We start from the raw sequence: 57,671 nt of genomic DNA, 5'->3' as shown, positions 1-57,671 counted from the left end.
TTCTATTTACAATCTTAAAACCATATTGTTCATCTGCGACAATTTTTTGAGCGCTTTCTATCTCATCTCTTATATAGTTTTCAAAAAAATATAATTCGTTTGCAATTTCCTCATCCACGCTATTTTTTTGAGTAGCTGATACAAAATGCCCTACTGTATTGCCCAACAAAGAAAATAGTATCAAAGATATTCCTACAACCATCACCAATTCAATCAGTGTGAATCCCTTTTTTGACAAGTTTTTTAAGTTCATATTTCTCTCCAAAACTTACACTAACTTCAAATAAATCTTCCGAAATCTGTTTTGTCTTCACATTTACATCATGGTTTTGAAAACCCATTACTTCTCCACCATTTATTTTTACAACAGTCTCTTCCATTGCATTTTGTAATTTATTATTTATATTTTGAACCTCATAAATTTTGCTTCTAGAATTATTTAAATTTATATACGCAGAAACTATGGATGAGCCTAAAATAACAATCACTCCTATAGCTATCACCAATTCAATTAAAGTATATCCCCTTTTGGTTTTCACTTTATCCTCACCTTTCCAGTCACAGGAGCTATAGTCACTGTATATGTTTTCTTATCTGTTCTAAAATCTATTGTTCTTCCTGCCTCATTAGATGATACTCCTCTTCTTGTAAAAACTATATCTTTAAAGTCCTTAGTTTCTGGGACTAATTCCAAGCCATTTGGCAATTCCTTAAAAAACTTCTCTCCATTCAAATCATATTCATAAGACGTAGGAGTGATTTTAACTGTTATTTCAGAATTATTTGATATTGCAAATCCTCGCGCAACATTCAAATCAGCTATAAAGTTTTTTACAGCTATCTTTTGTTTGTAAGAATTCACTCCTCTTATGCTGCTAAGCCCAACACTGAAGAGTATAACAACTATTCCTAAAACCACTACCAGTTCAATTAAAGTGAATCCCCTTTTCATATTTCTCCCTCAATTGTAAATGACAATAAGTTTTCTTCAGCTTTTTCAAATTTTAAATTAAATTCTTCCAAAGTGTCATCATATAGTTCAATTTCATTTCTGCCTTTTGAGATCATAAATACAGAGTCTTTAATTTCAACTACAGCTGAAGTGTCTAGATATGAACTTATGCATATTTTTAATCTTTTAAATCTTTCCGTCTTATTTACTTCAATAGGAATAATGGAATTTTCTTTTGCATCATAGTAAATATTAAATCCATCTTCAAACCTGCTAATCATTACATCACTTATTTCTTCATTCTTTAATTTGCAATCATCAAAGTCTATTTTGAAGATATTTTTAGTTTCTACCACTTTCTCTTCTTCTTGTTTAGAAATAATTTTTTCATCGAAATTTTCTATCTTCTTATTTAAAATCTCTTTTTCTTCTTTATGTAATTCTGTTTTTCTTTTACTCTTCTTGTCAGTTACCGAACTTTTTGACGCTTTATTATCTTTATTTTTCAAATCATTCTTTAAAGTATCCAACTTAGTTTTTTCTATTTCATTATTCTTATCATTAAAAAATTTATTTCTAACGCTACCTTCACTTGCAACCATTTGAGGTAATATAGAAGAATTATTACTTTTAAAACTAAAATTGATTTTATATCCTTCTCCGTCTTGCAAAAGTATGGCATCATTGTAGCTATAGTATTTTGACAAATTCATTATCTTATTAACTTCATCACTTTTTATATCCATAGCTATTGTTTTATTATCCTCTACAGTGCTTATAACAGCTTTTGGAAACTCATTTATAAATCCTTCATTATCTTCTAGAATTGGTTTTTCATTTTCTATTTGCTCCAGCTTATCTTCGCTATTCAGTTTCATATTTTTTATATCTAACTTTACACTTTCTGTTTTGTATTTATACTCTTCTATATTTTTTATCTTTTCAGAAAATACTACAGAATAAATTAGAAATTCAACAATAAGAAAAACTAAAACCGCTATTAAAACCTTTTCCCTTTTACTAAGATTATTTATAAAATCCATAATTCACCTCTAAAAAATCCAACAATATTCGCTGCATGTCCAAATGAGTTTTTTCATTAGGATGTACCCCATCAAATAGTTCTCCATCTTTTAAAGTTTCATAATAATTTAAAATCTTAAAATCTCCATCTATTGCTTTATATTCCATTCCAAGAGATTCTAACTTCCTATTTATCCCCTCTGGATTGAATAAAAACCATAAATTTTCTGTATCAACTGCATGAGGCACACAGATTAACACATTTGATTCTGCCATTTCTAAAATTTTTTCGGTATTGCTCACCACTTCTGCAACTGGTAGACCATTTAGAAAGTCATTCAAGCCATAAAATAATATTAATAAATCACAGTTTAAAAAACTTTCAATTCTATTTAACACTCCTCTCGAAGTATCTCCATTAATTCCAAAATTATTAAATTGTAGATGTCCGGATTCTATATCTATAAAAGACTTACCCTCTACTCCAAATCCTCTTACTATAGAATCTCCCACAACATTTATAATTACCTTGTCCATGTATCCACCAACTCTTCTCCTCTGTTCTTTCTAGATAATTCCATAAGTCCTAACCTAGTAAATCCATGCACTTTTGTGTTCTTTCCATCTCTCTTTAATTCTTTTTTCAGTAAATTTAATATTTCAGTTCTATTTTCTTCCTTGGTATCTATATAATCTATTATTATTGAACCGGAAATGTTTCTAAGTAAAATTTGTCTAATTACTTCTTTTGTAGCCTCTAAATTAATTTTCTTGGCAACTTCATTTATAGCGTTTCCATTGTATCCTTTTGAGTTTACGTCTATCACGGTTAGAGCTAGTGTTTTTTCAATCACTATACTTCCTCCGTTTTTTAATACTATTTCTTTAGCTACTAAACTATTTAATCCCTCTATTAACTGAGGATTGTATTTAAGCCTAAATCCCGTGTCTAATTTCGATAATCCAATATCTTTGTACTCCAAATACAACTCTCTATCATTAAATAAAATTTCTTCTGCTTTAGCTAAATCTATACGGTCAGTGATTGGCTCGCTATATATCAATTTTGGTGTTGGCAATCTATTAATTTCCAGTTTCAAATCATTTAATTTATTTAATAGTTCAAAATATTCAGATTTTAAATCTTCAAAACTTTTATTTTGAGATTCCGTTCTGAATAGAATTCCTTTAAATGAATTTTCGTTTGCCCAATTCAACAACTCTTGTTTCTTTTGACTATCCATTTTTGAAGATGCCTTTACAAAATCATCATCAAATAAAATCATACTCAATCCCGTAACAGAAAGTGTTGTTGTAACTTTTAATGCCTTATCTTCTTCATCAGGAACTTTGACTACCTTTACAAGTATGTTTTCACCTTCATTTTGAGATATTTTCTCTTGTGTAAAACCAGTGTATCCCTCTAAATTTATAAAATTTCCTATACCCTTAACTTTCTTTTGGACGCTTCCTCTATATATATTATTTATCGGATCGTTTAAAACTTTAATACTCTCTATTCTATTGTCATACCCTACTATTAAATTTGCATATGAATCCACGTAATATTTCATATAAGATTATTCTCCAAAAAACTATAATAAACCCTATCACCTATTATTATATGGTCCACTAAATCAATTCCAACTATTCGTCCAGATTCTACCAATCTTTTTGTTAAATTTATATCTTCTCTCGACGGAGTGATATCTCCTGAAGGATGGTTATGTATGGCTATTATAGTGTGTGCCGAACACTCTATAGCCGTTTTAAAAACTTCTCTTGGATGCACAATTGTACTGTCCATTGAACCTACAGATATCCTTCTTATGGCTTCAATTTCCTTTTTGGTATTAAGAATTGCTATTCTAAATTCTTCTACTTTTAAGGAACTCATATCTTCCATAACATAATCCGCTATTTTTTGTGGAGAATTTACCTTGGTCTTTTTGAAAACCGACTCTTGGCTCATTCGCTTTGCAAGAGTTACAGCTGCAAGTATCATGCAAGCCTTGCTCTTACCAATCCCATTTATAGATGTCAAATCAGAAACACTTATATTTTTTAAAGCACTAATGCCCCTGTAGACTTTCCCATCATCGATTAAAGTGAATTTATTCAATATCTCTTGTGACAATTCAACTGAAGTCTTAGTTTTGTTTCCAGTCCTAATTATCAATGCAAGTAATTCAGCATTAGAGAGTGCTTCTGTGCCTAACTTCAAACATTTTTCTTCCGGTCTATCTTCCTCAGGCATTTCTTTAATACTAAAATTATCTTGCATATCTCACCTCTTTAAAAAATCTATATCCAAATCTTTATTTAAAACATCAGACAACTTTGAAATCGGAAGTCCAACCACATTGAAAAAATCTCCGCTTATGCTATCCACTAGTAGACTTCCATACCCTTGAATTCCATAAGCCCCTGCTTTGTCCTTATATTCAAGTGTATCTAAATACTCTTCTATTTCAAGTTCTGTCAAATTCTTGAATTTAACTTCTGTTCTCTCATAAAATATTTTTTTATATTTTTCTTCTAAACACATAACAGCACAACCTGTTAGTACGTCGTGTGTTGTTCCAGAAAGACTAAGTAACATATTTTTTGCATCTTCTCTATCTTTTGGTTTCCCAAGAGGCCCATCTTTATATACTAAAGTATCCGCAGCTATAACAATAGCTTCTTCGTTTTCTTTAGCCACTTCATACGCTTTATTAAATGCTATAGACATTACATTTACATCTTCAGATACATTGTAATCGTAAATTTCTTTTACAGATTTACTCACTATATCAAAATCAATAAACTCTGAAAGCATCTCTCTTCTTCTTGGCGAATTAGACGCAAGAATAATTTTTCTATTCATTTATATTCCCCTTAAATGTTTTACTTAAATTTTTAACTGCATAATCACTAGTTATCCCAACAAAATATCCAGTAAAAATCCCTATTATTAATAGTATCGGCAGATAAGACACAATTTTAAAAGTCTTAAGCACAACACAAGCCGCCAATACTTGACCTATATTGTGGAAAGTAGAACCTATCAAACTAACTCCAACATTTGAAATATATTTCTTTAAAAATTTATTTGATATGGACATACTAATTGCACTTAGCATTGCTCCTGAAAAAGAAAATATAAAACTTGTAACAGAACCCGTAACGACCATAAGTAGTACTGATTTAAGTCCCGCAACTGCTATTCCCTCTTTATTTCCAAAAAACAATATAGTGATTAGCACAACCATGTTTGAAAGCCCAAGCTTCGCACCAGGTATTGCAATAGGTGTTGGTATCATCATTTCAAACAAGCCAATAACTAAGCCTACAGCCACCAATAATGACAAAAAAATTAATTTTTTAACTCTCAATGAAGCACCACATCCACTTCTTCACTATTTTTATTACCGCTGTCCTTATTTTCCAAAGAAATTATCAATCTATTTGGCAAACATATTATGGATTCGCCAGCTCTTGTTATGTGGCCCATGTGTATACATATTTGATCTTTGCAACTTGACTCTACCATGTGCACCCCATCATTTGTTATAGCAAAAGTATTTTTGCCGTATTTATTATCTATAGTATAGAATTGCTCTTTATCACTAAGTGTATATTTGCCTTCTATTTGACCATTTACACTCACAACAACTTGCTTTTCAGCAGCTTCAACTAAGTTATTTTTTGAAACTAAAAAAATACTAGTTGATAAAAATAAAATCAAAGCAACAACTATATAGTCTCCTTTTTTCATATTACACCTCAACTAAATTATATCATACTAAAAAATATATTTATATTTTATAGTGTTCAAATAAGTTTTTTAATAGCAATTATTAATAATAACACTTTATCTTATTTGTTTAAATCATATATTTAAAAAATTCATATTAGATTTTAGTCAAACAAAAAAGGGTGAACTAAGTCCACCCTACAAATTTTATTTAATCCCTATTTAGTTAAAGCAGCTTCTTGTTCAGCTTGTTTTTTCTTTTCAAGAGCTTCTTGCTTTTTCTTTTCTTGGTCTGCTTTACGTTTAGCTTTTATCTTTTCTACTCTTTCAGGATATTCACAGAAAATTGCACCTGTTGGACAATATGATACACATATTCCGCAGTTGATACATTTTTCATAATCTATGCTAGCTAAATTATTTGTTACATGAATTGCATCTTTAGGACAATTCTTTTCGCATAGTCCACAAGAAATGCATCCAGTTCCACATTTAACTCTTACATCTTTTCCTGCATCATTTGAATGACATTCAACCACTGTTTTCGCTTTGTATGGTATTAAGTCTATTAAATTCTTAGGACATATTTCCACACACTTCTTACAAGCTACACAGTTTTCTTTATCAACCTTTGCAATGCCATCTACTATATGTATTGCATCGAATTCACATACGCTAACGCATGATCCTCCTCCAACACAACCATAGTTACAAGCTTTAGAGCCCTTTTGAAAATCTGATATAAGTCTACAGTCAGCTAAACCTTCATATCTATATTTATCTTTGGCAACACCACATGTACCTTGGCAAAGTACATTGGCTACCATTCTATCTACATCTCCTGCATTTACTCCCATAATTTCTGCAACTGCATCAGCTGTATCTTTACCGCCGATTACACATCCTGTTACAGGCGCTTTGCCCTTTGCTATAGCGTCTGCCAATCCATCACATCCTGGGAACCCACAAGCTCCACAGTTAGCTCCTGGAAGAGCATTTCTAACAGCAACCATTCTCGCATCTTGTTCTACAGCGAACACTTTAGAAGCTATTGAAAGTAATATTCCAAAAATTGCACCAGTTATACCTAAACAAATAATAGGCAAAATTATTTCATTCATTATTTAACCTCCTATACAAGTCCTGAGAAGCCTGAAAATGCTAAAGCCATAAGGCCTGCACTTATAAGAGCTATCGGAACACCTTGTAAAGCTTTAGGTACTTTTGCATATACAAGTCTTTCTCTTAGTGCTGCTATTAACACAAGTGCTATTGTAAAACCTATTGAAGCACCAAGTCCACTTATTACAGTTTCAATTAAGTTATATCCATTTTGAACATTAAGCACTGTTACACCAAGAACCATACAGTTAGTTGTTATCAAAGGAAGAAAAACACCCATAGCTGTATAAAGTGATGGAGATAACTTTTTAATTACCATTTCTACAAATTGTACAAGAGAAGCTATTACTAATATAAACATTATAGTTTGTAGGTATCCTAAACCAAATGCATCTAAGATGAAAGTTTGTAGACACCATGTTATTGCAGATGCTATAACAACTACGAATGTTACCGCTATTCCCATGCCTGTTGCTGTTTCTACTTTTGAAGAAACTCCAAGGAAAGGACAAATCCCCAAGAATTGAGCAAATATGTAGTTATTTACTAATATTGTAGAAACTAAGATAGTTATGATTGATCCTAACATTTTTATTCACCCCTTCTTGAAAGTAAAAGTTTAAATCCGGCTATATAGAAACCTAATAGTATAAATGCTCCCGCAGGCGCTCCCATAAGTCCTATGCCAGGATATGATTCAGGGAATATTTGTGCTCCAAGTAAAGTTCCGTATCCTAACAACTCTCTTGCAAATCCCATAGCAACTACTGCTAATGTGTATCCTATTCCCGTTCCTAAACCATCTACTAAAGAAGGTATTATCTTGTTTTTGTAAGCAAAACCTTCTGCTTCACCTAGTATACAGCAATTAACTACTATCAATGGTAAGAATATACCAAGAGCTTCATATATTGGTGGGAAGAAAGCTTGTAGCACCATCTGAACTATAGTTACAAAAGTTGCTATAACTACTATAAAACAAGGAATTCTTATTTTTTCAGGTATAACTCCTCTTAAAAGAGATACTACCCCATTACTCATTATAAGTACAAATGTTACAGCTATACCCATAGCAATTGCACTCATAAGTGAATTTGTTATCGCTAATACCGAACACAACCCTATCATTTGTATGAATACGGGGTTATTTCTAAAAATGGCATTCAAAAATACTTTAGACAATTTCATTTTTATCCCCCTATTCTGCCTTCAATATGTTGTTATACACTTCAGCTACAATCTTATCGCCTTCAAAAACTCCCTTAGAACTTACTGTCGCTCCTGAAATTTGCATTATCTCGTTTGGAGCCTTAGGGTCTTTTGATAAAACTAATTCTTCTGAAACACTCTTTCCCTTATATGAAGATATATAAGATTCTTCAGTGATTTGTGTACCAAAACCTTTTGTTTCTTGATGAGTTATGTTTCTATATCCTAAAATTTCATCGCCTTCGATTTTAATTCCAAGAGCATTTGTCATAGCTCCACCAAAACCGTTAGTTGTAACATTAACTCCGTATCCAACTTTTTGTCCTGCTTTTTCAGCTACAAATATAGCTTCAATTTCAGGATATTTTTCTTTAATTTTATCTAATTTATCTTGATCATACTCTTCAAACGCATCAGCCTCATCTCCAAAGATGGTCTTATATGAGTTAAGAGTTTGTTCAAGTTGTGCTTGAGCTATTACATCCACAGTCATACTGTTTACAAATGCCAATAATCCCGCACTTATAGCACAAAATAAAAGTAAAATCGCTCCGAATTTAACTGGTTCGCTCATTATTTCGCCTCCCCATATGCTTCTGTTCTTGTAATCCTATCAATTAAAGGTGTTGCAACATTCATCAAAGCTATAGCATAAGAAACCCCTTCTGGTAAAGAAGCTTTAGCACGAATTACAGCTGTGATAATACCACAACCTATGGCAAATATTATTTTACCCTTTACATTCATTGGTGTAGAGGAATAGTCAGTAGCCATAAAGAAAGCTCCTAAAATTAACCCACCACCAAGGATTTGATAAGGAATGTAAGTAGCTGAAATTCCAAATAACATAAGTACAACAGCTGTTGTAGCTATAAATATTACTGGAATTAATGGAGAAATAACTTTTCTAACTATTAAGTAAAGTGCTCCTATTAAAAGCAAAATTGCTGATGTTTCTCCTATTACACCACCGATGTTTCCAACTGCCATATCCATTAAACTAGGTAGTTGTTCAAATGTTCCAGCTTTCATAAGAGTTAAAGGAGTAGCATAACTTGTAGCATCAACAGTCGCTGAGCTAGCCACAACTTCAGAACTCCATTTAGCCATTTCAGGGCTAACATAATTAGTCATTAACTTAGCCCAAGAAGCCATAATTACAATTCTAGCTCCTATAGCAGGGTTCATAAAGTTTGAACCTATTCCACCAAAACATTCTTTTATAACTATAATTGCAAAAATAGAACCAAATGCAGCCATCCACCAAGGTGATGTAGCTGGCAAGTTAAATGCGATTAAAATACCTGTTACAACAGCTGATAAATCTGAAATTCTAAGTTCTTTATGCATTAATTTTTGAAAAACAGCTTCTGCTCCAACGCATGATAGTATACAGACAGCCAACAAAGTTGCTGCTTTGCTTCCAAAGAAGTAAACACTTCCTATCATAGCTGGTATAAGGGCTATAATTACATCCCTCATTATTTTTTGAGTTGTATCATTGCTCCTTACGTGAGGGGCCAATGATACAAACCTTTCACTAGGTGAAGGTTGATTTAATTTTGTATTTTCCACAGTACCCTCCTATTTAATAGCTCTAAGTTTGATTTCACGCTTAGCTAATTTAACTGACGGCGCAAGATTTCTCTTAGCTGGACAAACGAAAGAACATATTCCACATTCCATACATTGATCAGCATGTAATTCATTACAGAAATCAACATCATTCATCAATATAGCTGCATTGATATCAGTTGGATTGATATTAGCTGGACAGTGATCTACACATCTTGAACATCTTATACAAGGAGATTCTTCTGCATAGTTCATCTCTTCTTGAGTTAGAGCTAATAATCCTGAAGTAGTCTTAGTTATAGGACTCTTTAAGTCAAATACACTCTTTCCTGTCATAGGTCCACCACATACAATTTCTATAGCATCTTCTTTTAAACCGCCACAGTAATTTATAATGTCCTCTACAGGAGTTCCTATCTTAACTAGTAAATTCTTAGGTTGTTGAATTCCTTTTCCACTAACTGTCATAACTCTCTCGTATGAAGGTCTACCTTCTACTACAGCTTCATAAAAAGCTAAAGTAGTACCAACATTTGTAAGGAATACCCCTACATCATTAGTTACACCATTTTGTGGAACAATTCTACCTAAAACAGCCTCAGATAATCTCTTGGAATCACCTTGAGGATACTTAGTTTGACAACTTACAACTTTTAAATTAGAAAATCTACTATTGGAATTTATTACTTCTTCCATTTTCTTTATGGCATCAGGTTTATTTTCTTCTATAGCCATATAAGAAACTTCCTTATTGTAGAAGTTAGAAAAAATCTTTAATCCTTCAAGTATTTCACTTGTCTTTTCAAGCATTATTCTATGGTCACAAGTTAGAAAAGGTTCACACTCTGCACCATTGATTATACACTCGTCTAACGGAGGATTTTCTCCCTTTAGTTTCGCGTGAAGCGGGAAACCTGCACCACCCATACCAACAAGTCCCATTTTCTTTGCAAATGGTACAAAATCTTCGACTTTTAACTCATCATAATTTGGAATAGGTTGAAAATCTACAGTAGTATTTAAACCATCATTTTCAATGACCACACATTCACAGAACCTACCATCAGCTGTATACATAGTCTCAATCTTTGTAACGACTCCAGATACAGATGAGTGAATATCAGCTGATATAAAAGCCTCACTACTTCCAATAGTTTGGCCTACTTTTACCTCATCCCCTTTTTGTACTGTCGGCTTACAAGGTGCTCCTATGTGTTGACTCATAGGTATGTAGACAATCTTTGGCTCCGGCAATCTCTCAATTGAAACCGCCTCACTAAGTTCTTTGTGTTCATTCATATGTACACCGCCCACTTTAAAAGTGAGATTTGTAGAACTCATTTAATTCACCTCTTATTTTAAATTTTGATAATAACATAACACACTACTATGATTATATCATTTAAAATATTTGTTGTATATTGAGATTGTGAAAAAATAAACTCTATTTGTTAATGAATTACACAAATTCGCCAGTAATTTTATTAAAATGAGATATTTTTTCCAATTTAGCGAACGTATTCCATATCGTGAAATTATTTTTGTATGGACGAATTGTCAAATCAAATGCAACACCTATGGTAAGAGACCAAAAAGTTCTTCTTTAGGTTGTTTTATTATTTTATACTATTTTCTAGGTCTATTATTCATTAAACTTAAGTTATAATTTAATTCATCAATATTCACTTCTGATAAATCCATACCCTTAGGATAAAACTCCCTCAAAAGTCCGTTACTATTTTCATTTGTACCTTTTTGCCATGCACAATAGGGATCACAAAAATAAGTTTTGCATCCTAATTCTTTTTCTATTTTCTCAAATTCTGAAAATTCTTTACCTCTATCAAAGGTTATTGTTTTTACTAATTCTTTTGGATAATCTTTTAATGCATTTATTATTGCTGGTGTTACGCTTTCCGACTTTCTATTTTCAACTAGGATTGCTATATAATATCTAGATTTTCTTTCTGCTAAAGTTACGAAACAACATCTACTTTTCCTTTTATGATCTAATCTGCCTGATTCCACTGTATCTGCTTCCCAGTGGCCTAATTCTTGCCTTCTGTATACCTCTTTAGGTCTTTTCTTAATTGTTCTACCTTTATCATTGAATTTTCCTCTTTTTTCTGTTGGCCTTTTAAATTTAGCTTTTCTTCTCAAATTTTTCATACTAGTTTTTGGCAGCTTTTTGGCGTGTATCATTCTATATATCGTTGATGTAGATGGTAATTCATGAATCTCATTTGTGTTTCTATTTGATATTTGTTCAGGGGACCAATGTTCGTTAATCTTTACAGTTAAATAATCAATAACATCTTTAGAAAATTTACTTTTTCTATGGCAGTCTTTTCTTCTATCAATATATTTATCATTTGCCTTTATCGGAAAGTACTTAGTGTAACTTCCCCTACTAACTTTTATCTTAGATGAATTTCTTTTAATTTCTCTAGATATTGTACTAGGTGACCTTTTAAGTGCTTGTGCAATTTTCCTTATACTCATTCCTAAATTTAAAAATTGGTAAATACAAGATCTTTCTTCTATGGTAAGATGGTTATAGCTCATAGTTAATCACTCCTTTTAATATGTTTTGTTTGGTCACTTACATATTAACACAGCTGATTAGCTATGAGTTTATTTATGTTGCACTTGTTATGATAAATTATCTATGTAAAAAAAGAAATAGTCTAAACTCAACTATTTCAAAAAATTCTAATGATATATTTTATTTTAAAACTCATTTCAATATTATAAATGGTGCGGAAGGTGGGACTTGAACCCGCACGCGATCACTCGCACATGCCCCTCAAACATGCCTGTCTGCCTATTCCAGCACTCCCGCACGACAACTAATTTATAATTATACATTCAAGTTTAAATTTTGTAAAGACATTGTGTTTCTAATTTTCTTTCAGATATTTTTTAAATTTTTTAATTTCTTCATCTGAATAAACCTGTCTTATTTCCCAACTGCTCACCTTAAAATTAACTAATGTATTCCCTTTTTCTAACTTCATATACTTAACTTTATCTAAATCTCTCCAATTGGAAAATATAGAAATAAAAAGAGAGTTTGGAGTGATTGTAACTCCTCTTGTTGAAAATCCTTCTGCTAAAAATCCGGAAACAAAAAATATCCATCCCACTAATCCAACTGCTAAATTTATTATTTTTAAATCACTAAATTTAAAATACATAAATACTATTGCTGCTAAAAAAAGAAAAGATAATATTTTTTTAGGCCAGAGAATTTTTGTGTGAACTTCATTTTTTAAAAATTTGTAAATATTATAAATCGTTCCTAAAGACATCGCTATTAACAAAACATATACTACCATTTATATCTCCTCTTTACTTAATTAGTGTCTAATTTAAAATATAATTTTTAATCTAATAAGTCAAGCTATTAATTTTTTATAGTAGTTGGGTAAACTATTTAATCTTGAGTTAAAGAATTAAATGCCATATAATATACTAAAATTAATTTAGAATAGTTAGGTGATTTGATGGCAAAAGTTGTATCTATAAATAAATCCGAAACTAAAGGTGTAGTTAAGATACCTCAAAATTCTGGGGAGTTTATAGAAAATTTTGGACTAAAAGATGATGCTCATGGTGGCAATTGGCATAGACAAGTAAGTTTACTTGGAGTAGAAAGTTTTAATAAAATGGAAGGCTTAAATCTTAAATATGGAGATTTTGCCGAAAATTTAACTACTGAAGGTATCATATTATACGAACTTCCAATTGGAACTGTATTAAAAATAGGAGAAACTATACAAGAAGTTACTCAAATAGGAAAAGAATGTCACAAAGGTTGTGCAATTAAGCAAGCTGTTGGAAAATGCGTAATGCCTCTTGAGGGAATTTTCACAAAAATTATTAAAGGTGGAACTATCAACATAGGTGATTCTATTGAAATTATGGACTCTAAATGAGTCCTTTTTTTATTATTTTACCTTGCTAAAATCTATTTTATGTATTAAATTTATATTGTATAAATTATACTGAGGAGGAAAATTTATGGTATTATTTTTAATCGGCGTGCTGATTTTAGTTGTATGTGGCTATGGCTATGGTAAATACTGTGAAAAAGTATTTGGACCTGATGACCGTGTTACACCTGCAATCGCTAAAGCAGATGGCGTTGACTACGTAGGAATGAAAAAATGGAAGAATCAACTTATTGAACTTTTAAACATTGCTGGTACAGGCCCTATCTTAGGACCTATCCAAGGTATCCTTTTTGGACCAATCGCATTTTTAGCTATACCTATTGGCTGTGTTTTTGCAGGTTCATTACATGATTACTTTGTGGGAATGATCTCTATGAGAAATGATGGTGCTCAAGTTCCAACTCTTATGAAAAAATATGTTGGTAATGGTACAAACAAAATCTACAACATCATCATTTGGATTTTGATGCTTTTAACTGGTGTTGTGTTTATCTACACTCCTGGAGATTTAATAGTAAATAATATTCTTCACATGGATATTAACTCAAATGTAATTTGGATAGTTTACGCTTGTATTCTACTTTATCACATTGTTGCTACTCTATTCCCTATTGATGCAATTATCGGACGTGTGTATCCAATCTTTGGAGCTTTTCTTGGAATTTCAGCTATAGGAGTTTTCATTGGAGTTCTATTAACTGGAGGAGCTGACCTTCACTCTATTACTTCTGGAGTATTAATTTCAGAACATCCATCAGCTCAATCATTTATTCCAGTATTCTTCATTACAGTGGCTTGTGGTATTATGTCAGGTTTCCACGGCTCACAAGCAACTCTAATTTCAAGAACTGTTAAGAGCGAAAGAGAAGGTCGTCAAACTTTCTATAACATGATGCTTGCTGAAGGTTTTATCGCTATGTGTTGGGCTGCTGGAGCAATGGTATTGTTTAATACTACAGCACCTCTTGATACAACAGCCACTTTAATGGTTGGAGAAATATCTCAAAGATTTATGGGTAACATCGGTGGACTACTTGCAATTATTGGTGTAATTGTACTCCCTATAACAAGTGGAGATACAGCTTTCCGTTCTCTTAGACTTATGATTGCTGAACAATTCAATATTGACCAATCAATTGCATTTAAGAGAGTTGTCCTTTCTATAATAATCTTTATACCAGCTGTATTAATTTTATTCTTCGCTAAATCAAATGCTGGTGGATTCAATATGCTTTGGAGATACTTTGGATTTACAAACCAATTAGTTGCAGTATTCGCTCTAATTATGATTTCAATTTATCTAAAAGCTCACAATAAAAATTATTATATTTCTCTAATCCCAGGAATATTCTATACTTTCATAGTAACAAGCTATATATTCCATGCTGATCTTGGTTTCTCATTAGATAAGAGATTAGGAATGGAAGGTTATACAGCAAGTTACATTGTTGGAGTTGTAGTTTCTATTCTATTTGCTCTATTCGTTGTTAAAAGAGCTGAATCAAGAAAAGAATATATCCAAAAATTAGATAACTAAATTTAAAACTCTAAGACGATTTCAATTCGAAGTCGTCTTTTTTTGCATCCGAATATTTTTGACAAATAATACGTTTGTATTTATAATAAATTTATATTAAAAATTTATATAATAAGAATTTTATATAGGTGTGAAATGAAAAATCATTTATTAATCAGTTTGAAAAGTGGTACCGGAAAGAGTACTTCACTTCTAAACTTCTTATATTACAACAAAGAAAGATACAAAAATATCTGCGGTTATACCACCAAAAGAGTTTTCAAAGATGGTAATGTCTATGGCTACTCCCTAATCGAAATTAATTCAGCTTTAGAATTGTATTCTTCAAATGGTAATACAGAAAAAATATTAAAAAGTGACTTTAATGATATTTCTCAGAATGAAATTTTTTTGAAAACTCACAACTGCAAATATATTTTTGACGATCAAATTTTTGAAAAGTATTTTTTTAGATACTTAGAATGTAAAAATCCTGATTTAATTGTAATTGATGAAATTGGTGGTAAAGAACTTTTAAATCAAACTGTATTAAAAAAATTGACGGAAATATTTAATTCAGATCAAGATTTGATTTTGGTATATAAAATTCAAGAGCAATTTCAAAATATGGTGAAAAAATCTAATCTTAAAAATTTAGAACTTATAGAAAAGCGTAAAAAGATAGAAAAATATTTTTCAAACTTTACCTCCATCTCAGATATTAAAGATAGCTCTCACTTAAACTCAGAAATATTAGAAAGTTATTTACTTTCAGGTGAAAACAATGGTTAAAAATTACTCAAAAAAATATAGACTTACTTTTTTTATACTTTGGATTATTTTATTTGCAGTGATAGTTACTTCATTCTGCATTGGGAGATACTCTATTTCCTACCAAGATGTAACCAAAAGTATTTTAAATCAGTTATTTAATTTTAATTTTAAATTAAAGCCAAATATTTCCACAGTCTTATATAATATTAGGCTACCTAGAATTTTGATGGGGCTTTTGGTAGGTTTGGGACTTTCTGTTTCCGGAGCTACACTGCAAGCAGTTTTTCACAATCCAATGGTATCTCCGGATGTGTTAGGTGCTTCAAGTAGTGCAGGATTTGGAGCTGCTCTTGGAATCCTGCTTGGCTTTAATAGATTTTCAACGACTTTACTTTCCTTCTCTATGGGAACGATTTCGATATTTATAGTTATATTAGTTTCAAAAAATATAAAAAAGAATAGAGATATTGGACTTGTCCTAACCGGAATGATGGTGAGCTCTCTTTTTTCTTCAGCAGTTTCTCTTCTAAAATTAATTGCCGACCCGACAAGCGAGCTTCCAGCCATAACTTATTGGCTTATGGGTTCTTTAAACTCATCAACTATAGATGATTTTATATTTTCCGCACCCATTATATTTATAGGATTGATTGTAATTTTTTTAATTAGATGGAAATTGAACATACTGACTCTTGGCGATGAAGAAGCTCACTCTCTGGGTGTTAATCCTGAAAAATTACGTATAGTAGCTATTTTATCAACCACTTTAATCACAGCAGTTTGTGTTTCTGTTAGTGGAGTTATCGGTTGGATAGGACTTGTCATTCCGCACGTTTCAAAAATATTTTTTGGAAATGATATGAGAAGAGTTATTCCTGGTTCGATTCTGCTTGGCAGTTCCTTTCTACTGATAGTAGATAACTTTTCAAGGCTTATATCCACCAGTGAAATACCTATTGGAATACTGACTTCTTTTATAGGTGCGCCTTTCTTTATCTACCTTATGACTTTGGAGGTGAATAGATAATGAATCTTAAAGTTGAAAATATAAGCTTTAAATATAAAAATGACGATGTTCTAAAAAATATTTCCTTTGAAGCTAAGACTGGAAATTTAATCGCCATTCTCGGCAAAAATGGAGTTGGAAAAAGCACACTATTTAAAATCATTTTGAGAATAATCAAAAATTATTCAGGTTTGGTTTCTATAGATGGAACAAATATAAAAGATTTCTCTCAGAAGAGTTTAGCACAAAGCATAGCATACATTCCTCAAAGCCAAGATAAAGTCTTACCATACACAGTTGAAGAAATGGTACTAATGGGCACAACTTCCATCCTAAATACTTTTGAAATGCCAAACAAAAAGTCTTATCTACTGATGGAAGATGCTCTATCTTCTCTTAACTTAGAACATCTTAGAGATAGAAATTTCAATGAACTATCCGGCGGAGAAAGACAACTTGTCTTAATAGCTAGGGCAATTGCACAACAAGCCAAGATTTTGGTTATGGATGAGCCATGTTCTAATTTAGATTACGGAAACCAAATCAAAGTTATGGAATATATATCAAATCTTGCAAAAAGTGGATATTTGATTCTATTTTCAACTCACAATCCAGAACACGCACAAATTTTTGCAGATAAGGTTTTAATCCTAAATGATGGTAAATCCATTATCTATGGAAATACAGATGAAGTTATGACCGAACCTACCCTATCTGAAATATATAAAATTCCAATATTGATTAGAAATATAGAACAGTTAGAGCAGAAAGTAATCATTCCTGATTTGAAAAAATATAGAAAACAATAGTTTATTAAAACGTAAGAAGTTTTAAAATAAATTTAAAGGAGTTGTAAAATGAATAAAAAACTATTATTCAAGTTGTTAGCCGTAACCCTACTCTTTAGTTTTATTGTGGTTGGATGTCAGAAACAAGAAACTGCCAATAATTCTAAAGAAACTACAAAAACTGCAGAAGTTAGTGGAACAAGAACTATTGTGGACTCAGTTGGCAGAGAAGTGGAAATACCCAACACAATATCCAAAATTGCCCCATCAGGTCCTCTTGCACAGATAGTTCTCTATACTTCTAATTCTGAAAAATTAGCTGGATTAGCAAAACCTGTAACAGATAATCAAAAAGAATATCTATCAAGCATTGCTGAACTTCCTATCTTTGGACAATTCTACGGAAAGAATTCAAATTTAAATATGGAAGAATTAGTTAAAAACTCTCCAGATTTAGTTATAGATATAGGAGAAGCTAAAAAAACTATCGTTGAAGATATGGATAATCTACAAAATCAAATAAATATACCTGTAGTGTTTGTAGAAGCAAGACTTGAAACAATGGCTGATGCATATCAAAAGCTTGGCGAAATTATTGGAGATACTTCTAAGACAGATAAATTAGCTGAATACTCTAAAAATGTAATAGAAAGTGCTAAAAAAATAACTATCCCAGAAGAAGAAAAAATTTCAGTTTACTGGGCTATGGGAGATGCTGGGCTTAATACTAATGCAGTTGGTTCTTTCCATTCTGAAGTTTTGGACTTAGTTGGAGCGAAAAACGTAGCGGACGTAGAAGCTCAATCTAAAGGCGGTGGAAGTGAAATCTCAATGGAGCAAATTCTAAGTTGGAACCCTAAAGTAATTATCGCAGATAATCAAAATCTATACGATATTATAACTACAGACTCAACTTGGGCAAATCTTGATGCAGTTAAAAACGGTAAAGTGTATAGAGTTCCATCAGAACCTTACGGTTTCTTAGCATCCCCTCCATCAGTAAACAGAATAATTGGAATAACATGGCTTGGAAATCTTTTATATCCTGAACAATATAAAGTTAAAATCCAAGATGAAATCAAAGATTTCTACAAACTATTCTATAATTACGATTTAAAAACTGAACAAGTTGATAAAATTTTAGAAAACAGTATATCTAAATAAATTTAAAACCAGGAGCCTTTAATCTAACTCCTGGTTTTTATGTTGTAAACTTTTTTAATTAAGAAACTATGCCTTCCATTAAAAATATTCTAAAATCAATTTCTCCATTCTTTCCTTCCCATAGGATTTCATAATTTAATGGCTCAAATTTTACATTTCTAAAATATGTTTCCATCTCTTCCCTAGAAAATCCATCATGCCCATCAAAATCAGGTAGATCTTTATGAAAAGAAGCCGGCACAGTGTCTAAATCCATCAATATAAACTTACCATTTGGTTTTAAATGGCTCTTCACTAAATTAAGTTCTGCTTCTATATCCACTATATGATGAAAAGCTGTCAAAGAATATATAAAGTCATATTTTTTTGATGTCGTCTCTAAATAATTTTCATCATATACCTTTACATTTTCTATTTCTAATTGCTCCAGCCTTTTGTCAGTCTCTTCTCTCATCATTTCAGAACTGTCTATACAATCAATCTCTTTAAGATCTTTAGCCAAAAGACTTGCAAACAGTCCATCTCCCGAACCAATTTCAAGAGCATTTTTCTCACTACCATCTTCAAATATATTTATAATTTTCTTGTATATAGAGAAAGTTCTGTTCTCCCTCTCTTTTGTATTCCAAACTTTAGCCACTTTATCAAAATAATTATTAGTCATACATTCTCCTATTATCTTTATATTTTTTGATTTGTCAATATAAACCCAGGAACAAAGGAGCGTTCAGTTAGGGACTTATGGAAATCAAGTTTAACTGATATCCTTTAAGCGGGACAAAAGAAATAATGACCATACAAGAGTAGAAATACTCCTGTGTGGTCGTTTTCTTGTGCCTAATTATATCAAGTACCAAAATGGTATGCTCTAATCATACTTTGCAGTATCGTCAGCTACCATCTGCAATGACTTATTTGAAACAACATCAGCATAATTTGCAGTATTCGGTTCATTAGTGGTAAATGAACCACCAACACCAAAGAACTTCTCAAAGAATGATTTAAACTTTTCAATGACACCTTGCTTCTTAGTAGTTCTGTCGCCACCACCGAAACGAGATATAGGAGGCATAAGTCTATCTATATCCGTACCTGTTGTTTTGATTTCACCATCACAAAATGCATTCTCAATGAACTTCCTTGTTTCAAGCTCTTTAAATTTTTCTTCCTTAATAATTTGAACAAGTTCTTCTTCTCGTTTTTCAGCTACATAATTGTGCCATTCAGTCATAACATCTTCAACATCATTGATACCAGAAATAAAGGTTTCAATAAGTGCTTTCTTGCTACGAAGCTCCGGACTGGCATCAATAGCCTTTTTGATTGTAACAAGCACTTCTTTATCTTCAAAGTGGCTGTCATGATACTTCTTAACAAGCATAAGGATATAATCGATATTGATTTCTATCTGCTTAATAAGTTCAACTTCAAAGACAATATCATCTATAATATCTGTGCTTTCACCATGTTTGCGTCTTTCATTCCATTCATCACGCAAATCTTGATACCTGCCAAGATAATCCTGCAGGTCACGTTCAGAAATCATCTCTTTCCCTTCAAATTCATCAAATGCAGTCAATAGATTTCTCATGCGTAGAATTGCACCAAATAACGAGATGAAGTCCTTCTGGTTCTGTTCACCTATAATCTGTGACTCTGAAAGTGGAAATTTGGAAGTTAAGTTATCCATCATATCCATATATCCTGGATACTGCTTTCCATCAATACCTTCATAACCATAGTAGTAATCTTTGAAACCCTTCATCAGAACTATACCACCTGCATTCTTATCACCGAAAAGGGAAATAGCAGCGTCTACTCGTTTCTGAAGGTTTCTAAAACAAACGATATTACCGAAAGTCTTAATGGAATTAAGAATTCGGTTTGTTCTTGAAAATGCCTGAATAAGTCCATGCATCTTGAGGTTCTTATCTACCCACAGTGTATTTAATGTAGTGGCATCAAAACCTGTTAAAAACATATTTACAACAATAAGTAAATCAAGTTCCTTATTTTTCATACGAAGAGAAACATCTTTATAATAATTTTGGAACTTATCAGAGTCTGTCGAATAGTTTGTATGGAACATCTCGTTATAATCTTTGATTGCCATTTCAAGAAAATCTCTCGATGACTGGTCAAGTGCTGATGTATCTTCTGAATTTTCCTCATCAAGGATACCACTTGTACCTTCGTCATATTCAGCCTCATTTGCACCATAACTATAGATGGTTGCGATACGAAGTTTCTTCGTAGGATCATTCTCCATCTGCTTTTTAAATTCCTGATAATATAACTTTGCCATAGGAACAGAGCTAACAGCAAGGATTGAGTTAAATCCACTTACACGCTGTTTCTGTTTAATTTCTTCTACAGCACCATTCTTGCTGGATGCAACTTCTGAAATATTGGTAAGGGTGTTGTAAATATATGTTTTATCACCACGATATGTTTTTCTATCAAAGTTGTTAAGAATATATTCCGTCACAAGCTTGATACGTTCATGAGCCATCATAGCATTTTCACGAGCAATATCCCATACCTGTTCATCATCGATATCCTCATCCATATCCATTGTCTTAACATAGTCCACTCTGAACGGAAGTACGTTCTTATCGTTGATGGCATCAACAATAGTATAGGTATGAAGCTGGTCGCCAAAAGTCTGCTCTGTAGTAAAGAACTGTGGCTTGCGTAAGCCTCCTGTATTTGCAGGAAAGATTGGTGTCCCTGTGAAACCAAATAAATGATATTTCTTAAAACTTTTTACAATAGCGGCGTGCATATCGCCGAACTGACTTCTATGACATTCATCAAAGATGATTACAACGTGTTTGTTATATACTTCATGTTCTTTATTTTTCTTGATAAATGTTGCAAGTTTCTGAATAGTCGTGATTATAATGTGAGCATTGGTGTCTTCCAACTGCTTTTTAAGAATAGCAGTTGATGTATTACTGTTAGCCGCACCTTTTTCAAAACGATCATATTCTTTCATCGTCTGGTAGTCCAAATCTTTACGATCAACTACAAAGAGAACCTTATCAATGTAAGGAAGAAGTGACGCCTGTCTTGCAGTTTTAAATGATGTAAGTGTCTTACCTGACCCTGTTGTATGCCAGATATAACCGCCTCCAGCAACATCACCATATTTTTTATAGTTATTAGCTATTTCAATACGATTCAGAATTCTCTCCGTTGCCGTAATCTGATACGGTCTCATTACCATAAGCATATTTTCAGAAGTGAAAATACAATACTTGGTGATTATATTAAGAATCGTATGTTTTGCAAAGAATGTTCTTGTGAAGTCAATCAAATCAGGAATAACACGATTGTTTGCATCTGCCCAGAAAGATGTAAATTCAAAGCTGTTGCTTGTTTTGCCTTTCTTGGCAGTAATTGCAGCATTTACATCCTTTATAGCATTGAAACGGGTACTGTTAGAATAGTACTTTGTGTTAGTTCCATTTGAGATAACAAAAATCTGCGTATATTCAAACAGACCGCTTCCTGCCCAAAAAGAATCACGCTGATATTTACCTATTTGGTTGAAGGCCTCACGAATAGCCACTCCTCTGCGTTTTAATTCAATATGCACAAGAGGAAACCCATTTACGAGAATTGTAACATCATACCTGTTGTCGTGCCTTGCTCCGTCAGCCTTACTGGTAACGTACTGATTGATTACCTGCAAAAAGTTGTTGTGAATATTTTTCTTATCAATAAGTGTAATGTTCTTTGTACTGCCATCATCTCTTTTTAATACTTGAACATTATCCTCTTGAATTTTTCTAGTTTTTTCAACGATTCCTTCATTCTGATTTGCAATAGAATTCTTGAAGAACCTATTCCATTCAGAGTCAGAAAACTGGTAAGCATTCAACCTTTCAAGCTGATTACGAAGGTTGAAAATCAAATCTTTTTCTGCGTGTATATGAAGATACTCGTATCCTTGTTCTGTAAGCATACGAATAAACTCTTTTTCCAGTTCAGCTTCTGACTGATAGCTGTTAGAACGTGCCTTTACAGGCTCGTATTCAGTAACAACTGTATTTTCACTTGTAGCTGCCACGATATTGAAATATGGCATACAGACACCTCCTTTACTTATTTACTAAAAACTGAGTAATTTATCTCTGTAAAATTCATATTGTTTTTGCCTTGCATCAATTTCAGCAGGAAGACCCTCTGAAATGCTGTTGCATAGAGAATCAAATCGGTCAAGAATAGAAACAATTCTTTCTTGCTCTTCTATAGTGGGTAGCATAATCACAATGTCGCCTAACTTACTTGGAGTAACTTCTATAACCTTAGTTCCATGTGCAAGTTTCTTTTTTTGATCGAAGAACATCACACTGTGGAAGTAGTATGATAGGAACTTTGGATTCTGATTATGACTGATAATAGCAGTATGACCACTGATGGCAATATCTTCATCACCAAGCCATGCTGTACAAGAACAAACATCTTCAACATTCTCGCTCGTGACAGCCATCACGATATCACCCGGCTTAGCAATTTTTGACTTTGCAAATACTTCTTCATTTATAAATGTCAAAGTCTTTTTAGCTGCAATTCCGAAATGAGTATACATCTGACCATAATGGATACAAGGTCTGCCATTATCTACGAAGTCTTTCTTCTGGAAGTTTCCACCTCTGACAATTGTAGCGATTTCACCAAGCTTAACAGGTGCATAGCCAAACACATACTGGATAAGCCTAATTATGTTCTGTCTGTCCGTTCGTTCGTTCGTTCGTTCGTTCGTTCGTTCGTTCGTTCGTTCGTTCGTTCGTTCGATTATGTTGCCAGTTTCAGCAAATGTCAATAGTAAATTGCGATAAAATTCGTATTGCTTTTGCCTTGCATCAATTTCAGCCGGAAGACCTATATTTAAGTCAGAACAGATTGCATCAAAGTTATCTAAACAAGCTACAACCTTTTTTTGTTTCTCTAATGACGGTATAAGCAAACTGACTTTGTTTAATACTGTTTGAGTTAGGCTTGGAACACCACCTGCGGTATTAAGTGATTCTATGTGTTCTTTTTGTAACAAATAATACAGATATTTTGGAACTACTTTTTCTTCATCTATCTCAGTATAGAAAATTGTATCCACATTCCAAAATGGTTCTTCAACATAAAACAAGTTATTCAATGACCCTTTACGTGGAATCAGCACAGTTGGTTTATTATAACAGTATTGATTTACATAAGTCATTACACCACCAGAGCCGTAGACAGGATATTCACCTTTAAGTAAATGTTTATAGTCTTTACCATTTTTTATTGTTGCAAATTCAGACAATAACATCTTTTTAGAATCTTCATGGCTGTTATTTGAAAGCAATGAGTCTCTATAATATTCATACTGTTTCTTACGAGCTGTAAGCTCCGCTGTAAGCTCCGCTGTAAGTAACGTGAAAGAGTCCAATATACGGACTATTTCACGTTGTACCTCCAACGGAGGTACTGCAAGCTTAATCCTTGCCATTACATTGCTCATCAGTTTAGGGTTTCCCATTCCTTTATTTACATATTTAGGAGCCTCAACTTGTAATGTGTGAAAAATATATCTTGTTATTACATCATCTGTATTAACTTTTAAAAGACCACAAACATTGGTTATGCTAAATTTTCCTTTTCGATAAAACACCGATCCAGCATTCGCACCATCAGTAGTCCAAGTAAGATATTCTCCATCATATGCATAAGAAGAAATACGCCCCAATTCTCCGTCATTTTCTGTTTGTGAAGAATAAACAGGATATTCACCTTCGTTTGCTTGTATAAAATCTTTTGACATTACTTTTCCTCTAGAAATGTCGCATATTTCTTCAACTCTTTTAAACTCCACTCCATTCGGGCAAAGTTCTTGAATCAGCTCATCTAATTTACTCATTTTTCTCACCTGCTTTCAACATTCGATTGACCGCCTTATCAAAATCAGAGGTGATTTTATGTGTTTTGTTAAATTCTTCATATTCAGCCGACGCTTTTTCTTTTGCCGTTCTACCGGAGATTTTCCCCTTATCCCGCAGAATATCATATCGGCGAAACGCCAGAAATTCGTTCACGCTGGCTGCAAACTCCTCCATAGTAAAGGTATTTTCTCGCTCAATCAAATCTTCAATATAGTCGAAATAGCCTGTTACGGCACGCTCCAGTTGACGAATTTGTTTTTCTTCCAGATAGTTTTTTGCAACGACCACATCTGATTTCAAAATGCGTCCGTCCGGAGCATTTTTCCAAGTAGTAAGCCCCCTATTTTCTTTTGTTCTGTCAGCAGAAGCATAGACAATTTCTGCCGCAGTCTGCCCGGTAATTGCAAAATGGAAATTGTTTTGCACCATAGCATAAAAATCATGGGTAATCTGTGCATTTTTATCATAGTCAATGCTACATTCCGCAAAGATGTCTGTGATTTGCTGCCAGATTCGTCTTTCGCTCGTACGGATTGAACGAACTCTTTCCAAAAGTTCACGGAAGTAGTCTTTCCCAAAGGCTGTTTTGCCCTGCTTCAAGCGTTCATCATCCATAGCAAAGCCTTTTATCATATATTCTTTCAAAACGCCGGTAGCCCAGATTCTGAAACTTGTTGCCCGTTTGGAATTTACTCTGTAACCAACAGATATGATTGCATCAAGGTTATAAAATTGTGTTTCTTTGTTTTGCGTTTTTCCCTTGATAGCTCCGTGTTGAGTGGTTGTTGCAATTTTTGCAACAACCACTTTTTCGTCAAGCTCACCCTCATTGAAAATATTTTTCAAGTGCCTGCTTACGGAAGATTTATCGACATCAAACAATTCAGCCATTGCTTTTTGCGTAAGCCAAATTGTTTCATCTTTCACAAGCGCATTGACTGAAACATTTTCTTCAGCGGTTTGATATACTAAAAAATTAAAATCATTTTCCATCACTGCACCTCGATTTCTGCAATGATTTCATCTATTGATTTTCTTAAGGCTTCTTCACGAGCGACAATTTCTTTGATTTCTGCATTCAGCTTTACGATATCAATTTTTTCTCTTGTATCTTCAGCTTCAACATAAGTTGATACAGAAAGGTTGTAGTCGTTTTCTTCAATTTCATCATAGGTAGCTAAGTGTGAGAAGTGGGCTATTTCACTGCGATTTGCAAAGCAGTTCACTATCTTATCCATATTGTCTTGAGTAAGTTTATTATTGTTTGTGACCTTGATGCACTCATTGCTCGCATCGATAAACAGCGTTTTATTATCTGCCTTGTTCTTTTTCATTACCATGATGCAGGTCGCAATTGAAGTTCCAAAGAAAAGGTTAGGAGACAACTGAATAATGCAGTCGATATAGTTATTATCAATCAGATATTTTCGTATTTTCTTTTCAGCTCCGCCACGGTACATAATACCCGGGAAGCATACGATTGCAGCAGTTCCGTTACTCGCAAGCCATGAAAGTGAATGCATGATAAAGGCAAGGTCAGCCTTGCTCTTTGGCGCAAGAACACCTGCAGGAGCAAAACGAGGATCGTTTATGAGTAATGGATTATCATTACCCGCCCACTTGATTGAGTAAGGTGGATTTGAAACAATAAGTTCAAAAGGTTCATCATCCCAATGTGCCGGAGCGATAAGGGTATCTTCGCAAGCAATATTAAATTTATCAAATCCAATATCGTGTAAAAACATATTTATACGACAAAGGTTGTAGGTTGTGATATTGATTTCCTGTCCATAAAAACCATTACGAATCTTATCTCTACCAAGTATTTTTTCCGCCTTTAAAAGTAGCGAACCAGATCCGCAGGCAGGGTCATACACCTTGTTGATTTCAGTTTTCCCAGCTGTACCAAGTCTTGTAAGAAGCTCTGATACATCAGCAGGAGTGAAGAATTCTCCACCTGATTTACCTGCATTACTTGCGTACATTGTCATAAGATATTCATAGGCATCTCCAAACGCATCAATATCGTGATCCTTAACATCTCCAAGATTCATATCCGCCACGCCGTCAAGAAGTTTACAAAGTTTTTCATTTCTCTTTGAAACAGTAGAGCCAAGTTTATTACTATTTACATCAAAATCATCAAATAGACCTGCAAAGTCGGATTCTGATTCACTGCCTTTTGCAGATTCCTCTATGTGACGGAATGCCATTTCAAGTGTTTCATTCAGATTTTCATTATCCTTGGCTTTTGCCCTTACATTACAAAAGAGTTCAGATGGAAGAATGAAAAAGCCTTTTTCCTCAACAAGGCCTTCTCTTGCCTCTTTGGCCATCTCATCAGACATCTGTGCGAAATCAAAATCAGCATTGCCTGCTTCAATTTCACCTGTATTTATGTAGTTAGTAATATTTTCAGAAATATATCTATAGAACATGGTACCAAGTATATAGTTTTTGAAATCCCATCCATCTACAGCACCACGAAGTTCATCTGCAATTGCCCATATTGCTCTGTGAAGTTCATCACGTTCCTGTTCTTTTTTATTATTGGTAGCCATTATCTTTTTCCCTCCACTTTAAAATCGAGCCATGCCTCTTCAACTCCTGAATAATCAACATCATGTTCTAGGCAGAACTTTTTTATATTTTTCATAGCATTAAGATTAGGCTTTGCTTTGCCACCTTCCCATCTATTCACAGTAGAAAATGCCACTTTAATTTCTTTAGCAAAATTTTGCTGTGTTAGAAAGCATCGTTGTCTAATTCTTTTAATTTCATCTGGAAATCTCATTATGCATCTCCTTGCGTAAACATTTCAATAATATAGCGTTATTATACTATATAATCATAGTTTTTACTATCTCCTAAGGCTACCTAGTAGAAGGATAAAATTTATGGAGCATTTGAAAAACTTTTTTCTGAAAAAATTCAAATTTAGCCGGAAAAACATCTTTCAAACTCCCTTAGAGAGTTAGAAGGGATAAAAACTTTTCTTCCAAGGTTTACTAAGCATCAATTTTCTTTGCCTGTGATTTAGAAAGGAAAGCTTGGTTCTTAAAAGAGACGTATATGTCCTTTCACTATTAGGAAAGACAAAGGAGTGAAAACATGAGTTATGAAAATATGAGTTATGAAAATATGAGTTATGAAAATATACCAGAAGAATTAAAAGCGAAAGAGATTTTCTGCCTATGGAAATACCAAAGGTGAAAGTGGTAAACACATTTGCACAAATCCCCCTTATGGCTAACTTATTGTTGCAATTTAGATGATTTAAGTATCTTTATTTTCATAAAATTTATAATAACTCCTCTTTTATTTATAACATAGTATCTTTATGAAAGTTCTATGTAATTAACTTCTGCATTACTCCATTCCATAATTTCTAAAAGCTCTTCAGTATCTTTATTATAATGATATAGATAACATGGATCAGCCCAGTTTACATTTAAAGCAACGAAAACAAAATATTCATTTTCATCTTCCATAATTTTACATTCTATAATATCATGCTCAATATCTTCAGCAACTTTCTTTGTAATCACATTCAATATATCGTTATCTTTTACTCTTTCTCCATTTTCATTTGTTATCACAATATCTTTTAAAGTATTTTTTACCTTATTGTCTACAATCTCAGGCAAAAAACTTTCTAATGTATCTAAATTATATATCTTTGAATTATCCGCTTTAAATTCATTTATTTTTCTATTCTTACCATATTTGTCAATTTCTAAATATTTCTCTACACCATTTTTATCACTAATGCTCACTTTAACGAAGGGATTAAAACTTTTTCCACAGCTCATCAATATAAAACACAAAGCAGTAATTAAAATTGTTGTCTTTTTCATTATATTCCCTCCTCTATTAAAAATATTATACCATTTTCCATTTAGTTTATATTCTTTCCAAATCCCACCTCTAAAAAATGGTATAAAAAAAAGCACCTATACGGGTGCTTATCCTCTTAATTCTTGTCTGTTTTCATTTAACATTTTGATTATTTCAGAAAGATTAACTTGAGTTTTTTCAAGTAGTTCATCTGCATAATCACGAGCGCCTTCTCTTATTTGGCTTGATTCTTCGTTTGCACTCTTTAATATTTCGTCTGCTCTTGCATTAGCTTGCATTACTAGCTCATCATGTGAAATGATATCTTCTGCGTGAGCTTTTGCTCCAGATATGATTCTATTTGCTTCTGCTTGCGCATTTTCAATTATAAAATCTTTTTCTGAACTAATTTGTTTTGCTTCTCTTACTTCTGTAGGAATTTGAGCTTTCATTTCATTGATAACTTCAAGAAGTTCCTCTCTGTCCAACATTAACTTACCTGTTAGTGGTATTTGGCTTGAAGTTTCAATTAAATCCTCAAGTTCTTCAACTAATTCCATTAAATTCATAGTTTACCTCCTAATTTTTCTTTCATAGCTTTACCCACTACTTCGGGTACAAAAAGCGACAGATCTCCATCAAATATGGCAACTTCTTTCGCTAAAGTTGAGCTTACAAATAAATGATTACTTGATCCAAGTAGAAACACTGTTTCAACTCCATCTTTATAGTGCATATTTGCCATAGCAAGATTATACTCACTCAAATAATCTCCTGTTGATCTAAGTCCTCTTACAATTGTAGTACAATTTTTTGATCTTGCATAGTCTACCAACAGACCTTCAAAAAAATCTATTTCTATATTGTCTTCATCTTTAAGAACTTCTCTTAATAAATCGAGTCTTTCTTCTACTGTGAAGAGAGAGTTTTTCGCAGTATTTTTTAAAACTGCAACTATAACTTCACCAAAAATTTCTTTTGCTCGCTTTATTATATCTAAATGTCCATTAGTTACAGGGTCAAAACTCCCCGCATATATGACTTTCATCTTCTTCTCCAAAATTGAATAGTTGTTGAACCATATTTTTTGTTTTTTATGGGTTCAAAATATTCACTAAAATCATGTTGAGATTCAGTTCTCTCTTCAACAACTAAGACACCATCTTCTTCTAACAAGTTTAGATTATATATCTTTTCTGCAACCTTATAATATAAAACCTCATCATCATAAGGTGGATCCATATATATATAATCAAATCGTCCATCTATACTATCCAGAGCAACTAATACGTCCTTTTCAAGAATTTTAGCTTTATAAGAAGACTTTGCCAAATTTTCTTTTAATACTTTAAGTACATTCTTTTCTCTTTCAACAAAAATAACTTTTTCAGCACCTCTTGATAGAAATTCAATTCCTATCTGACCTGTTCCAGAAAATAAATCTATTACTTTTGAATCATAAAACATCTGTCCCAATATATTAAATATATTTTCTTTAACTCTATCTTCTGTTGGACGTGTTCCATCTCCTGTCGGAGTTTGAAGTTTTAGCCCTCTTTTATTTCCTGAAATAACTCTCATTGCTCCTCCAAACAATCATATTTTATCATAATTAAAAGTCTATAACAATTATTAATTAAGTATTTTAAAGGATTTGGACTGTTTTTCAAGTTCAAATTTGAGATTAAAATTCTCTCTTGAATTTAGTTCCGGATCAACTTCCAAAATTTCTTTCGCATCATTTGTTGCAACTTTTAATATCTTGTGGTCTCTCATAATGTCGGCAAATTTAAAACTCATAAGACCAGATTGCCTTGTCCCGAATAAATCTCCACCGCCTCTTAATCTTAAATCTTCATTGGCTATATAAAATCCGTCTGTGGAGTCAGTCATAACCTTCATTCTCTCCCAAGAAACTTCTGAATTTGAAGAGTTAAATAAAATACAATAGCTCTTGTGTTCTCCTCTTCCAACTCTTCCTCTTAGTTGGTGTAGTTGTGCAAGTCCAAATCTCTCTGCATTATAAACTAACATTACAGTCGCATTTGGAACATTAACTCCAACTTCTATAACTGTGGTAGAAACTAAAATATCCAATCTTTGTTCTTTAAAATCAAGCATTACACTTTCTTTTTCATCCGCATGCATTCTACCGTGTAACAAACCAACATTAATATCTTTAAAGTGTGCTTTTATATCGTTGTATACATCTGTTGCTGAATTTAAATTAAGCGATCCCTCTTCTATTAGCGGACATACTATATAAGCCTGTCTTCCACTCTTTATTTCATTTTTTATAAAATTAAGAGCACTCTCCAACATTCCGACCCCAATAGCCGTAGTTTCTATCTGCTTTCTATTAGGAGGTAGAGTGTTTATTGTGGATATATCCAAGTCCGAATATACTACCAAAGCCAAAGTTCTTGGAATAGGAGTCGCCGTCATAACTAATACATGATTTTGTTCAGATTTAGTATTTAACTTTTCTCTCTGTCTAACTCCAAATCTATGTTGTTCGTCTGTAATATTCAACCCCAAATTATAAAACTCCACATTATCTTCAATCAAAGCATGAGTTCCTATTAATATATCTATTTCTCCATTTGCTATTCCAGACAGTATTCTATTTCTATTTTTTGTACTTGTACTTCCAACAAGTAGCTCAACTTTAATTCCTATTGGGTCGAATAGACTCCTAAAAGATTCTAAATGTTGCTTAGCCAATATTTCGGTTGGAGCCATTATAGTTGATTGATATCCATTTATACACGCCACATACATACTTATTATCGCAACTATGGTCTTGCCCGATCCAACATCTCCTTGCAATAAACGATTCATCTTCTTGCCAGATTTAAAGTCGGAAAATATTTCGTCTAAAGCTTCTCTCTGGCCTTCTGTGAGTTTAAATGGCAAAGAGTTTATAAATTCTTCCACTCTTTCATCTATTTTATATGGCTTTACTTCTACCTCTTCATCAACTATCTTTTGTGAAAGTATTTTTAATTGAAATGTCAGAAATTCTTCATAAGCAAGTCTTTGCCTTGCAGATATTAATTTAGTTAAGTTCTCAGGAAAATGAATTTGTTTTATAGACTCATTTTTCCCCATTAGACCATATTTTTCAATTAGCCTCTTTGGCAGTATATCTTCAAATAAATTTAAACTAGTTAGTTTTTTTACATTGTTTAAAATGTCTTGATTGCTAATACCCTTAGTCAAATTATAAATTGGAACTATGCTTCCTATTGTCTTTGCATTTCTTTTAAGTTCCATCTTAGGGGAGTTTATTTGGATTGTATTTTTAAAGAAACTAACTTTACCATAAACCAAGTATTCTTCACCTATTCTTATGCTATTTCTTAAAAAAGGCGAATTAAAAAAAGTCACCTTGGCCTCTCCTGTCTTGTCCTTTACAACAAAAGACAACATGTGCATCCTACTCTTCACATATCTATCTTCTACAATTGCCTCCACCGTAACCACAAAAGTTGCCTTTTCACCATCTTTAGCAGCGCTTAATGGTTTAAAATTTGCCCTATCCTCATAGTCTCTTGGTGAATTTTCGAGTAAATCTTCAATTGTTCTAATTCCAAGTTGGCCAAATAATTTTTCTTTTTTCGGGCCTATCCCTTTTAATTCTGTCAGTTTAGTATCTAATCTCATATTCATCCTAAAAAAGCCCCTTTTAAGGGGGCTAATTACTCAAGTGATATTAAATAGTAATAAATAGGTTGTTCCCCTCTTACTAATTCAATTTCACAGTCTTCATATATTTCTTCTAATTGTTCAACTAATTCTTCAGCTTTTTCATCTTCTACATCTTCACCTGCGTAAAGAGTGATTATTGAATGTTCTTCATCAAAAAGCTCTGCTATTAAATCTTTTGTAACCGATTCAATATATTGTCCACTAGCAACTATATTCTTGCCACTTAATCCAATTATATCTCCAACTTTTATGTCCTTACCATTCATGTTAGTATCTCTAACTGCATAAGTAACTTGAGCTGATATAACTTCTTCCATGGCATTTGTCATAATGTCTTTGTTTTCATCTGGAGTTAAATCGCCTCTGAATGATAATATTGAAGCTATTCCTTGAGGTATTGTCTTAGATGGTATTACAACTATATTCTTTTCACTTATGTTAGCTGCTTGCTCTGCTGCAAGAATTATATTTGAATTGTTTGGAACTATTATTACATTTCTTCCAGCTACTTGGTTTGCCGCATTTACAAAATCTTCTGTACTTGGGTTCATTGTCTGTCCACCCTCTACAATTTTGTCAACGCCTAAAGATTTAAATAGTTCTGATAGTCCACTTCCCATTGATACGGCAACTATAGAATATTCCTTTTCTTCAACTGGAACTTCACTCTTAGTTGATGCTACTTCCTCTTTTGAGAAAAGTACTTCTTCGTGTTGGAATCTCATATTGTCTATTTTAATATCTTGTAAATCCCCAAGTTCAATTCCATATTGAAGAGCCTTTCCAGGGTTGTTAGTGTGAACATGCACTTTTATAAGTCCTGACCCACTTCCTCCAACTACTAATAGACAATCTCCAAGTGGTGATAGCTTAGCTTTAAAAGCTTCCAAATCTTCATATTCTGTATTAATTATGAACTCAGTACAATATCCAAACTCAATGCTTTCATCAGCTTTTCCTAAATGTACTTCTTTTTGTTTCTTTTTATTTAAAACTTCATCATCTTCAGATACTATTTCCTCTCCCATAAGAGCTTTATAAGCACCTTCCATCAATACACAAAGTCCTTTTCCACCAGCATCTACCACGCCAGCTTCTTTTAAAACTTGTAATTTTTCCGGAGTCTTTGAAAGAGATATATTTGCAGCTTCTATAACATCTTTTAAGAATTCTAAAATATCGTCATATTTTCTGAAATTCTTAATTGCAAAATCAGAAAGCTCTCTACCAACTGTCAAGATAGTTCCTTCTGTAGGTTTCATTACGGCATTATAAGTTGTCTCAGAAGCCTTTTTTAAAGCTTGTGCCAACTCTTGCACGTTTAATTCATCTTTGCCTTCACAGCCTTCTGAAAAGCCTCTCAAAAATTGAGAAAGTATTACCCCAGAGTTACCTCTCGCTCCCATAAGTGAGCCTCTAGCAGCTGCTTTTGAAACGTTATATGCTGTTAAGTCTTCTACCGCTTGCACTTGTTTTAATGCAGATTTTGAAGTAAGAGACATATTAGTACCAGTGTCTCCATCTGGAACTGGGAACACATTCAAGGAATTTACTTCCTCTTTATTTAGAACAAGATAATTGACCGCACCATTTATAGCACGAGACATCAATTCCCCATTTAAACTTTGAATCTTCACTATGCTGTTCCCCCTACTCTGTCCTTATGCCTTCAACTAAGACTTCTATTTTATCAACTGTAAGTCCTGTCAAATCCTCAACATTAAATTTAACTCTATCTATAATATTATTTCCAACTGTAGAAATTCTTACTCCATATTCTAATACAACATGTAGAGTAATATTAATCATTCCATTTTCTGAATAAACTTGAATTCCTTTAGACAAATTATCAAGTTTTAAAATTTGTAATAATCCATCCGCTGCATTCTTAGATGCCATACCAACTATTCCGTATGATTCCATAGCAGATATTCCCGCTATATGCGCTATTACATTATTCTCTATTACAATATTTCCTAAATCAGTATTTATATTTGCAGACATAGAGCACCTCCTATGACACTTTTTCTTGTCTAATTATTATATAATTATACCATTAAATGGAAGTTTCTAAAACTCTTAATAGCTTATACTTCCAACTTCTTAAATTTTTGTGCTATTTGAAATTAAAATTGTAATTCTTGATTATTTTATTTGCAATTTCTATATATTCTATGTTAAAATAAATGAGTTATAAAGCTCGGCAGTGTGGTCGAGAAATGAGAAACCTGAGGAGGTGCGATTATGTCAAAGAGATGTGAAATATGTGGAAAGACTAAATCATTTGGTAATACTATTTCTTTTTCTCACAAAAGAGGTAACAGAACTTGGTCTCCTAATATAAGAAGAGTTAGAGCACTTGTTAATGGTCAACCTAAGAAAATCAACGTTTGTACAAGATGTCTTAGATCTGGAAAAGTTGAAAGAGCCATTTAAAATTTCAGGACTGTTCTCGCAGTCCTTTCTATCTTCATTTATTTAAGTACTTAAGTACTACGCCCAGATAGCTCAGTCGGTAGAGCAGAGGACTGAAAATCCTCGTGTCGCTGGTTCGATTCCGGCTCTGGGCACCAAAGATCTCTTTTAGGTCTTTAATTTAAATCAGTTAACAAACTCAGTCTTTTAGGCTGGGTTTATTTTTGTGTAAAAATCTCTTCCCCTTAGATTACAAATCTTTTTCAAACAATATCATAAATAAAAAAGATATTTCCCTTGCAGTATAAATCTAGCACATGAGAAATATCTAAATCTAAATTTTATAAAGTAATATTTTGCTCAACAAATTGCAATTAACCCTATTAATTGTTTTAAAATCTTTTATCTATTCAATACTATTTAAAATATTTTCAAGCTCTTCTTCATTAAAGCTATATTTTTCATTACAGAAGTGGCATGTTACCTCTGCCTTTCCATCCTCTTCTATAATAGCTTTTAATTCATCTTTACCAATTGAAATTAGAGAATCTTCAACCTTTTCTCTTGAACAGTCGCAGTTAAATCCTATTTCCTTTTTGTCTAAGAACTTTATTTCAAATCCATCCATAACATGTTCTATTATCTGTTCAGGAGTTAATCCTTCGTCCAACATAGTTGTTATAGCTTTTAATTTTGAAATATTTTCTTCTATCTTAGAAATACATTCATCATCCGCACCAGGCATCAATTGAAGAATAAAACCTCCCGCTGCTCTAACTGTATAGTCTACATCCACAAGCACACCCAAAGATACTACAGATGGCACTTGGTCTGATCTATAGAAATAGTTTGCTAAATCCTCTGCTATCTCGCCACTTATAAGTTCAACCTTGCCTATATAAGGCTCTTTTAAACCTTGATCTGCAACCACAGTAAGAGTTCCATTTCCAACTATCCTTCCAACGTCCAATTTGCCGTCAGATTCTCTTATTTCACAATCAGCCATAGGATTGTTTACATATCCTTTTACAACGCCATTTGCCTTTGCTGTGACAACAATTTGTCCTATTCCACCATCGCCTTTTATATTCAAAGTAAGTGTATCTGCTTCATTCTTTAAATTTTCTGACATCAAAGCTGCTGCTGTCAAAGTTCTTCCCAAAGCTGCTGTTGCCGTCTTAGATGTGTTGTGTATATTTCTCGCAGTCTCTACCATATTCTTGGAATTGCAAGCAAAAATTCTAACTTGTGCATCCTTATCAATTGCTCTTACTAAATAATCCATTTTACCTCCCAGCTACAAAAGTCAATCTACTTGACTCGCTTAAATCATCTTCTTCAGTATAATCATCAAAAACTTTTACTTTATACCCTATTTTCTTCAACATATCTATCAAATAATCTGTGCCATATGCTCTTTGAACGTGCTCTTCGTAAAATCTTTCGTAGAGTTCTCCTTCTTCCTTAAAAAAGTTCACAGAGTAAGTATTCAAGCGCTCTTCTTCATCATAGAAATTTTCCCATATATAGAAAACTCCGTCACTTTCATCTACGTAAGTTTCTTTCATAGTTTCAAATTTATATATTGAATTTATATCAAATATGAACATTCCTCCGTCGTTTAGATGGTCATAAACCCATTTAAAAAGTTTTTCCAACTCTTCTCTTTCCAAAATATAGTTTATAGAATCACAGCTTGATACAACCAAGTCATAATTTCCCTCAAACATTAAATTTTGCATATTTTGTTTATAAAAATGAACATTTTTATTCATTATTTTATTAGCTGCCACAGCCAACATCTCATCTGATAAGTCTATTGCATCCACTTGAAAATCTTCCACAATAAATTCTGTCAAATTTCCAGTTCCACAACCTAATTCCAAACACTTTTTAAATTCTTTGCTATTTTTTTCAACTGTGCTCTTTATAAACTTATATACTTTTTCATAGTCAAAGTCCCACATTAATTCATCATAAACCGCTGCAAAATCTCTATAATTATCCATTCATTACCTCATTATAAATATCCATTAAAACTTTTCCTGAGTTTTCTCTAAAAATCAACTTCGCCCTTCTATCCTCTGGTGTAGGAGTATTGTTTATTATAATTAAATTCTTTACATATCTCGGCAAAAAATTTACAGGACTTACTGTCAAACTTGAACCCACCACTATAAGTAAATCAGTATCTTGTAGTTCGTCAACCGCCCTTGAATAATCATCCGGCATCATATCTCCAAACATTACCACATTTGACCTTACAATTCCGCCACACTTTTCACACTTGGGTGGAATTTCTCCACTGTCAACTCTGTCTTCAAGATATGAAAAATTATATTTAGAGCCGCATTTCATACAATGCACTCCTCTAGTCTCTCCGTGCACTTCGTATACATTCTTGCTGCCAGCTTCAAAATGTAAATTATCTATGTTTTGAGTTACTATCCCAGCTAAATATCCTCCACTTTCCAGTTTAGCCAAAGCTATATGTCCATCATTAGGTTTCTTTCCGTTTAAATCCTTTAAAATTAAATATCCTTCTGAATAAAATCTCTTTGGATCACCTAGCATGGTATCTACAGATAGCGCTCTAACCGGGTCAAATTTTCTATAATATCCTCTGTCAGATCTAAAGTCAGGTATTCCGGACTCTGTACTTATCCCAGCACCTGTTAGCGCAAAAACTTTTTTACTACTTTTTATTAATTCAGCTGCTTTTTTTATATTTTCCATACTAACACCTCTTAATAGAAAACCACTTTATAATAAATCAAATACAAGATAAACAAAGCTATTATCGGCACAAAATTGAAGAAATCAAAAGTTTGTGCTGCTCTAATTCTCTGTCTACGTCCATAGAATTCATCTTCCCTTTTCTTTTCAAAGTACATTTTTCTATACATAATTTTTAAAATAAATAGTGAAATTGCTGATACTATTATTAGTAAGGTTATTATATAAAGCTGTAATGAACCTATATCTTGCGCTAATGATGTACTCCTTAAATAACTAAATAAAGAGTCATTAATATACCTCGAAGATATAAGCGCAATGACATTATTAGTAAAGTGAGCAATCATACATGCGAAAATAGAACCAGTTAGTTCTAAAAAATTACCAAATATTATTCCTAATAATAGAGGCGCTACAAAATTTTGAATGTCAAAGTGAAATAAAGCAAAGACCAGCGCACTCATAAATATTGCAAATCTCGCTCCATATATATCATAAGAATTTATAAGAGCTCCTCTAAAAAATATTTCTTCACATATAGCCGGCACAAGACACATGTAGAATAGATATCCACCTAATTTCATATCTCTTGTAACTATATCCATTGAAAAATTATTCAACTCTGTAATATTTGAAAATAAAGTTAAAAACAAACCGTTCACCAATAAAATTATAGGATAAGCCAATATTGTCATAATAATAACCCTTAAAATATTTTTAAAGCTTATGTGCTTAATCCTCAATACATGAGTAAACTTTCCAGTGCCCGCTATGAAAAGAGCTGGAATTAAAATTATAAAGATTTCATTTATAAATGTCCCTCTAAAAAAATTTTTACCTTGTATGTAATTTCCAATCAGTAAAAATAGTATAGATAATAAAAGTGTAAATGTGTTTACACTTAAAACATTTAAATTTTTCTTTTTATACTTTTTACTTTTCAAATTTATCTTCATTACTTTTCCTCAATATATAGTCTAATTTGGAGTTGATTTCTTTAATCACAACTAATAATTTATTAAGTGTAATTTGAATGCTTACAAGTATTATAAAAAATATGACTATCCCCAAAATTGTATATTTCATACCTATCACCATTTCTAATTATATCAAATCGAATAAATATTTAAAACTTGTAACGTTGATGATATAATCATGTAGGAGGGATTAAATGAAAAATTTTAATATACAAGAGCTTGCTCAAAATAAATTGGTTATTTTGTATACAATTCAAAAATCTTCAAATACTTTTCACGAAGATGATCTAACTTCCTTCATATTAAAAAATGAATTTTTAAATTATTTTTTCTATAAACAATACTTGGGAGAACTATATGATAATGGATTTATTGAAATTGTCGACCACTATATTCAGCTGACCGAAGAAGGTCAAATCGCCCTTGAAATGTTTAGCGATAGGTTACCTGAAAATCTAACTAACTCTATTGATATAGAAATAGAAAATTTAAAAGAACCTACTGACTATGAAAATTCTATAATAGCAAACTATACAAAAGAAAACGAAAGATTTTTTGTAAATCTTGCAATAATTGAATTTGAAGTAGATATATTTAATCTTAGTCTTGAGGTTCCAACAGAAAAGTATGCCATAGACATTTGTAAGAGATTTAAGACAAACCCAGAAGAATTTTATATGAATGTTATTCAATATTTAGAAAAATAACAACCACTAAGACACTTTGCTATCAAAGTGCCTTTATTATTTTAAACTCTACCAAAAAACAGTAAACCCATGATGTGTACCCATAAAACTGGACACAATATTTAATTAATTATTAGTGGATGCTAACCTATATTTTGTAGGTGGCATCCATTTTGTTTTTGATTGAATCCTTTCGTTGTTGTAATAGTAAATATATTCCTCTATTGCTTTTGAAAATTCTTCAAAAGAGCTATAACTCTTTTCATAACCATAATAAATTTCATTTTTTAATCTTCCAAAGAATGTCTCCATTATGGAGTTATCATAGCAATTACCTTTTCTTGACATTGATTGTCTTATGCCATGTTTTTTAAGCTCATTTACATAATATTCATGTTGGTATTGCCAACCTTGATCTGAATGTAGTATTAAGTTATCTAGTTTTGGAAATTTGTTAAATGCTTTTTTCAACATATTTGATATCTGATTTAAGTTAGGACTTAAGGATAGGTCGTAAGAGATTATCTCATTGGTATACATATCAAGTATTGGAGATATGTAGCATTTACCCCAAGAGAATTTAAATTCTGACACATCTGTGGTCCATTTTTGTAGAGGTTTATCTGCCTTGAAATATCTATTTATTATATTATTAGCTACTTTACCTACCTTCCCCTTATATGAGTGATATTTTTCCTTAGATCTTTTTCCAAATAGTTTTAGCTCATGCATTATTCTTTGAACTCTTTTATGATTTATGATATAACCTTGATTTATCAACTCCATATATACTCTTCTTACTCCATATCTTCCTTTGTGGAAGTTAAATATTTGAGTTATTTTATCTGCAATGTGACTATTCTTAATCTTTATCTTATCAACTTTATTTATTTCAAAATAGTATGTTGATCTTGGCATATCAATAGCTTTTAAAAGATATTTTAGTCTGTATCCTTCTTCTTTGAGTTCTTTGATAATCGCTGCTTTTTCGCCTTGAGTTGCGCAGCGTAACGTTCTTCTCTCAAGGCGATCTCTTTTTTTATTATTTCGTTTTCTGCTTTTATATATTCATTTTCTGCTCTAAGTTTTATTAGTTCTTCTCTTTCAGATTCATTAAGTTTTTTTGCTTTATAGATATTTTTATTTTTCATACTTGTATTTTTAGATTTACGACCTCTCTTTTTATTTACAAGACCATTATATCCATAATTTTTATACTTGTTAACCCATGAATAAAGCTGTCCATGATTAATTCCATATTCAACTGCTATAGATGTTATGGAATTTCCAGCTAACACTTTAGATACCATTTCTAATTTCTCATCAGGTGTCCAATTGATATTATTTCCATGTTTTAAAATTTCTGGTCCATGAAGTTCTTCTAACCTAACCCATATTCTAATTGAATCATGAAAGTTTTTTTCGTTGGTCCTTTCAGGTGTATCAGGCCATTTACCATCTCTATACAATTGCACGCTTTCTTTTTTTATTTCATAACTATATTTCATAAAAATACCCTCCTTACTGGTTTGTCCAGTAAAGAGGGTACATATCATATAAGAGCCGGCTTTTTAATCAGTTTTTAAAGCTGTGTACAGGAGCTGGAATTCTTCCGCCTCTGTTTATAAAATTCTTAGCTGAATTATTTCCTATATCCATTATAGGCGCATAGCCAAGTAGTCCACCAAATTCAGCAAACTCTCCTACACCTTTTCCTACAACAGGAATAACTCTAACAGCTGTAGTCTTTGCATTTATAACTCCGATTGCAGCTTCGTCTGCTATCATAGCTGAGATTGTTTCAGCAGATGTATCTCCAGGTATAGCTATCATATCAAGCCCAACTGAACAAACAGCAGTCATAGCTTCCAATTTATCAAATGTTAAATGTCCTGACTCTGCTGCCTTTATCATTCCCTCATCTTCTGAAACAGGGATAAATGCACCTGATAATCCTCCAACACTTGATGAAGCCATAAGACCACCTTTTTTAACTGCATCATTTAGCATTGCAAGCGCCGCTGTAGTTCCGTGTCCACCAACTGTTTCAATTCCGATTTCTTCTAAAATTCTACCTACTGAGTCACCCACTGCCGGAGTCGGAGCAAGTGATAGGTCGATAATACCAAAATTTTTATTAAGTCTTTGAGAAACTTCTTTCCCTACAAGCTCTCCCATTCTAGTTATTTTAAATGCTGTTTTCTTAATTGTTTCATAAACTTCATCTATAGGAGCGCCTTTTAATTTATCTATTGCGACTTTAACTACTCCAGGTCCTGAAACTCCTACGTTAATCACCGTATCAGATTCAGTAATCCCATGGAAAGCTCCAGCCATAAATGGATTGTCTTCAACCGCATTTGCAAATGCTACAAACTTTGCACAACCTATGGCATCTGCATCTTTAGTCAACTCTGCAAGTTCTTTTATCTTATGTCCTAATAGGCTTATTGCATCTAAATTCATTCCAGCTTTTGTAGACGCTACATTCACGCTTGAACAAACGTAAGTTGTCTCTGAAAGAGCATGAGGAATTGAGTTTATTAAATTTAAATCTCCAGGGCCCATTCCCTTTTGAACTAAGGCTGAAAATCCACCTATAAAATCTACTCCAACTTCTTTTGCAACTCTATCCAATACTTTTGCATAATGTGTGTAATCCTTAAGTTCTGACGCAGCTGCAATTAAGGCTATTGGAGTTACAGAAATTCTGTTGTTTATTATCGGCACTCCATACATCTTTTCAATTTCACTTGTAGTATTTAAAAAGTTTTCAGTTTCTCTCATCATTTTATCGTAGATTTTTTGAGTTGCTCTTTTTGAATCAGAGTCTATACAATCTAAAAGAGAGATTCCCATTGTAACTGTTCTTATATCCAAATGCTCATCTTCAAGCATCTTTATAGTTTCTAATATATTTCTCTTGTCCATAGTTCACCTAAATTCTATGCATCTTGTTAAAAATATCTTCGTTTTGAATCTTTATGTAGACTCCTATTTCTTCACCCAACTTATCAAATCCTTCTACTACTTCTGTGAAAGATGCATTTGAGTTAGTTAAGTCAACCATCATCATTGCAGTGAATTTATCGTCCATAATTGTTTGGTTGATATCTAAAATATTGATATTATACTTAACTAATAATTCTGAAGTTCTGTAAACTATCCCTGTAAAATCTTTTCCTATAATTGTAAGTATCGCTTTCAATTTTCTTCTCCTAAATCATATTGTTTTTCTTAATTATATCATACAATAAATTTTTATTAATTATTTGTTTAAAAAACATTTAAAATTGGTAAATAATTAATAAATAGGAGGTGCTTATGAAAGTTATTTTTCACATTTTAGAATTAAACAAATGGCAAACAAATATTCAAAACATTAGAGACTTATTATCTAATGATGCCGAAGCTGAAATTGAAGTTATTGTTGGTAGTGATGCTGCATGCCTTTTTGGTAAGTATAGCGGTATAGATTTTGACGATTTGTTAAACAATCCAAAAGTTAGAATAACCATTTCAAAGTTTGGTCTTGAAAATAATAATCTCGATTCTACTTTCCTACCAGCAGGAGTGCATGTTGATGATTACATAATCACAAGAGTTGCAAAATTGCAACATGAAGGATATGCATACATAAGACTATAATTTTACACATTAAAAGAGAGCCTATATAGACTCTCTTTTTATTTTAATCTTCTATTTTTAAATTTTTCATGGATAAGTCCAATATCTTTGAAGAATGTGTTATTGAACCACTTGATATAAAGTCTGCTCCCAACGCTCTATATTGCTCAACATTTTCAAGACTTACATTTCCTGAAAGTTCAATATAGGCAGTGCCGTTTATAATCTCAATTGCTTTTTTAATAGTGTTTACATCCATATTGTCTAGCATGATAATATCTGCACCTGCATCGACAGCTTCTCTTACCATTTCTAAATTTTCAACTTCAACTTCTATCTTAGTAACAAATGAAGCATAATCTCTAGCCATGTTAACAGCTTCAAAAACTGAACCCGCTGCTGCTATATGATTATCTTTTAAAAGTATTGCATCCGAAAGATTGTATCTATGGTTTTTAGCTCCACCAACTGTAGCTGCATACTTCTCAAAAAGTCTCATATTTGGAGTTGTCTTTCTAGTATCTACTATTTGAGTGTGAGGGTCGTTTAATGCCTTAACTAATTTATTGGCATAAGTTGCCACACCGCTCATACGTTGCATATAGTTTAGCGCTGTTCTCTCTCCTGTAAGAAGAGTTCTCACATCAGCAAATATCTTTGCAACCAAGTCACCTTTCTTTACTGAATCTCCGTCTAGCTTATAAATTTCAAATTTAACATCTGAATCGATCAGTTGAAAAACTCTCTTAAAAACATCTATACCTGCTATTATTCCTTCTTCTTTTGCCAATAATTCAACTGACGCATTCTTTGGCTCTGTATAAATAGCATTAGTAGTTACATCTTCATGAGTTACATCTTCTTTTAGTGCCATTTCTAAATAGTCATCTATTTGAAAATTTTCAAGTTTTTGCATTATTATCCTCTATTCGTAAATTTTATTTTTCACCATATTTTGCTATAGTTTTTTTCTTCATAATAGCAATTGATATAAACAGCGTAATTAATGCTGCCGGTAATGCTACTATTTGATTTTGTAATATTCCCGCTGTAAAGAATCCCACAACTGATGCAAAAGCACACATAAGTGCGTATGTTATTTGACTTGATACATGGGCTATGTGGTCACACCCAGCACCTGCTGATGATAAGATTGTCGTATCTGAAATTGGAGAACAGTGATCTCCAAATACTGAACCTGAAAAGATTGCAGCTAATACTATGCTCAAATAGTGCATATGGTTTGATTGCACAAGTATAGGAACTAATATTGGAATTAGTATACCAAAGGTTCCCCAAGCTGTACCTGTAGAGAAAGCAAGGAAACTTGCCACTACAAAGATTATTGTAGGTAAAATCCACATAGGCATATTTGAACTTTCTATAAGCCCTGAAATATATCCTCCTGTGTTTAGGTAGTCAGTACTTGTTATACCACCTATTGTCCAAGCTAAAGTAAGGATTACTATAGCTGCTATCATTGATTTCATTCCATCAACTATACCATCCATAAACAATCTAAAACTTACTAATTTTCTTGGAATGTACATAAAAAATGCACAAATTATAGCCACTACAGAACCTATTACAAGGGATAGATTCACATTTGCATTACCAAATGCTTCTGCAGCTGTTGCTTCTCCTGCAAAGAATCCACCAGTTCTCATCATCATTAATATTGTAACACTTATAAGTACAATTATAGGCAGTATCAAATCTATTACTTTCCCTTGATCTGAGTGAGTATATCCTACTTCTTCTTTTGTAATAATTCTTGAAGTATCATTTCTTTCGTAAGATTCCATAGAACCTATTTCGTATTTAGAGAAAGAAAAATAAATTACTGTTATGATTGTAAGTAGTGCGTATAAATTCAAAGGTATTGTACTTAAGAAAACATTCATAGGGTTTTCTACTCCAGTATCACCGATTATTGCAACTACAGATGCCGCCCAGCTTGATACTGGAGCTAAGATACAAATAGGTGCTGCAGTAGAGTCTATAATATTTGCAAGTTTCGCTCTTGAAACTTTATTTTCATCTATTATTGGTTTCATTACAGCTCCAACTGTAAGACAGTTGAAATAGTCGTCAATAAATATTAAAATACCTAAAAGAGCTGTTGCTAACTTTGCATTTTTCTTATTGCTGATTTTTTTACTAGCCCATTTCCCATAAGCAAATGAACCACCAGCCATGTTCATAACCATTACTAGAGAACCTAAAAGAGCAAGAAATATTATCATAAGTGCATTATCTCCTACTTTAGTTCCCATTAGGGTAAACACTTTTTCAAGTGCAAGTACTATATCTCCACCTGTTAAAATCAATCCCCCTGCTATTATTCCAAGCAATAGAGATGTGATTACTTCTTTAGTTATAAGTGCCAAAACAATTGCAACTATAGGTGGAATTATAGATAAAATTCCAAATTCCATTAAATCACCTTTTTTCTTAAATTTCTATCTATTATAACCCAGAACTGAGTATTTTACAATCATGAGCCTATTTATTGGCCATGTATTGTTCTCCTAAGAAACTGTTGTCGACCTTTAAATAACCTGCCCTTACAAGTTCTTCAAGTTTTAATTTGAGTTGGTCAACTGTCATTTCAACTCCCTGAGTTTTTAAATGTTTTATTACTTCTATTGAGCCCACTGAAGTTGCTATCGGCAAGAGATCTTTTATCTTTTCATAGAATTCTTCATGGTCTCTCTTCCTCAACTCTTGCAACTCATCAAAAGGATTTTCTTTGTGAGGAGATTCCGTATCTGCATATCTTATTCTCACATAAGATGTCCTCCCCAATTTCGCTGAAGATATAAACACATCTCCAGTTTGTAGATAAGGTAGTCTCTTAGATTCTTCTGTAGATATATCAGTTTCTTCTCTTATGGTGTCTATGTCTGATGCCCTTACCGTTCTAAAAATCATTTTTGTGTTTAATTGAGCAGTTATCGTATCATCAAGTAGAGTTGGTCTTTGAGTTGCCAAAACTAAAAATACACCATACTTACGCCCTTCTTGTGCTATTTCTCTCAATACATGTTTTGTAGGAGAATCTATTCCCTTTGGCGCAAAATTATGTGCCTCATCTGTAACAATTACAAATGGCGGGAAAAAGTCTTGTGCGTGTCCGGCGTATTTCCCCTCTCTGTAGTCCCTTCTCATATTGTAGAGTTTATTTATTAGATATGTTGCGAAGACTTGAATCATTCTCGTAGAGCCTTGGATAACTTCCACTTTCCCGGACATAATCCCATCTACTACCGGCGTTATATCCTTGTCTAAGACACCTTCGTTCTTAAGCCTTTGAAGTCTCCATATTATTCCTCTTACAGTGGCTTGGTTAGATGAGTTCCCATACTTTTCATAAGTTGCTCTTACATGTCTTAGTCTTTCTCCTTCAACAACGTCTCCGGATGCATCTACTTCGTCTATTTTTCTATTTATCTTATCCGTGCTTCCATATTCAAAAGCCACCAACAATTCATTTAATCGATTAGAAAAAGTATAATAATTTTCGCCTCGTTTAAACATTATATCTATTGTATTTCTCATTGCATCAGATATACTACCTGATGTGTCCAAAAGATTCTTTAAATCTCCAGTGCTTAAATCTTCAAACTTTATGCCTATATCTATTCCAATTTGTCTGCAATTATACTTATCTTCGTAGTTTATACTTGATTTTGTTGCAAAACTCATTTCAAAATGAGGATCCATTACCACAGTTGGAATTCCTTTTTTCATAAGTTCTTCAAGTAGAACTCTTATTCCAAAACTTTTTCCAGAACCAGAACCTCCAAACACTCCTATGTGTGGGTATTCATGCATACTTTTATAGTTTAAAATATATGGAACATCTTTTTGTGGTATTTGAATATTTTCAAATGTCGTAAAAAGATTTTTATATTTATCGTCCATATCATCCGTCAAACTATCTGTATTTCTAATAGCACCCAACAATAGACCATCTTCCGGCTCTGCTGAAATCAAAAGGTTTTTGACTTCTTCAAATTTTGGAACCCTTATCTTACTACCAGCCATGACTGGATATTGAGCCTCTCTCATCAACCTCAATTTAGCTATATAGATGGTTTCTTCGTTCACATTCCAACCTATTGCCTGTAATGAACTTATTACAGATTGGTCCACAAAATCTCCACCCTTTGACATAGGTATGTATCTGTTAAATGTGTTCGCCTCTACAACTTCAGCCACCAATTGACCTTGTATATCTTCAATGATTAAAAATTCATTTATTCTAAAGTTTCTTTTTCTATTTGCAGCATAAACTTCTCTAGAAGATGTAAGCCCTACAACCGTCATTTTTTCATTTTCTATCATAAAGTTCTCCCATCTCTCTCAGACACAAAAAATCTTCTGTAAATATCTCTATCCATGTACTCTTCCAACAAAGTTCTGACTAAAGTGTCCGTTATCTTAACTTCAGCATCAACTATATCAAGCCACAATGGAACTCCTCTTGAATGCTCAGGTGTTAGTGTATAGACCAAGTTTGCCGCCATTTCTAATTCGTCCCTGTACTCTTTTAGAATATCCAAGCCTATAATCATGGAGTCCAAGCTACATCTTAAAAAAGCTGAAACTAGATTTGCCTCTTCAAACTTCTTATTACATTCATCGTTTATAATTAAAAGTTCTCCTCTATTAAGCCTTCCATAGATTAGTTCTCTGTCATAGTAAGCATTCCTTCCAATTGCCCTTGCTATTACATCTGTCTTTAAATCCTTAATAACCCCCATCAGAATTACATTATTTTCAATGCAAACTTCTACGAGTTCCTCAAATTTTTTGGAGTCATTTATCTTATATCTTATAAGACCTCCGTCCATCATTATAATGCTTGGCTTTTCATTCTCCGCACTATAGATTGCCGCATCCATTTCAATTTGAGATAGTAAAACTTCCCTTTTTGAGCTTTCGCCATCTCCACTCGCATCTATCACAGGAGAATACAATTGGTTGAAGTATATATCTTCTCCCTTAGTTGGCTTGGCCAAAGCTTGGTATATTTCAACATAGTGCGGATCTGCTCCGCCCACTTTCATAACCGAACCGTCAACTCCAACCAAAACTCCCAGTTCATTTAGAAAATTAGTGTCGAGTTTTGTCATCTTTTTTATCTGTCCGATTTGTGAAAGAATGTCTCTTCTGAAAACTTCATTGTCCATAGAAAAAAATTCGTTATACTTTTCTTTTAATTGACGATTTAGTTCTTGGACTTGAGCCTTCATCCCATCTATATTAGGCATCTCCATTCTCCTTTAATTCAAGACTCACCTTATAGACTTCATTTTTATTTATTCCAGTTTCAGAACTCACTTGTTTTACAGCTTGGGACGGCTTTATCCCAGAAGAAATCTTTTTCAAAAGAAGTGCTTTTATATCGAAAACTTCTTCTTCTGTATTGCCCTCAACTACTATTACAAATTCTCCTTTTTCAAAAATTTGCTCCATGACTTCAGATATTTTGCCTCTGTAAGTAGTTTCGTACATTTTAGTAAGCTCTCTTGAAACAGAGATATTTCTATCTCCAAAAACATCCTTCATATCTTCCAAAACTTTTAAAATTCTATGAGGTGCTTCATAAAATATCATTGTGTATGGAAAACTCTTTAAACTCTCCAACTCTTTTACTCTTGCAGATGATTTAGAATTTAAAAATCCATAAAATAAAAAGTGGTCTGTATTCAGTCCTGAGCATATCAAAGCCACATTTGCTGCATTCGCTCCCGGAAGCACACAAAATTCAACTCCACTCTTTATAAGTTCCACAGCAAGTATGGCACCCGGATCTGAAATACCAGGCATGCCAGCGTCTGAAACTAAAGCAATATCCTTTTCTTTTGAAAGCTCTATCAACTCTTTGGCTTTCTCCTGTTCATTGAACTTATGATAAGCTATTAGCTGTTTTTTCAATTCAAAATGACTCAGAAGTTTCATAGTAACTCTTGTGTCTTCACAAGCTATCACATCAACTTTCTCAAAAACCTCTAAAGTTCGCATCGTTATATCCGATAAATTACCTATCGGAGTTGGACAAAAATAAATCATCCTATCATCTCATTTCTGTATATTTTCTTAAACTCTTCAGAGTCAACTTCTCCATCTTTTAAAATAAGATCTGATATTTTCATTCCCTTCGCAGAATTCTTAATGCCTTCAATCAAAAACCTTTTGCTACTTGAATGTATATCTTTCTTAATAAAAACTATCCTTCTCGGCTCAATGTGATTTTCTCTAAGACCCGCTATTGCATCCACCATCCTATCCACTGGAAGCACCGCATAAAATCTGCCCGAATTCTTAAGTACAAAACTTGCCGCATAGAAAAAATCCATCAATTCTGTGGAGTGTCTTGCCTTGGTTATAGTTTCATCTTTTGGTTTTAAACCTGAACTAAAGTACGGCGGATTCGTAATCACAACATCAGCTATCTGTCTGTTTAAAATTTCTCCAATCTCCTTTATATCTACATTATAGTTTTGTATTTTTTCTTCAAGATTATTTTCCTTAGCAGAAAGTTCCAACAATTCTAAAGCTTTTGGATTTATTTCAATATTTATTACCTTCTCTACATTATCTGCTACTCTAAATCCAATAATTCCAAAACCTGCTCCTAAATCCACACAAGTTCCCTTCACCTTGGCAAAACTTGTAAGTGCCAAAGAATCAAAAGTGTATTTAAAATTTTCATCATCCTGATAAATTATATATTCCGTTCCCGGTACAATATCTCTTTTCATAACTATAATTTTAACATAATACGAACATAAAAAAATAGCTCGGTTTCCCAAGCTATAATTTTATGATTTGAGTTAATTTTTTGTTTCGCTCTATTTTTTCTTTAATAATTTTCTTTCTCTCTTCATAGCCTTGAATTATAGAAGTTTCTTCTTCAGTTACCCCTTCGATTTTTGGTACTTTTTCACCAGGCTTTAATTTTTTTGCCGCATAAGTTATAAATCCAAAAGCAGCTAAATATCTTTCACCAGTCACTGATTTTTCACCAACAAATTTAAGAAATATCTCCATAGACGCATCTCCTGTCCCAGATATAAATGCTTCACCAAATATGAAATCTCCAAGCTCTATTGGATTCACAAAATTAAATTGGTCAAAAGACGCAGTTGTAACTGAACCTCTTCTATGTTTTATAGAGACTAAGCCAGATAAATTATCGGCCCACTCTAAAATCCTCGCTCCATATACACTTCCGCCCTCATTTAAATCATAAGGTACTGTTGCATGAGAGAAAAAACACTTGCTATCAGAAGTCTTCTTAGTTGTTGTAAAGTTCCCTTGCAATTTGAGCACCTATTTTAGCATTGTTCTTTACAAGCGCTATATTTGATTCAAGAGAGTTTCCACCAGTAGCAGTTAATACTCTGTCTAATAGGAATGGTGTTGTTTCTTTTCCGTGAATTCCTTCTTTTTTAGCATCGATAAGCGCTAATTCGATAGCCTTGTTTATAACATCAGCTTTCATAGCATCTTCTTCAGGTATAGGATTTGCAACAACAACTCCACCATTTAATCCTAAATCCCATTTAGTATTAATTGCATTTGCTATTTGTGAAGTTTCATCCATTCTATAATCTAAATTAAATCCAGAGTGTCTTGTATAGAAAGCTGGCATTTCTTTTGTTTGGTATCCAAAAACAGGTACACCAAATGTTTCAAGGTATTCAAGAGTTAAACCAATATCTAAAATTGATTTTGCTCCAGCACACACTACAGCCACATTGTTAGTAGCAATTTCTTGTAGGTCACGAGAGATGTCAAATGTTTCTTCAGCTCCTCTGTGAACTCCACCTATACCACCTGTTACAAGAAGTTTAATTCCTGCTAAAGCAGCTGTGATTATAGATGTTGCAACAGTAGTAGCTCCATTTAGTCCATTAGATACTACATAAGCATAGTCTCTTCTTGAACATTTTATAATATCCTTTGAAGTTGCCATAAATTCTAATTCTTCTTCAGTTAGACCAACTCTGATTTTCCCATTTATGATTGCAGTAGTTGCAGGAACACATCCATTTTCTCTAACTATTTCTTCACAAGCCTTAGCTGTTTCTAAGTTCTTTGGATATGGCATACCATGAGAAATAATAGTTGATTCTAAAGCAACTATTGGCTTTCCACTGTCCATAGCTTCTTGAACTTCTTCACTTATAACCATATATTTTTTCATTAATTCTTTATTTAACATTTTTCATTTCCTCCTCTATTCTACCAACTGAAACAGTTTCAATTGTAGTTGACTTAGACTTTAGGGCAACTCTGCTACAAGCTGTTGCATACTTAAGCTTATCAATCAAGCTAAGCTTTGCATAATCTCCATAGATGTATCCAGCCATGAAAGCATCACCTGCTCCTGAAGCATTTTCTATTTTCATCTTTTCTGAGCTTATATGAATTGCATTTTCAGCATCTCTGTATACCAAACCATTTTCTCCGACGGTTACTACAACAGATTTAACTCCCTTTTCAACAAGAATCTCAGCAGCTTTGTGAGCATCTTCTATAGAATTAATTTCTATTCCACTAAGGAATTGAGCTTCATGCTTATTTGCCTTCAAGAAATAAATTCTATTTAAAGAAGTAACTAATTTTTTAGCTTTTTTAACTGAAACACAGTCTATATAAAAGTTTTGTTTAACATCATTTAAAAGATATTTTATTGTGCTTTCAGGTAAGTTTGTTTCTATTACCGCACAATTTGAATTTTCTATCTTCTTTTTCTTTTTAAATAACATATCTGGTGTTAGCTTATCCACGATACTCATATCGCTTATAGCAAACTCCATGTCTCTTTCTTCATTTAAGATAGCTAAATATGTTGAAGTAGGTTTATCTTGGAAAACAAAAATGTCTTCAGTCTCTACCCCTATTTCTTTAAGACCATTAACTAAAAGCTCCCCATTGCTATCTTCTCCAAAAGCTCCAATAAATGAAACCGGTACATTCAGTTTAGCTAAGTTTTCACTTATATTTCTTCCAACTCCGCCACCTGATTTTACAATAGTTCCAGGGTTTGAATCTTTTTTTATAATTTTTGAATCCGGGTATCCAACTATATCAACATTAGCCCCACCTATTACTGTTACAAGTGGTTCTTCTCTAAATATATATCTTCTACCTAATATATAACCTTGCTTTGATAAATTATTAATATGAACTGCCACCGAAGAACGTTTAATATCTAATATATCAGCTATTTCTTGTTGAGATATCGTTGGCGTTTTCTTAATAAGTTCCATAATCTCTGATTCACGTGGTGTCATTATTTTTCTCCTTTATTTATGTTTAAATTATAAGCTTTTATTTGTTTATTTGTCAAGTAATTCATTGTAACAATTCCTGCAAAGTGGTTCATACTCATCACTTGCACCTATCACAATTCTATTTGTATCCTTTGACTTTCTATGAGAAACCCAAGCATCAGCTCCACAGATTGTGCATACTGCGTGGTGTTTATATAAATAGTCCGCTCTTGCCATAAGTTCTTTTACTAAATCAAATGGATTTGCTTCAAAGTCCATATCTAATCCTGCAACTACTACAGTCTTTTTCTTCTTCAAAAACTCATTTATTTGATTTAATATGTTGTCAATTTCTCCCTCTAAAAATTGGACCTCATCTATGCCTATAACATCGACTTCATTGTTTTCTATATACTCTCTTATAGAGTCTATATCTTTACACATAACTGCGTTCAAATGAGTGTTGTCATGTGTAGATATTCTTTGTTCTTCTCCTCTTGTATCTAGCTTAGGTTTAAATGCAACAGTAGTATACCCTGCTATTTGAAATCTTTTTATTTCTCTTTCTAAGCTTGAAGTCTTACCACTGAACATTGAACCTGTGTGGACAATTAATCTACCTTTATACTGATGCATAACTCCTCCAATTATCTATACTTAATTAATGCTGTTAAATCGATTAGTCTATTTATAACTTTACCATAAACTATTGTACTTTTATTTAACAAATTTTTAAATACCTATTTAAAAATTGAACATAATTATAATTGTATTTTTTATTTCTATCATTTATTTAAAGTTTTTTGTCCAAATAAAATTAAAATTTTATTATTTCTTTTTTTATTTATATCCCTTATTACAAAAATATACTATCATAAATTTATTTTTAATCTTATTTCAAATATTTATTGTAAAATACTCCAAAAATTATAGAAAAAGTAATATAATATTTAGTGTCAAATACGGTAGAATTAATTTGACTTAATCTGTGTTTATTGTTAGAATATGCCGGAACAATGGCATACAATATAGATATTAAAAAGAGGTTATAAATGGATAAAAATAAAATTGAGAAAGCTGTCACTATGATTCTTGAAGCTATAGGAGAAGATCCTACTAGAGAAGGTCTTGTTGAAACTCCTCAACGTGTTGCAAGAATGTATGAAGAAATTTTTTCTGGTTTAAACCAAACAGCTGAAAAGCACCTTTCAAAAACTTTTGAGTTAGTTGAAAATAATATGGTTATAGAAAAAGATATTCCTTTCTACTCTATGTGTGAACACCACCTACTTCCTTTCTGGGGTAAAGCTCACATCGCTTACATTCCAAATGGAAGAGTTGCAGGCCTTTCAAAGCTTGCAAGAACTGTTGAGTTATACGCAAAGAAACCTCAACTTCAAGAAAGACTTACTATGGAAATAGCTGATGCACTAATGGAATTTTTAAGCTCTGAAGGTGCTCTTGTAGTTGTAGAAGCAGAGCATATGTGTATGAATATGCGTGGAGTTAAAAAACCAGGCACATCAACTATGACTTCTGTTGCAAGAGGTAAGTTCGAAACTGATTTGAATTTAAAAAATGAAGCTTATAGATTAATGGGACTGTAATGGAAAATTCAAATATTATTTTTAATCTTCCATCCATTCAAAAATTACTACAGGAATTAAAAACTTTAGAAGATGATAGAATTTATTGCAGACACAATCTGACTCACTTCTTAGACGTGGCTCGTATCTGCTACATTTTATGTCTTGAAAATAATGTTTCTGTATCAAAAGATGTGATCTATTCTGCGGCTCTACTCCATGATTTGGGTAGAGCTTATGAATATAAAAATGGAACTCCCCACGACTTAGTATCTATCGAAATCGCCAAAGAAGCTCTTTCTCACACAAGTTTTAATGAGTCAGATAAGTCTTTGGTTTTATCCGCTATAGAGCATCACAGAACAAAAAGTGATTCTTTAAACTTTGAGTCACTATTCTACAGAGCAGATAAACTTTCAAGAGATTGCTACAATTGCAAAGCACACGATTGTAAATGGGACGATCACAAGAAAAATTTAGAAATAAAGTATTAGGAGTTTTTATGGATTATATTAAAGTTTCGAATTTAATAGTTTTTGCAAATCACGGAGTGTTTAAAGAGGAAAAGACTCTTGGTCAAAAATTTGTGATTGATATAAATCTTGGACTGCAAACTCAAGAAGCTGCTCTTACTAATGATTTAGAAAAATCTGTGCACTACGGTTTCTTATCCCAAGAAATACAAGATCTTTTTCAATCTAAATCAAATGATTTAATAGAAACTTGCGCTGAAGAAATTGCTCAGTTTATTTTATATAAGTATTCTTTGGTTGATGAAGTTTCAATTACTGTAAAAAAACCATGGGCTCCTGTACACCTACCATTGGATGAAGTCTTAGTCCAAATAACAAGAAAGAGATTTCGTTGTTTCTTAGGGCTTGGCTCCAACTTGGGAGATTCTTTAGAATTATTAAACATGGCCTATGCTAAAATTGAAGATAATTACACTAAGATAATAAAAAAATCAAGTGTCTACACAACTCCTGCTTGGGGACTTGAAAATCAACCTGATTTTAAAAACTCTGTAATAGAAATTGAGACAACTTATTCACCTCAAGTTCTATTAAAACATCTTCAAAAAATAGAAATAGATTTGGGCAGAGAAAGAAAAATACATTGGGGTCCAAGAACTATAGACATTGATATCTTATTTGTTGAAGACCAAAAAATTTATCAAGATAATCTAATAGTTCCACATCCTTACATTCAAGAAAGAGAGTTTGTGTTAGAACCTCTTTGTGAAATTGCACCTCATTTTATTCACCCTGTTTTAAACAAATCAATTAGAAATATATATGACGAATTTAAAAGCACTGTCAAATAGACAGTGCCCTTTTATTTCTGCAATTTATTTATCACTTCCGAAATAGTCTTACATTCAACTATTTCAAGTTTAGTTTTTTTATGTTTTATCGGAGCTATAAACGCTCTCTTAAATCCCATTCTCTCTGCTTCTCTAAGCCTCTCATCAAGAGATGGAACTCCTTTTAGCTCACCTGTAAGTCCAACATCTGCTATAAATATAGTGCTAGTATCTATAGCTATATTTTTTAAAGATGAAAATATACTAATCATTACAGCTAAATTGGAAGCTGTCTCTTTTAATTTTATACCTCCTGTAGTCTTTATGACTACATTTTTATCCATCAACTTTAAGTTTGCTCTCTGCTCTAAAATTGAAATCAAAGTGTTTAAATGTTCTCTTCTCATACATTCAGAAATTCTTGATGGATAAGGTAAAAAACTTGTAGATGCCAAAGCTTCTATCTCAAGTATTATTGGTCTTGTACCTTCTTTTACTACAGATAGTGCCGAACCAGGCAATTCTTCGCCCTGTTTTCTCTCTGTCATAAAATATTCTGATGGATTGTCCAAAGACACTAAACCTTTTTCATCCATTATAAAAAATCCCATCTCCCCTGTAGAGCCATATCTGTTTTTAGTCGCCACTAAAGAACGAAGTTGTTCATTATTTTCACTTTCCAATAAGATTACTGTGTCAACAAGATGTTCTAATGCACGGACTCCGGCAAGTTCATCTTCTTTAGTCATCTGTCCGACTAAGAATACCATTCTAGGTCGACTTCCCTTTGCCACTTCCACCATTTTATGAGCACACTCCATAACTTGTGTTGGAGTTGCCGGCCTTGATTGAATTTCCTTTAAAATAAAAGTCTGTATAGAATCTATGATTATGAAATCAGGATCTATTCGCTCTATCTCTTCCAAACAGTAGTCCATAATATTTGTAGAGTAGACAAATAAATTATCCGATATCTTATCTAAAATTCTATCTGCTCTACTTCTTATTTGAGACTCCGATTCCTCTCCTGAAGCATATAGAATTTTTAAACCTTTTGTCGCAAGGTCATTGGCAACTTGAAGTAAGAGTGTAGATTTCCCAGCACCTGGCTTGGCAGTTATTATAGAGATGGAATCTTTTACAATTCCACCTCCCATAACTCTATTAAATTCTTCAATGCCTGTCAGCACTCTTTCAGAACCTCTAGCTTGTATCTCACCAAGTGGTTTGGCATTTTCTACCTTTTCGCTAAGTTTGGATGACTTTGGCGTCTCGTCCACTTCAACTAAGGTATTCCATTCTCCACATCCAGGACATTTGCCAAAAAAACCATTTGAAGTGTATCCGCAAGAGCTACACTTGTACAGTGTCTTTTTCTTCATCTCTCTTTGCCCCTTTAAGTTTTTTTACACTTACTTTTCTATTGTAATCAACTTTTATTGAGTCTCCTCTTTCAAATTCTCCTTGAAGAAATTTTTCAGCAAGAATGTCTTCAACCTTACTTCTAATTGCTCTTTCAAGTGGTCTAGCTCCAAATTCTGGGTCATAACCTTCTTTGGCAATATATGTCGCAAGTTTATTTGTAAATTCAGCTTCTATGCCCATTTCTTTAAATCTATCTTGTAACTTAACAAGCATTATCTTCACAATTTCTGTGATTTGTTTTTCTTCCAATTCTCTAAATACAATAACTTCATCTAATCTGTTTAGAAATTCTGGTTTAAAAGTTTGCTTCATAGCTTCTTTTACTATTTTAACCATGTTTTCATATTCTTCTTTAGATTTATCTCCTGTAGAAAATCCCATTGAACTCTTATTTCTAAGTCTTGAAGCTCCCACATTAGAAGTCATAATTATTACAGTATCTTTGAAGCTAACTGTTCTTCCCTTAGAATCAGTCAAACGACCTTCGTCCAAAATTTGAAGTAGCATATTAAATACGTCAGGATGCGCTTTTTCAATTTCATCAAACAACACTACTGTATATGGATTGCTTCTAACAGCATCTGTCAATTGTCCACCTTCATCATATCCAATATATCCAGGAGGAGAACCGACTAATTTTGAAACTGTATGCTTTTCCATATATTCTGACATATCTATTCTCAAAAGATTATCTTTTGATCCAAATAATTCATTAGATAGTTTCTTGGCAAGGTAGGTCTTACCCACCCCTGTAGGCCCTACAAATATAAAGCTGCCTATTGGCTTGTTAGGGTCTTTAAGTCCAATCCTAGCTCTTTTTATGGCCTTAGATATGGATTCTATAGCTTGGTCTTGTCCCTTTACTTTCTCTTTTAGATTCTTGTCTAAATCCACTAATTTTTTATTTTCTTCTTGTGTCATCTTAGTCACTGGCACTTTACTCCATTCTGACACAATATTAGCTATATCTTCCTTAGTTATTTCAGGTCTATCCCCTGCATCTTTTTCTTCTTTATTTCTATTTTCAAAATCTCTTCTGATGTTTCTCTCTTCATCTCTAAGCTCAGCTGCTAATTCAAAATCTTGTTCCTCAACAGCCTTGTTTTTCTTAAATTCAATTGCCCTCAAATTATCTTCAAATTCTTTTACATAATCAGGAGTTTTATATAGTTGTATCTTTAGTTTTGAAGCAGCTTCGTCTATTAAATCTATGGCTTTATCCGGAAGAAATCTATCAGTTAAATATCTGTTAGACAATTTAACTGCACTCTCTATAACTTCATCCGGTATAGAAACTCCGTGGTGTTCTTCGTATTTATCTTTT

64 protein-coding genes and 2 tRNA genes (2 of these 66 only partly in view) are annotated in these 57,671 nt (G+C 32.7%); 13 read left to right on the top strand and 53 right to left on the bottom strand.

Translation table 11 applies throughout. The features are described 5' to 3' along the window. The 19 genes from B8869_RS02315 to B8869_RS02225 all read right to left on the bottom strand — a co-directional run. Positions 1–253, bottom strand: partial view of a type II secretion system protein gene (locus B8869_RS02315; protein WP_084230135.1) — the 5' portion only. It extends 215 nt beyond the left edge of the window; only the first 253 of its 468 coding nucleotides appear in the window; the start codon lies at positions 251–253; its stop codon lies off the left edge, out of view. After that, positions 210–539: a type II secretion system protein gene (locus B8869_RS02310; protein WP_159445225.1), complete on the bottom strand. Its 330-nt coding sequence runs from the start codon at positions 537–539 to the stop codon at positions 210–212. The genes B8869_RS02315 and B8869_RS02310 overlap by 44 nt, the downstream gene beginning before the upstream one ends. Further along, entirely contained in the window at positions 536–952 is a 417-nt protein-coding gene (locus tag B8869_RS02305; RefSeq protein ID WP_084230133.1) for a prepilin-type N-terminal cleavage/methylation domain-containing protein, read from the bottom strand. Before B8869_RS02305 ends, B8869_RS02310 begins: the two co-directional genes overlap by 4 nt. Next, positions 949–1,995: a hypothetical protein gene (locus tag B8869_RS02300; protein WP_084230132.1), complete on the bottom strand. Its 1,047-nt coding sequence runs from the start codon at positions 1,993–1,995 to the stop codon at positions 949–951. The genes B8869_RS02305 and B8869_RS02300 overlap by 4 nt, the downstream gene beginning before the upstream one ends. Beyond that, complete coding sequence (locus tag B8869_RS02295; protein ID WP_084230131.1) at positions 1,979–2,512, bottom strand: SGNH/GDSL hydrolase family protein; 534 nt, start codon at positions 2,510–2,512, stop codon at positions 1,979–1,981. The genes B8869_RS02300 and B8869_RS02295 overlap by 17 nt, the downstream gene beginning before the upstream one ends. After that, the gene (locus tag B8869_RS02290) at positions 2,500–3,549 is read right to left on the bottom strand and encodes a ribonuclease E/G (RefSeq protein WP_084230130.1); all 1,050 of its coding nucleotides are present in this window, start codon (positions 3,547–3,549) and stop codon (positions 2,500–2,502) included. Before B8869_RS02290 ends, B8869_RS02295 begins: the two co-directional genes overlap by 13 nt. Continuing rightward, positions 3,546–4,259, bottom strand: coding sequence for a RadC family protein (radC, locus tag B8869_RS02285; RefSeq protein ID WP_084230129.1), 714 nt, complete (start codon positions 4,257–4,259; stop codon positions 3,546–3,548). The genes B8869_RS02290 and radC overlap by 4 nt, the downstream gene beginning before the upstream one ends. 3 nt (positions 4,260–4,262) lie before the next feature. Further along, complete coding sequence (locus B8869_RS02280) at positions 4,263–4,844, bottom strand: Maf family protein (protein WP_084230128.1); 582 nt, start codon at positions 4,842–4,844, stop codon at positions 4,263–4,265. Beyond that, entirely contained in the window at positions 4,837–5,352 is a 516-nt protein-coding gene (locus B8869_RS02275; protein ID WP_084230127.1) for a Gx transporter family protein, read from the bottom strand. Before B8869_RS02275 ends, B8869_RS02280 begins: the two co-directional genes overlap by 8 nt. Next, positions 5,349–5,735, bottom strand: coding sequence for a NusG domain II-containing protein (locus tag B8869_RS02270; RefSeq protein ID WP_084230126.1), 387 nt, complete (start codon positions 5,733–5,735; stop codon positions 5,349–5,351). Before B8869_RS02270 ends, B8869_RS02275 begins: the two co-directional genes overlap by 4 nt. A gap of 197 nt (positions 5,736–5,932) precedes the next feature. Continuing rightward, positions 5,933–6,835, bottom strand: a complete 903-nt coding sequence (locus tag B8869_RS02265) for an RnfABCDGE type electron transport complex subunit B (protein WP_084230125.1) — start codon at positions 6,833–6,835, stop codon at positions 5,933–5,935. A gap of 11 nt (positions 6,836–6,846) precedes the next feature. Further along, positions 6,847–7,425, bottom strand: coding sequence for an electron transport complex subunit RsxA (gene rsxA, locus B8869_RS02260; protein WP_084230124.1), 579 nt, complete (start codon positions 7,423–7,425; stop codon positions 6,847–6,849). 2 nt (positions 7,426–7,427) lie between these two features. Further along, entirely contained in the window at positions 7,428–8,024 is a 597-nt protein-coding gene (gene rsxE, locus B8869_RS02255) for an electron transport complex subunit RsxE (protein ID WP_084230123.1), read from the bottom strand. A gap of 10 nt (positions 8,025–8,034) precedes the next feature. Continuing rightward, positions 8,035–8,619, bottom strand: coding sequence for an FMN-binding protein (locus B8869_RS02250; RefSeq protein ID WP_084230122.1), 585 nt, complete (start codon positions 8,617–8,619; stop codon positions 8,035–8,037). Continuing rightward, positions 8,619–9,620, bottom strand: coding sequence for an RnfABCDGE type electron transport complex subunit D (locus B8869_RS02245; protein ID WP_084230121.1), 1,002 nt, complete (start codon positions 9,618–9,620; stop codon positions 8,619–8,621). Before B8869_RS02245 ends, B8869_RS02250 begins: the two co-directional genes overlap by 1 nt. 9 nt (positions 9,621–9,629) lie before the next feature. Next, positions 9,630–10,961, bottom strand: a complete 1,332-nt coding sequence (gene rsxC, locus B8869_RS02240) for an electron transport complex subunit RsxC (RefSeq protein WP_084230120.1) — start codon at positions 10,959–10,961, stop codon at positions 9,630–9,632. 285 nt (positions 10,962–11,246) lie between these two features. Next, the gene (locus B8869_RS02235; protein ID WP_084230119.1) at positions 11,247–12,185 is read right to left on the bottom strand and encodes an IS30 family transposase; all 939 of its coding nucleotides are present in this window, start codon (positions 12,183–12,185) and stop codon (positions 11,247–11,249) included. 190 nt (positions 12,186–12,375) lie between these two features. Next, a tRNA-Leu gene (locus B8869_RS02230) sits at positions 12,376–12,462 on the bottom strand. 58 nt (positions 12,463–12,520) lie between these two features. Next, positions 12,521–12,958 (bottom strand): hypothetical protein, encoded by a 438-nt coding sequence (locus tag B8869_RS02225; RefSeq protein ID WP_084230118.1) that lies wholly within the window; start codon positions 12,956–12,958, stop codon positions 12,521–12,523. Positions 12,959–13,126: 168 nt separating this feature from the next. Between B8869_RS02225 and B8869_RS02220 the strand changes: the two genes are divergently transcribed. From B8869_RS02220 to B8869_RS02195, 6 genes are all read left to right on the top strand, one after another. Further along, complete coding sequence (locus tag B8869_RS02220) at positions 13,127–13,558, top strand: MOSC domain-containing protein (RefSeq protein ID WP_084230117.1); 432 nt, start codon at positions 13,127–13,129, stop codon at positions 13,556–13,558. 85 nt (positions 13,559–13,643) lie between these two features. Further along, complete coding sequence (locus B8869_RS02215; protein ID WP_084230116.1) at positions 13,644–15,113, top strand: carbon starvation CstA family protein; 1,470 nt, start codon at positions 13,644–13,646, stop codon at positions 15,111–15,113. Positions 15,114–15,248: 135 nt separating this feature from the next. Then, positions 15,249–15,884, top strand: a complete 636-nt coding sequence (locus tag B8869_RS02210) for a nucleoside-triphosphatase (RefSeq protein WP_084230115.1) — start codon at positions 15,249–15,251, stop codon at positions 15,882–15,884. Next, complete coding sequence (locus B8869_RS02205) at positions 15,877–16,893, top strand: FecCD family ABC transporter permease (RefSeq protein WP_084230114.1); 1,017 nt, start codon at positions 15,877–15,879, stop codon at positions 16,891–16,893. Before B8869_RS02210 ends, B8869_RS02205 begins: the two co-directional genes overlap by 8 nt. Beyond that, complete coding sequence (locus B8869_RS02200; protein ID WP_084230113.1) at positions 16,893–17,681, top strand: ABC transporter ATP-binding protein; 789 nt, start codon at positions 16,893–16,895, stop codon at positions 17,679–17,681. The genes B8869_RS02205 and B8869_RS02200 overlap by 1 nt, the downstream gene beginning before the upstream one ends. Positions 17,682–17,729: 48 nt before the next feature. Continuing rightward, positions 17,730–18,824 carry an ABC transporter substrate-binding protein gene (locus B8869_RS02195; RefSeq protein WP_084230112.1) on the top strand — a complete coding sequence of 365 codons (1,095 nt, stop codon included), beginning with the start codon at positions 17,730–17,732 and terminating at the stop codon, positions 18,822–18,824. 58 nt (positions 18,825–18,882) lie between these two features. On the opposite strand, the gene B8869_RS02190 is transcribed toward B8869_RS02195, so the two are convergent. From B8869_RS02190 to B8869_RS02130, 13 genes are all read right to left on the bottom strand, one after another. After that, positions 18,883–19,488, bottom strand: a complete 606-nt coding sequence (locus B8869_RS02190) for a class I SAM-dependent DNA methyltransferase (protein ID WP_084230111.1) — start codon at positions 19,486–19,488, stop codon at positions 18,883–18,885. Positions 19,489–19,692: 204 nt separating this feature from the next. Next, positions 19,693–22,917: a type I restriction endonuclease subunit R gene (locus B8869_RS02185; protein ID WP_084230110.1), complete on the bottom strand. Its 3,225-nt coding sequence runs from the start codon at positions 22,915–22,917 to the stop codon at positions 19,693–19,695. A 24-nt stretch (positions 22,918–22,941) separates the two neighbouring features. Further along, on the bottom strand, positions 22,942–24,729 hold the full coding sequence (locus tag B8869_RS02180) for a restriction endonuclease subunit S (RefSeq protein ID WP_084230109.1): 1,788 nt from the start codon (positions 24,727–24,729) through the stop codon (positions 22,942–22,944). Beyond that, entirely contained in the window at positions 24,722–25,744 is a 1,023-nt protein-coding gene (locus tag B8869_RS02175; RefSeq protein WP_084230108.1) for a virulence RhuM family protein, read from the bottom strand. Before B8869_RS02175 ends, B8869_RS02180 begins: the two co-directional genes overlap by 8 nt. After that, entirely contained in the window at positions 25,744–27,312 is a 1,569-nt protein-coding gene (locus B8869_RS02170) for a type I restriction-modification system subunit M (protein ID WP_084230107.1), read from the bottom strand. Before B8869_RS02170 ends, B8869_RS02175 begins: the two co-directional genes overlap by 1 nt. Next, positions 27,312–27,545, bottom strand: a complete 234-nt coding sequence (locus B8869_RS02165) for a helix-turn-helix domain-containing protein (RefSeq protein WP_084230106.1) — start codon at positions 27,543–27,545, stop codon at positions 27,312–27,314. Before B8869_RS02165 ends, B8869_RS02170 begins: the two co-directional genes overlap by 1 nt. A gap of 544 nt (positions 27,546–28,089) precedes the next feature. Next, positions 28,090–28,608: a hypothetical protein gene (locus B8869_RS02160; protein WP_084230105.1), complete on the bottom strand. Its 519-nt coding sequence runs from the start codon at positions 28,606–28,608 to the stop codon at positions 28,090–28,092. Positions 28,609–28,716: 108 nt separating this feature from the next. Further along, positions 28,717–29,157, bottom strand: a complete 441-nt coding sequence (locus B8869_RS02155; RefSeq protein ID WP_084230104.1) for an ATPase — start codon at positions 29,155–29,157, stop codon at positions 28,717–28,719. Beyond that, the gene (coaD, locus tag B8869_RS02150) at positions 29,154–29,636 is read right to left on the bottom strand and encodes a pantetheine-phosphate adenylyltransferase (RefSeq protein WP_084230103.1); all 483 of its coding nucleotides are present in this window, start codon (positions 29,634–29,636) and stop codon (positions 29,154–29,156) included. The genes B8869_RS02155 and coaD overlap by 4 nt, the downstream gene beginning before the upstream one ends. Next, complete coding sequence (gene rsmD / locus B8869_RS02145; protein WP_234989723.1) at positions 29,633–30,169, bottom strand: 16S rRNA (guanine(966)-N(2))-methyltransferase RsmD; 537 nt, start codon at positions 30,167–30,169, stop codon at positions 29,633–29,635. Before rsmD ends, coaD begins: the two co-directional genes overlap by 4 nt. A gap of 51 nt (positions 30,170–30,220) precedes the next feature. Further along, on the bottom strand, positions 30,221–32,260 hold the full coding sequence (gene recG, locus B8869_RS02140; RefSeq protein WP_234989722.1) for an ATP-dependent DNA helicase RecG: 2,040 nt from the start codon (positions 32,258–32,260) through the stop codon (positions 30,221–30,223). Positions 32,261–32,289: 29 nt separating this feature from the next. Continuing rightward, positions 32,290–33,936, bottom strand: a complete 1,647-nt coding sequence (locus B8869_RS02135; protein WP_084230101.1) for a DAK2 domain-containing protein — start codon at positions 33,934–33,936, stop codon at positions 32,290–32,292. Positions 33,937–33,949: 13 nt separating this feature from the next. Further along, a complete protein-coding gene (locus B8869_RS02130; protein WP_084230100.1) occupies positions 33,950–34,303 on the bottom strand; it encodes an Asp23/Gls24 family envelope stress response protein in 354 nt (117 codons plus the stop codon). Positions 34,304–34,543: 240 nt separating this feature from the next. Between B8869_RS02130 and rpmB the strand changes: the two genes are divergently transcribed. Further along, positions 34,544–34,735, top strand: a complete 192-nt coding sequence (gene rpmB, locus B8869_RS02125) for a 50S ribosomal protein L28 (protein WP_004821237.1) — start codon at positions 34,544–34,546, stop codon at positions 34,733–34,735. Positions 34,736–34,796: 61 nt separating this feature from the next. Then, positions 34,797–34,872 (top strand) — tRNA-Phe (locus B8869_RS02120). Positions 34,873–35,120: 248 nt separating this feature from the next. Here the strand turns inward: B8869_RS02120 and hslO are convergent. The 5 genes from hslO to B8869_RS11670 are packed head-to-tail and all read right to left on the bottom strand — an operon-like array spanning position 35,121 to position 38,536. Beyond that, positions 35,121–35,999: an Hsp33 family molecular chaperone HslO gene (gene hslO, locus B8869_RS02115; RefSeq protein ID WP_084230099.1), complete on the bottom strand. Its 879-nt coding sequence runs from the start codon at positions 35,997–35,999 to the stop codon at positions 35,121–35,123. A gap of 1 nt (position 36,000) precedes the next feature. Then, positions 36,001–36,723 carry a class I SAM-dependent DNA methyltransferase gene (locus B8869_RS02110; protein WP_084230098.1) on the bottom strand — a complete coding sequence of 241 codons (723 nt, stop codon included), beginning with the start codon at positions 36,721–36,723 and terminating at the stop codon, positions 36,001–36,003. After that, entirely contained in the window at positions 36,716–37,450 is a 735-nt protein-coding gene (locus tag B8869_RS02105) for an SIR2 family NAD-dependent protein deacylase (RefSeq protein WP_084230097.1), read from the bottom strand. The genes B8869_RS02110 and B8869_RS02105 overlap by 8 nt, the downstream gene beginning before the upstream one ends. Positions 37,451–37,461: 11 nt before the next feature. Next, positions 37,462–38,406, bottom strand: coding sequence for a CPBP family intramembrane glutamic endopeptidase (locus B8869_RS02100; protein WP_200805939.1), 945 nt, complete (start codon positions 38,404–38,406; stop codon positions 37,462–37,464). Then, positions 38,384–38,536, bottom strand: coding sequence for a cation:proton antiporter (locus B8869_RS11670; protein WP_200805938.1), 153 nt, complete (start codon positions 38,534–38,536; stop codon positions 38,384–38,386). The genes B8869_RS02100 and B8869_RS11670 overlap by 23 nt, the downstream gene beginning before the upstream one ends. 85 nt (positions 38,537–38,621) lie before the next feature. Here B8869_RS11670 and B8869_RS02095 point away from each other — a divergent pair, with 85 nt between their 5' ends. Continuing rightward, on the top strand, positions 38,622–39,134 hold the full coding sequence (locus B8869_RS02095) for a DUF4364 family protein (protein ID WP_084230096.1): 513 nt from the start codon (positions 38,622–38,624) through the stop codon (positions 39,132–39,134). Positions 39,135–39,239: 105 nt separating this feature from the next. Here the strand turns inward: B8869_RS02095 and B8869_RS02090 are convergent, their stop codons facing one another. From B8869_RS02090 to B8869_RS02075, 4 genes are all read right to left on the bottom strand, one after another. Further along, positions 39,240–40,088: an IS3 family transposase gene (locus B8869_RS02090; protein ID WP_234989794.1), complete on the bottom strand. Its 849-nt coding sequence runs from the start codon at positions 40,086–40,088 to the stop codon at positions 39,240–39,242. Next, entirely contained in the window at positions 40,055–40,621 is a 567-nt protein-coding gene (locus B8869_RS02085) for a helix-turn-helix domain-containing protein (protein ID WP_084230095.1), read from the bottom strand. Before B8869_RS02085 ends, B8869_RS02090 begins: the two co-directional genes overlap by 34 nt. A 67-nt stretch (positions 40,622–40,688) precedes the next feature. Further along, positions 40,689–42,044 carry a PFL family protein gene (locus B8869_RS02080; RefSeq protein ID WP_084230094.1) on the bottom strand — a complete coding sequence of 452 codons (1,356 nt, stop codon included), beginning with the start codon at positions 42,042–42,044 and terminating at the stop codon, positions 40,689–40,691. 7 nt (positions 42,045–42,051) lie between these two features. Next, entirely contained in the window at positions 42,052–42,321 is a 270-nt protein-coding gene (locus B8869_RS02075) for an ACT domain-containing protein (RefSeq protein ID WP_084230093.1), read from the bottom strand. A 116-nt stretch (positions 42,322–42,437) separates the two neighbouring features. On the opposite strand from B8869_RS02075, the gene B8869_RS02070 reads away from it, so the two are divergent. After that, complete coding sequence (locus tag B8869_RS02070; RefSeq protein WP_084230092.1) at positions 42,438–42,761, top strand: DsrE family protein; 324 nt, start codon at positions 42,438–42,440, stop codon at positions 42,759–42,761. A gap of 43 nt (positions 42,762–42,804) precedes the next feature. Here the strand turns inward: B8869_RS02070 and nadC are convergent, their stop codons facing one another. From nadC to B8869_RS02020, 10 genes are all read right to left on the bottom strand, one after another. Then, a complete protein-coding gene (gene nadC / locus B8869_RS02065) occupies positions 42,805–43,656 on the bottom strand; it encodes a carboxylating nicotinate-nucleotide diphosphorylase (RefSeq protein ID WP_144017924.1) in 852 nt (283 codons plus the stop codon). A gap of 22 nt (positions 43,657–43,678) precedes the next feature. Further along, complete coding sequence (locus B8869_RS02060) at positions 43,679–45,178, bottom strand: Na+/H+ antiporter NhaC family protein (protein WP_084230090.1); 1,500 nt, start codon at positions 45,176–45,178, stop codon at positions 43,679–43,681. Positions 45,179–45,245: 67 nt separating this feature from the next. After that, the gene (locus B8869_RS02055) at positions 45,246–47,090 is read right to left on the bottom strand and encodes an ATP-binding protein (protein WP_234989721.1); all 1,845 of its coding nucleotides are present in this window, start codon (positions 47,088–47,090) and stop codon (positions 45,246–45,248) included. Further along, positions 47,087–48,019 (bottom strand): DNA double-strand break repair nuclease NurA, encoded by a 933-nt coding sequence (locus B8869_RS02050; RefSeq protein ID WP_234989720.1) that lies wholly within the window; start codon positions 48,017–48,019, stop codon positions 47,087–47,089. Before B8869_RS02050 ends, B8869_RS02055 begins: the two co-directional genes overlap by 4 nt. Beyond that, on the bottom strand, positions 48,012–48,821 hold the full coding sequence (gene rsmI / locus B8869_RS02045) for a 16S rRNA (cytidine(1402)-2'-O)-methyltransferase (protein WP_084230088.1): 810 nt from the start codon (positions 48,819–48,821) through the stop codon (positions 48,012–48,014). Before rsmI ends, B8869_RS02050 begins: the two co-directional genes overlap by 8 nt. Beyond that, positions 48,818–49,513, bottom strand: a complete 696-nt coding sequence (locus tag B8869_RS02040) for a tRNA1(Val) (adenine(37)-N6)-methyltransferase (RefSeq protein WP_084230087.1) — start codon at positions 49,511–49,513, stop codon at positions 48,818–48,820. The genes rsmI and B8869_RS02040 overlap by 4 nt, the downstream gene beginning before the upstream one ends. A gap of 52 nt (positions 49,514–49,565) precedes the next feature. Beyond that, positions 49,566–50,084 (bottom strand): acyl-CoA thioesterase, encoded by a 519-nt coding sequence (locus tag B8869_RS02035; RefSeq protein WP_234989719.1) that lies wholly within the window; start codon positions 50,082–50,084, stop codon positions 49,566–49,568. Next, positions 50,050–50,979 carry a pseudouridine-5'-phosphate glycosidase gene (locus tag B8869_RS02030; protein ID WP_084230085.1) on the bottom strand — a complete coding sequence of 310 codons (930 nt, stop codon included), beginning with the start codon at positions 50,977–50,979 and terminating at the stop codon, positions 50,050–50,052. The genes B8869_RS02035 and B8869_RS02030 overlap by 35 nt, the downstream gene beginning before the upstream one ends. After that, positions 50,969–52,054: a carbohydrate kinase gene (locus tag B8869_RS02025; protein WP_084230084.1), complete on the bottom strand. Its 1,086-nt coding sequence runs from the start codon at positions 52,052–52,054 to the stop codon at positions 50,969–50,971. The genes B8869_RS02030 and B8869_RS02025 overlap by 11 nt, the downstream gene beginning before the upstream one ends. Before the next feature lie 45 nt (positions 52,055–52,099). Continuing rightward, a complete protein-coding gene (locus B8869_RS02020; protein WP_084230083.1) occupies positions 52,100–52,669 on the bottom strand; it encodes a thymidine kinase in 570 nt (189 codons plus the stop codon). Positions 52,670–53,085: 416 nt separating this feature from the next. Here B8869_RS02020 and folE point away from each other — a divergent pair, with 416 nt between their 5' ends. From folE to folK, 3 genes are read left to right on the top strand one after another with little or no spacing between them, the layout of a single operon-like run. After that, complete coding sequence (gene folE / locus B8869_RS02015; protein WP_084230082.1) at positions 53,086–53,640, top strand: GTP cyclohydrolase I FolE; 555 nt, start codon at positions 53,086–53,088, stop codon at positions 53,638–53,640. Further along, positions 53,640–54,113, top strand: a complete 474-nt coding sequence (locus tag B8869_RS02010) for an HD domain-containing protein (protein WP_084230081.1) — start codon at positions 53,640–53,642, stop codon at positions 54,111–54,113. Before folE ends, B8869_RS02010 begins: the two co-directional genes overlap by 1 nt. Positions 54,114–54,121: 8 nt before the next feature. Further along, complete coding sequence (folK, locus tag B8869_RS02005; protein WP_084231035.1) at positions 54,122–54,943, top strand: 2-amino-4-hydroxy-6-hydroxymethyldihydropteridine diphosphokinase; 822 nt, start codon at positions 54,122–54,124, stop codon at positions 54,941–54,943. An 11-nt stretch (positions 54,944–54,954) separates the two neighbouring features. On the opposite strand, the gene radA is transcribed toward folK, so the two are convergent. Then, positions 54,955–56,304: a DNA repair protein RadA gene (radA, locus tag B8869_RS02000; protein WP_084230080.1), complete on the bottom strand. Its 1,350-nt coding sequence runs from the start codon at positions 56,302–56,304 to the stop codon at positions 54,955–54,957. Beyond that, positions 56,276–57,671, bottom strand: partial view of an ATP-dependent Clp protease ATP-binding subunit gene (locus B8869_RS01995; RefSeq protein WP_084230079.1) — the 3' portion only. It continues 1,052 nt past the right edge of the window; only the last 1,396 of its 2,448 coding nucleotides appear in the window; its start codon lies beyond the right edge, outside the window; it ends in the stop codon at positions 56,276–56,278. Before B8869_RS01995 ends, radA begins: the two co-directional genes overlap by 29 nt.

The organism is Peptoniphilus asaccharolyticus DSM 20463, assembly GCF_900176115.1.
Lineage (GTDB): Bacteria > Bacillota > Clostridia > Tissierellales > Peptoniphilaceae > Peptoniphilus > Peptoniphilus asaccharolyticus.
This window is presented reverse-complemented; position numbering and strand designations above follow the sequence as displayed.

Excerpts from the sequence above, each read along its gene's own strand:
- B8869_RS02020 (WP_084230083.1), bottom strand. The coding sequence starts at position 52,669 with ATGCATCAGTATAAAGGTAGATTAATTGTCCACACAGGTTCAATGTTC.
- B8869_RS02295 (WP_084230131.1), bottom strand. The coding sequence starts at position 2,512 with ATGGACAAGGTAATTATAAATGTTGTGGGAGATTCTATAGTAAGAGGA.
- B8869_RS02095 (WP_084230096.1), top strand. The coding sequence starts at position 38,622 with ATGAAAAATTTTAATATACAAGAGCTTGCTCAAAATAAATTGGTTATT.
- B8869_RS02195 (WP_084230112.1), top strand. The coding sequence starts at position 17,730 with ATGAATAAAAAACTATTATTCAAGTTGTTAGCCGTAACCCTACTCTTT.
- B8869_RS02130 (WP_084230100.1), bottom strand. The coding sequence starts at position 34,303 with ATGTCTGCAAATATAAATACTGATTTAGGAAATATTGTAATAGAGAAT.
- nadC (WP_144017924.1), bottom strand. The coding sequence starts at position 43,656 with ATGCAAAAACTTGAAAATTTTCAAATAGATGACTATTTAGAAATGGCA.
- B8869_RS02100 (WP_200805939.1), bottom strand. The coding sequence starts at position 38,406 with ATGAAGATAAATTTGAAAAGTAAAAAGTATAAAAAGAAAAATTTAAAT.
- B8869_RS02175 (WP_084230108.1), bottom strand. The coding sequence starts at position 25,744 with ATGGAAAATGATTTTAATTTTTTAGTATATCAAACCGCTGAAGAAAAT.
- B8869_RS02025 (WP_084230084.1), bottom strand. The coding sequence starts at position 52,054 with ATGACACCACGTGAATCAGAGATTATGGAACTTATTAAGAAAACGCCA.
- B8869_RS02105 (WP_084230097.1), bottom strand. The coding sequence starts at position 37,450 with ATGGAAAATATAAAAAAAGCAGCTGAATTAATAAAAAGTAGTAAAAAA.
- B8869_RS02190 (WP_084230111.1), bottom strand. The coding sequence starts at position 19,488 with ATGACTAATAATTATTTTGATAAAGTGGCTAAAGTTTGGAATACAAAA.
- B8869_RS02215 (WP_084230116.1), top strand. The coding sequence starts at position 13,644 with ATGGTATTATTTTTAATCGGCGTGCTGATTTTAGTTGTATGTGGCTAT.
- B8869_RS02270 (WP_084230126.1), bottom strand. The coding sequence starts at position 5,735 with ATGAAAAAAGGAGACTATATAGTTGTTGCTTTGATTTTATTTTTATCA.
- B8869_RS02210 (WP_084230115.1), top strand. The coding sequence starts at position 15,249 with ATGAAAAATCATTTATTAATCAGTTTGAAAAGTGGTACCGGAAAGAGT.
- B8869_RS02185 (WP_084230110.1), bottom strand. The coding sequence starts at position 22,917 with ATGCCATATTTCAATATCGTGGCAGCTACAAGTGAAAATACAGTTGTT.
- B8869_RS02155 (WP_084230104.1), bottom strand. The coding sequence starts at position 29,157 with ATGAATTTAATGGAATTAGTTGAAGAACTTGAGGATTTAATTGAAACT.
- B8869_RS02050 (WP_234989720.1), bottom strand. The coding sequence starts at position 48,019 with ATGCCTAATATAGATGGGATGAAGGCTCAAGTCCAAGAACTAAATCGT.
- B8869_RS02110 (WP_084230098.1), bottom strand. The coding sequence starts at position 36,723 with ATGGATAATTATAGAGATTTTGCAGCGGTTTATGATGAATTAATGTGG.
- rsmI (WP_084230088.1), bottom strand. The coding sequence starts at position 48,821 with ATGATTTATTTTTGTCCAACTCCGATAGGTAATTTATCGGATATAACG.
- radC (WP_084230129.1), bottom strand. The coding sequence starts at position 4,259 with ATGCAAGATAATTTTAGTATTAAAGAAATGCCTGAGGAAGATAGACCG.
- B8869_RS02060 (WP_084230090.1), bottom strand. The coding sequence starts at position 45,178 with ATGGAATTTGGAATTTTATCTATAATTCCACCTATAGTTGCAATTGTT.
- radA (WP_084230080.1), bottom strand. The coding sequence starts at position 56,304 with ATGAAGAAAAAGACACTGTACAAGTGTAGCTCTTGCGGATACACTTCA.
- hslO (WP_084230099.1), bottom strand. The coding sequence starts at position 35,999 with ATGGATTATTTAGTAAGAGCAATTGATAAGGATGCACAAGTTAGAATT.
- rpmB (WP_004821237.1), top strand. The coding sequence starts at position 34,544 with ATGTCAAAGAGATGTGAAATATGTGGAAAGACTAAATCATTTGGTAAT.
- recG (WP_234989722.1), bottom strand. The coding sequence starts at position 32,260 with ATGAATATGAGATTAGATACTAAACTGACAGAATTAAAAGGGATAGGC.
- B8869_RS02070 (WP_084230092.1), top strand. The coding sequence starts at position 42,438 with ATGAAAGTTATTTTTCACATTTTAGAATTAAACAAATGGCAAACAAAT.
- B8869_RS02220 (WP_084230117.1), top strand. The coding sequence starts at position 13,127 with ATGGCAAAAGTTGTATCTATAAATAAATCCGAAACTAAAGGTGTAGTT.
- B8869_RS02030 (WP_084230085.1), bottom strand. The coding sequence starts at position 50,979 with ATGTTAAATAAAGAATTAATGAAAAAATATATGGTTATAAGTGAAGAA.
- B8869_RS02170 (WP_084230107.1), bottom strand. The coding sequence starts at position 27,312 with ATGGCTACCAATAATAAAAAAGAACAGGAACGTGATGAACTTCACAGA.
- rsxE (WP_084230123.1), bottom strand. The coding sequence starts at position 8,024 with ATGAAATTGTCTAAAGTATTTTTGAATGCCATTTTTAGAAATAACCCC.
- folK (WP_084231035.1), top strand. The coding sequence starts at position 54,122 with ATGGATTATATTAAAGTTTCGAATTTAATAGTTTTTGCAAATCACGGA.
- B8869_RS02250 (WP_084230122.1), bottom strand. The coding sequence starts at position 8,619 with ATGAGCGAACCAGTTAAATTCGGAGCGATTTTACTTTTATTTTGTGCT.
- B8869_RS02085 (WP_084230095.1), bottom strand. The coding sequence starts at position 40,621 with ATGAAATATAGTTATGAAATAAAAAAAGAAAGCGTGCAATTGTATAGA.
- B8869_RS02300 (WP_084230132.1), bottom strand. The coding sequence starts at position 1,995 with ATGGATTTTATAAATAATCTTAGTAAAAGGGAAAAGGTTTTAATAGCG.
- B8869_RS02180 (WP_084230109.1), bottom strand. The coding sequence starts at position 24,729 with ATGAGTAAATTAGATGAGCTGATTCAAGAACTTTGCCCGAATGGAGTG.
- rsxC (WP_084230120.1), bottom strand. The coding sequence starts at position 10,961 with ATGAGTTCTACAAATCTCACTTTTAAAGTGGGCGGTGTACATATGAAT.
- B8869_RS02160 (WP_084230105.1), bottom strand. The coding sequence starts at position 28,608 with ATGAAAAAGACAACAATTTTAATTACTGCTTTGTGTTTTATATTGATG.
- rsmD (WP_234989723.1), bottom strand. The coding sequence starts at position 30,169 with ATGAGAGTTATTTCAGGAAATAAAAGAGGGCTAAAACTTCAAACTCCG.
- B8869_RS11670 (WP_200805938.1), bottom strand. The coding sequence starts at position 38,536 with ATGAAATATACAATTTTGGGGATAGTCATATTTTTTATAATACTTGTA.
- B8869_RS02225 (WP_084230118.1), bottom strand. The coding sequence starts at position 12,958 with ATGGTAGTATATGTTTTGTTAATAGCGATGTCTTTAGGAACGATTTAT.
- B8869_RS02080 (WP_084230094.1), bottom strand. The coding sequence starts at position 42,044 with ATGGACAAGAGAAATATATTAGAAACTATAAAGATGCTTGAAGATGAG.
- B8869_RS02010 (WP_084230081.1), top strand. The coding sequence starts at position 53,640 with ATGGAAAATTCAAATATTATTTTTAATCTTCCATCCATTCAAAAATTA.
- B8869_RS02055 (WP_234989721.1), bottom strand. The coding sequence starts at position 47,090 with ATGATAGAAAATGAAAAAATGACGGTTGTAGGGCTTACATCTTCTAGA.
- B8869_RS02290 (WP_084230130.1), bottom strand. The coding sequence starts at position 3,549 with ATGAAATATTACGTGGATTCATATGCAAATTTAATAGTAGGGTATGAC.
- coaD (WP_084230103.1), bottom strand. The coding sequence starts at position 29,636 with ATGAAAGTCATATATGCGGGGAGTTTTGACCCTGTAACTAATGGACAT.
- folE (WP_084230082.1), top strand. The coding sequence starts at position 53,086 with ATGGATAAAAATAAAATTGAGAAAGCTGTCACTATGATTCTTGAAGCT.
- B8869_RS02265 (WP_084230125.1), bottom strand. The coding sequence starts at position 6,835 with ATGAATGAAATAATTTTGCCTATTATTTGTTTAGGTATAACTGGTGCA.
- B8869_RS02205 (WP_084230114.1), top strand. The coding sequence starts at position 15,877 with ATGGTTAAAAATTACTCAAAAAAATATAGACTTACTTTTTTTATACTT.
- rsxA (WP_084230124.1), bottom strand. The coding sequence starts at position 7,425 with ATGTTAGGATCAATCATAACTATCTTAGTTTCTACAATATTAGTAAAT.
- B8869_RS02280 (WP_084230128.1), bottom strand. The coding sequence starts at position 4,844 with ATGAATAGAAAAATTATTCTTGCGTCTAATTCGCCAAGAAGAAGAGAG.
- B8869_RS02305 (WP_084230133.1), bottom strand. The coding sequence starts at position 952 with ATGAAAAGGGGATTCACTTTAATTGAACTGGTAGTGGTTTTAGGAATA.
- B8869_RS02040 (WP_084230087.1), bottom strand. The coding sequence starts at position 49,513 with ATGAAAAGAGATATTGTACCGGGAACGGAATATATAATTTATCAGGAT.
- B8869_RS02235 (WP_084230119.1), bottom strand. The coding sequence starts at position 12,185 with ATGAGCTATAACCATCTTACCATAGAAGAAAGATCTTGTATTTACCAA.
- B8869_RS02200 (WP_084230113.1), top strand. The coding sequence starts at position 16,893 with ATGAATCTTAAAGTTGAAAATATAAGCTTTAAATATAAAAATGACGAT.
- B8869_RS02165 (WP_084230106.1), bottom strand. The coding sequence starts at position 27,545 with ATGAGATTTCCAGATGAAATTAAAAGAATTAGACAACGATGCTTTCTA.